Annotated in this window: 33 protein-coding genes, 2 pseudogenes and 1 CRISPR repeat array (1 of these 36 cut by a window edge); of the genes and pseudogenes, 11 read left to right on the top strand and 24 right to left on the bottom strand. The window is 41.5% G+C overall.

Features of this window, described 5'->3' with window-relative positions:
• Nucleotides 1–324, top strand: the end of a protein-coding gene (locus L2737_RS19720; protein ID WP_248956862.1) for a YagK/YfjJ domain-containing protein. It extends 483 nt beyond the left edge of the window; 324 of the gene's 807 nt are visible here — the last part of the coding sequence; its start codon lies off the left edge, out of view; its stop codon occupies nt 322–324.
• A gap of 328 nt (nt 325–652) precedes the next feature.
• Here the strand turns inward: L2737_RS19720 and L2737_RS22400 are convergent, their stop codons facing one another.
• A complete protein-coding gene (locus L2737_RS22400) occupies nt 653–778 on the bottom strand; it encodes a hypothetical protein (protein ID WP_283108419.1) in 126 nt (41 codons plus the stop codon).
• 333 nt (nt 779–1111) lie between these two features.
• A complete protein-coding gene (locus L2737_RS19725) occupies nt 1112–1672 on the bottom strand; it encodes a hypothetical protein (protein WP_248956863.1) in 561 nt (186 codons plus the stop codon).
• A 418-nt stretch (nt 1673–2090) separates the two neighbouring features.
• On the opposite strand from L2737_RS19725, the gene fic reads away from it, so the two are divergent.
• Nucleotides 2091–3218 carry a protein adenylyltransferase Fic gene (fic, locus tag L2737_RS19730; RefSeq protein ID WP_248956864.1) on the top strand — a complete coding sequence of 376 codons (1128 nt, stop codon included), beginning with the start codon at nt 2091–2093 and terminating at the stop codon, nt 3216–3218.
• Between the two features lie 140 nt (nt 3219–3358).
• On the opposite strand, the pseudogene L2737_RS22560 reads toward fic, so the two are convergent.
• The 8 genes and pseudogenes from L2737_RS22560 to L2737_RS19765 all read right to left on the bottom strand — a co-directional run.
• A pseudogene (locus tag L2737_RS22560) lies at nt 3359–3636 on the bottom strand (DDE-type integrase/transposase/recombinase); the annotation flags it as partial.
• A gap of 6 nt (nt 3637–3642) precedes the next feature.
• Nucleotides 3643–6728: direct repeats of the CRISPR family, unit length 28 nt; unit sequence TTTCTAAGCTGCCTGTGCGGCAGTGAAC.
• 151 nt (nt 6729–6879) lie between these two features.
• On the bottom strand, nt 6880–7530 hold the full coding sequence (cas6f, locus tag L2737_RS19735) for a type I-F CRISPR-associated endoribonuclease Cas6/Csy4 (protein ID WP_248956865.1): 651 nt from the start codon (nt 7528–7530) through the stop codon (nt 6880–6882).
• Between the two features lie 8 nt (nt 7531–7538).
• A complete protein-coding gene (csy3, locus tag L2737_RS19740; RefSeq protein ID WP_248956866.1) occupies nt 7539–8561 on the bottom strand; it encodes a type I-F CRISPR-associated protein Csy3 in 1023 nt (340 codons plus the stop codon).
• 15 nt (nt 8562–8576) lie between these two features.
• Nucleotides 8577–9527, bottom strand: a complete 951-nt coding sequence (gene csy2 / locus L2737_RS19745) for a type I-F CRISPR-associated protein Csy2 (RefSeq protein WP_248956867.1) — start codon at nt 9525–9527, stop codon at nt 8577–8579.
• Nucleotides 9524–10783, bottom strand: coding sequence for a type I-F CRISPR-associated protein Csy1 (gene csy1, locus L2737_RS19750; protein WP_248956868.1), 1260 nt, complete (start codon nt 10781–10783; stop codon nt 9524–9526). The genes csy2 and csy1 overlap by 4 nt, the downstream gene beginning before the upstream one ends.
• A complete protein-coding gene (gene cas3f, locus L2737_RS19755; protein WP_248956869.1) occupies nt 10777–14136 on the bottom strand; it encodes a type I-F CRISPR-associated helicase Cas3f in 3360 nt (1119 codons plus the stop codon). The genes csy1 and cas3f overlap by 7 nt, the downstream gene beginning before the upstream one ends.
• Nucleotides 14133–15125: a type I-F CRISPR-associated endonuclease Cas1f gene (cas1f, locus tag L2737_RS19760; protein ID WP_248956870.1), complete on the bottom strand. Its 993-nt coding sequence runs from the start codon at nt 15123–15125 to the stop codon at nt 14133–14135. Before cas1f ends, cas3f begins: the two co-directional genes overlap by 4 nt.
• 605 nt (nt 15126–15730) lie before the next feature.
• Nucleotides 15731–16942 (bottom strand): tyrosine-type recombinase/integrase, encoded by a 1212-nt coding sequence (locus L2737_RS19765; RefSeq protein WP_248956871.1) that lies wholly within the window; start codon nt 16940–16942, stop codon nt 15731–15733.
• Nucleotides 16943–17746: 804 nt separating this feature from the next.
• Between L2737_RS19765 and L2737_RS19770 the strand changes: the two genes are divergently transcribed.
• Nucleotides 17747–20275 (top strand): Ig-like domain-containing protein, encoded by a 2529-nt coding sequence (locus L2737_RS19770; protein ID WP_248956872.1) that lies wholly within the window; start codon nt 17747–17749, stop codon nt 20273–20275.
• 128 nt (nt 20276–20403) lie between these two features.
• Here the strand turns inward: L2737_RS19770 and L2737_RS19775 are convergent, their stop codons facing one another.
• From L2737_RS19775 to L2737_RS19785, 3 genes are all read right to left on the bottom strand, one after another.
• On the bottom strand, nt 20404–21147 hold the full coding sequence (locus L2737_RS19775) for a peptidase (RefSeq protein WP_248956873.1): 744 nt from the start codon (nt 21145–21147) through the stop codon (nt 20404–20406).
• Entirely contained in the window at nt 21147–21884 is a 738-nt protein-coding gene (locus tag L2737_RS19780) for a peptidase (protein ID WP_248956874.1), read from the bottom strand. The genes L2737_RS19775 and L2737_RS19780 overlap by 1 nt, the downstream gene beginning before the upstream one ends.
• Before the next feature lie 106 nt (nt 21885–21990).
• The gene (locus L2737_RS19785; RefSeq protein ID WP_248956875.1) at nt 21991–24720 is read right to left on the bottom strand and encodes a TonB-dependent receptor; all 2730 of its coding nucleotides are present in this window, start codon (nt 24718–24720) and stop codon (nt 21991–21993) included.
• 275 nt (nt 24721–24995) lie between these two features.
• On the opposite strand from L2737_RS19785, the gene L2737_RS19790 reads away from it, so the two are divergent.
• Together L2737_RS19790 and L2737_RS19795 are read left to right on the top strand one after the other, a co-directional pair.
• On the top strand, nt 24996–26141 hold the full coding sequence (locus L2737_RS19790; RefSeq protein ID WP_248956876.1) for a Kelch repeat-containing protein: 1146 nt from the start codon (nt 24996–24998) through the stop codon (nt 26139–26141).
• Nucleotides 26142–26306: 165 nt separating this feature from the next.
• A pseudogene (locus L2737_RS19795) lies at nt 26307–26768 on the top strand (hemerythrin domain-containing protein); the annotation flags it as partial.
• A 190-nt stretch (nt 26769–26958) separates the two neighbouring features.
• On the opposite strand, the gene L2737_RS19800 reads toward L2737_RS19795, so the two are convergent.
• From L2737_RS19800 to lptM, 10 genes are all read right to left on the bottom strand, one after another.
• Nucleotides 26959–30105 (bottom strand): efflux RND transporter permease subunit, encoded by a 3147-nt coding sequence (locus tag L2737_RS19800; protein ID WP_248956877.1) that lies wholly within the window; start codon nt 30103–30105, stop codon nt 26959–26961.
• Between the two features lie 12 nt (nt 30106–30117).
• The gene (locus L2737_RS19805; protein WP_248956878.1) at nt 30118–31218 is read right to left on the bottom strand and encodes an efflux RND transporter periplasmic adaptor subunit; all 1101 of its coding nucleotides are present in this window, start codon (nt 31216–31218) and stop codon (nt 30118–30120) included.
• Nucleotides 31215–32555: a TolC family protein gene (locus tag L2737_RS19810; RefSeq protein WP_248956879.1), complete on the bottom strand. Its 1341-nt coding sequence runs from the start codon at nt 32553–32555 to the stop codon at nt 31215–31217. Before L2737_RS19810 ends, L2737_RS19805 begins: the two co-directional genes overlap by 4 nt.
• Nucleotides 32556–32684: 129 nt before the next feature.
• On the bottom strand, nt 32685–33062 hold the full coding sequence (locus L2737_RS19815; RefSeq protein WP_248956880.1) for a hypothetical protein: 378 nt from the start codon (nt 33060–33062) through the stop codon (nt 32685–32687).
• Between the two features lie 232 nt (nt 33063–33294).
• The gene (locus L2737_RS19820) at nt 33295–34008 is read right to left on the bottom strand and encodes an HAD-IA family hydrolase (RefSeq protein ID WP_248956881.1); all 714 of its coding nucleotides are present in this window, start codon (nt 34006–34008) and stop codon (nt 33295–33297) included.
• On the bottom strand, nt 34008–34937 hold the full coding sequence (xerC, locus tag L2737_RS19825; RefSeq protein ID WP_248956882.1) for a tyrosine recombinase XerC: 930 nt from the start codon (nt 34935–34937) through the stop codon (nt 34008–34010). Before xerC ends, L2737_RS19820 begins: the two co-directional genes overlap by 1 nt.
• Before the next feature lie 52 nt (nt 34938–34989).
• Nucleotides 34990–35607, bottom strand: a complete 618-nt coding sequence (locus L2737_RS19830) for a DUF484 family protein (RefSeq protein WP_102529540.1) — start codon at nt 35605–35607, stop codon at nt 34990–34992.
• A 74-nt stretch (nt 35608–35681) separates the two neighbouring features.
• Entirely contained in the window at nt 35682–36509 is an 828-nt protein-coding gene (gene dapF / locus L2737_RS19835) for a diaminopimelate epimerase (protein WP_229372264.1), read from the bottom strand.
• A 91-nt stretch (nt 36510–36600) separates the two neighbouring features.
• On the bottom strand, nt 36601–37845 hold the full coding sequence (gene lysA, locus L2737_RS19840) for a diaminopimelate decarboxylase (protein WP_229372263.1): 1245 nt from the start codon (nt 37843–37845) through the stop codon (nt 36601–36603).
• Nucleotides 37846–37868: 23 nt separating this feature from the next.
• The gene (gene lptM / locus L2737_RS19845) at nt 37869–38051 is read right to left on the bottom strand and encodes an LPS translocon maturation chaperone LptM (RefSeq protein ID WP_420709440.1); all 183 of its coding nucleotides are present in this window, start codon (nt 38049–38051) and stop codon (nt 37869–37871) included.
• A gap of 80 nt (nt 38052–38131) precedes the next feature.
• On the opposite strand from lptM, the gene cyaY reads away from it, so the two are divergent.
• On the top strand, nt 38132–38461 hold the full coding sequence (gene cyaY / locus L2737_RS19850) for an iron donor protein CyaY (protein WP_102529507.1): 330 nt from the start codon (nt 38132–38134) through the stop codon (nt 38459–38461).
• Nucleotides 38462–38501: 40 nt separating this feature from the next.
• Here the strand turns inward: cyaY and L2737_RS19855 are convergent, their stop codons facing one another.
• Nucleotides 38502–40940 (bottom strand): class I adenylate cyclase, encoded by a 2439-nt coding sequence (locus L2737_RS19855; protein WP_248956883.1) that lies wholly within the window; start codon nt 40938–40940, stop codon nt 38502–38504.
• Nucleotides 40941–41185: 245 nt separating this feature from the next.
• Between L2737_RS19855 and hemC the strand changes: the two genes are divergently transcribed.
• From hemC to L2737_RS19880, 5 genes are all read left to right on the top strand, one after another.
• Complete coding sequence (hemC, locus tag L2737_RS19860; protein WP_229372257.1) at nt 41186–42115, top strand: hydroxymethylbilane synthase; 930 nt, start codon at nt 41186–41188, stop codon at nt 42113–42115.
• Nucleotides 42116–42132: 17 nt separating this feature from the next.
• Nucleotides 42133–42849, top strand: a complete 717-nt coding sequence (locus tag L2737_RS19865) for a uroporphyrinogen-III synthase (protein WP_102529504.1) — start codon at nt 42133–42135, stop codon at nt 42847–42849.
• Between the two features lie 132 nt (nt 42850–42981).
• Nucleotides 42982–44217, top strand: a complete 1236-nt coding sequence (locus tag L2737_RS19870; protein ID WP_248956884.1) for a uroporphyrinogen-III C-methyltransferase — start codon at nt 42982–42984, stop codon at nt 44215–44217.
• Complete coding sequence (locus L2737_RS19875; RefSeq protein ID WP_248956885.1) at nt 44214–45386, top strand: heme biosynthesis HemY N-terminal domain-containing protein; 1173 nt, start codon at nt 44214–44216, stop codon at nt 45384–45386. Before L2737_RS19870 ends, L2737_RS19875 begins: the two co-directional genes overlap by 4 nt.
• A 390-nt stretch (nt 45387–45776) precedes the next feature.
• Nucleotides 45777–46803: retention module-containing protein (locus L2737_RS19880; protein WP_248956886.1), on the top strand; the 1027-nt coding region annotated here is incomplete at its 3' end.

A 46803-nucleotide genomic window follows, 5' to 3' on the forward strand; every position in this document is an offset into this window, starting at 1 on the left:
TGGGTTAGAGAACAAAATACTAATGCCGACAAATGTCATTATCATTGTTTTGTTCTATTAAATGGTCATAAAGCAAACACCTCTCATTGTACGTTCAAGTATGCACATCAAACGATAAAACTGTTCATTGATGTTAATATTCATTTTCCAGAATATTGCTACTACATGACGTTTCGTGGCAATTTTCGTAGCCAACAAGCCGCAATATATCGACTTAGCTACCTTGCTAAAAATGCTTCAAAAGAAACTATTCCATCACATACTAAAGGCTACTTTTTCAGTCGACCAAACGAAAACAAATTAAACCTATTTTCAAACTTATAAACCAAATATTTATATTTCTGTATTTTAAGGACAAAAAACGTTAAGCATTTGTTAACCGTCTTTAGTTTTGAGAGCTTTCAGAATAAATTGTGATCACGACGAAGTTAACCCTGTGTAATGACATAAATAAAAACAACTTAAAACCAATAACTTAATTAAATAAGTTAGTATTAAGTAGTACGATGATCACAATTAACTGTCATCTGAGAAAGTAATAGTGATCACAATTAACTATTAGGAATTAAATATGATCACTATTTTATTATAGCTGCCATGAAGGGTTTTCTCTGCTTTCAAAAAGGAGTTGAAGAAATATAATTACAACCAATTACAAGTATGTATCAATAGAGTACCAGTAAATCAACGGTCTTGGGTAAACGGAGCCGTCGAGTTGCTCAGGGTTGTACGTTTCTTTTAACTCATTCGCTTTACCAGCAGCATCGCCACTAAACATTTCATAAGCCCTATTTCTGAATTTACCCTTTCATTTCTGCGCAATCGACATCATCAATGCCATACCCTGTAGTGGATCAGTAAATTTGGCCACATAGTCAGAACTCTAGAAATAAGGAAAGGTAAGTCTAATCGCATGTCTTGAAATTAGCCTCAATCCTGCTCTAGCTTGTTTTGGGGCAAAAACGTGCTAGCCCTCTAACCCGTTTCTGGACAAAAGTTAGTTAGAACAACGACTCTAAAGGTTGCGAGCAGAATTTGTAAAAATATTGCAGCTCAATGGACTACTTAATAGTCTAAGAAACAAGAAACTTACTAGCAACCATCAGCAAAACTAACACCTTATCCATTTCTTCTTGGCCAGAGGAGAACGCTTAATCTGATTCTTCCTAGCTAATTCATTAATTGCTTTTGTAAACTCAGATTTAGATAATCCAAGTTGTTTCTGAAAGTTAGGGTCTAGTGGATGAGCTGACTTTAGGGCTTTAAGTATAATTTGTTCAGAGGTAGTCGCTTTCAGTTCAGAAGGTTCAACAATAGGTACAACATTATGCTCTCTGGTTCTAATACTTTGGTAAGCAGCACCTAATTGACCACACTGAAACTCAAATGCCGATATTAAACTTTCATCATTACTAAATAGCTCAAAATGAGTCGAGCCTAATTGCTTTTTATCCAATGCTAAGAGAACCCTCGAAAGGTAAGCAATAATGTAGAAGTCAGCTTGATTTTGTCCATTCGGATAATCGTTTAAGAATAAATAAAGAGATTTCTCGCAAACTAACTTAGCAGCATCTGATTTAGAAAAAACAAATACTTTATCAACAACGGATGCTGCAATTTTATCAAGCTCTTTCAACCCAACATTCTCAGCATCGACAAAAATCATTTTCATAGTTATCCAAGCTCCATTTGTTTAACGACGAGCAATAAGATTGCATATTTTACAGATGATTTCACATAAATTTTCGCACAGAAATCGTCAAAGAAATTGGCCAGATTAACTTAACCCACTACGGATAGAGCCAAACTGCATGGCTGATAATTTGAGCTGGATAGCAATAACCTACATAGATGTAAGAAGTTTTCATCGCCTGATTATCGCATGGCTGGTGGAGATGTCACTAAGTTGACTGTACCTATAGGAATACGCATTTTCTATACATGTTGATACTATCGACACAATCACCCATTTATCGCAATATATGTCGATTAAATTCAGTTTTATAAACATGTTTGCTTTACATGTCGATTGAATCGACATAAGCTCACTGAACTATCTATTTATGTCGATATAAGAAGGTTTTTTAAACATGAAATGGCAAGCTGACCAAGCATACAACCATTTGCCGCCCTTACCGCTAGACACTGAGCTAGGGGAAATGGCTGAAACCTTACCCATACTTAAAGCCTGTATTCCAGCCCGTGCCGCCCTTGCTGAATTAAAGCAAGCGGGTGAACTTCTGCCAAATCAAGGTTTGCTCATCAACTTACTGCCGCTACTTGAAGCGCAAGGCAGCAGCGAGATTGAAAACATTGTCACCACTACCGACAAGCTATTTCAGTACGCCCAAGAGGACAGCCAAGCTGACCCTATGACTAAAGAGGCACTACGTTATCGCACCGCCCTTTACCAAGGCTTCACTGAACTAACCAGCAGACCATTGTGTATTACCACCGCACTAGAAATTTGTAGCACCATCAAATCTGTACAAATGAATATACGTAAAGTGCCTGGTACTAGCTTAACCAACCAAGCTACGGGACAAGTTATCTATACCCCACCAGCAGGCGAGACAGTTATTCGAGATCTACTTAGTAACTGGGAGGCCTTTTTACACAATCAAGATGATATAGACCCACTGATTAAAATGGCGATGACCCATTACCAGTTTGAAGCTATTCATCCTTTTATTGATGGTAATGGCCGTACTGGACGTGTACTCAATATTCTTTATCTTATTGACCAACAGTTGCTTAGTGCGCCTATCCTGTACCTAAGCCGTTATATCGTCGCTAACAAGCAAGATTATTACCGCTTACTGCTTAACGTGACCACTAAGCAAGATTGGCAAGCATGGATTATCTTTATGCTTAATGCTGTTGAACAAACTGCCAAGTGGACCACCCATAAGATAGCCGCAGCCCGTGAGCTTATCGAGCATACCACTGAATATGTGCGTCAGCAGTTACCTAAAATTTATAGCCATGAGCTAGTACAAGTGATTTTTGAGCAGCCTTATTGCCGCATTCAAAATCTGGTAGAAAACGGCTTAGCAAAACGTCAAACTGCCTCAGTCTACTTAAAACAGCTATGTGATATTGGTGTGTTACAAGAGGTGCAATCAGGGAAAGAGAAGCTATTTGTTCACCCTAAATTTGTTGACCTGATGACCCAAGACAGTAATCAATTCAGCCCGTACTTTACCAATGAAAACTAAAACCCAATGGCAAACAAACGACTAAAACAATGAATTTGAAATGTGCAGGTAAGCTAACCTGCACTAACAATTTTACCGAATAAGAATGAGGATACTGTCAACTTATCTGAAATCGACAACTGAAGCTGTAAATTTTAGCCTTAAGCTAATTTCTGTACACAACTAACCTGCACCCATTGAGAAAAGAGCTATCACGTAGAGTTCGATAATGCTTAGCTTGTAGTAGATGACGGCCAAAGCTGAACAGATTGTTTACCACACCATTACAACTAAGAAACCGTTGAGCTTGGTCTTGAGATTTAAAGTTACGCATTTGCCTTTCCTGCTGTCGCGTCGGTTGGTGTGATTACTCACATCGATTATTCTCATATAGAGCTGCAGAGTGTTTAACACTTGGGATTAATTCTTTTCTTGCTGCAAGCAATTTCTAAGCTGACAGTGTGGCAGTGAACACCAATCTAAATCCGCGCTAAATTAATTAAACTTTCTAAGCTGCCTGTGCGGCAGTGAACCCCGCTAACTTTCTCACATCATCATTAGATTTCTAAGCTGCCTGTGCGGCAGTGAACAACCGCAATCGCTCAACTTTCAAAACGTGAATTTTCTAAGCTGCCTGTGCGGCAGTGAACGTTCATGTTTTAGTCCTTTTTATAAACCTCTATTTCTAAGCTGCCTGTGCGGCAGTGAACGTTTATGGACTGAGTTAAACAATCAAGTAATCTTTCTAAGCTGCCTGTGCGGCAGTGAACAACTCGTGAAGTTGGTCTGGCGCATAGTTAAGTTTCTAAGCTGCCTGTGCGGCAGTGAACTCTATTTTGAATCAAAACGTGTTATCTAAATGTTTCTAAGCTGCCTGTGCGGCAGTGAACGATCTCCCATTTCAAAACTTAGTGATTTAATTTTTCTAAGCTGCCTGTGCGGCAGTGAACCTGTAATGTCTGACTTTGAATTTAAGCCGTGTTTTCTAAGCTGCCTGTGCGGCAGTGAACTTTCATTAACAGCTTCGCGGATTACCGCTGCTTTTCTAAGCTGCCTGTGCGGCAGTGAACAACCAGTTTCAGAATCAGTTTTACATACAATATTTCTAAGCTGCCTGTGCGGCAGTGAACTGCTGGCGTGATTCATCTAAAGCGGCTTGCTTTTTCTAAGCTGCCTGTGCGGCAGTGAACCTTGGTGGCTTGGTATCTGTGAGCATCTAGTTTTTCTAAGCTGCCTGTGCGGCAGTGAACTGTGAAGCTAATGAGTTCGAAATACACGGTGATTTCTAAGCTGCCTGTGCGGCAGTGAACAGGCTGACGAAAGTCGGCGACTTCGGCCTCGGTTTCTAAGCTGCCTGTGCGGCAGTGAACGAACGTGACAACAATATCCGCCGCGCGCTTGATTTCTAAGCTGCCTGTGCGGCAGTGAACAAAGAGGTGACGCGACACTGACTGATGCTGACTTTCTAAGCTGCCTGTGCGGCAGTGAACTCTTCAAATAATCGTTGTGAGAAAACCACAACTTTCTAAGCTGCCTGTGCGGCAGTGAACGACTCGGTTTAATTGCAATTACTACAGGGTCATTTCTAAGCTGCCTGTGCGGCAGTGAACGAATTTTAAAACTGAGAGTTGACCAACTTGAATTTCTAAGCTGCCTGTGCGGCAGTGAACCCTCATCAACACATGAGTCTTCATTATCAAGATTTCTAAGCTGCCTGTGCGGCAGTGAACTGAGTCTTTGCCGTCTGGGGCATCACTCGCACTTTCTAAGCTGCCTGTGCGGCAGTGAACGAACGTTGTTCGATATTGCTGAATCATTTGGTTTTCTAAGCTGCCTGTGCGGCAGTGAACGTTAGACCACTATTAGCGGTTAATGGTGGTAATTTCTAAGCTGCCTGTGCGGCAGTGAACCGCACAGCTAACACGCGAAAAATACGATGATTTTTCTAAGCTGCCTGTGCGGCAGTGAACTATATGACAAGGCAGATGAGCAGGGGTTAGTATTTCTAAGCTGCCTGTGCGGCAGTGAACAACTCGTGATACATACGCAGGTTCCAGTTTATTTTCTAAGCTGCCTGTGCGGCAGTGAACAATAGATAAGATTCTGAAATTTTAACCTTAGATTTCTAAGCTGCCTGTGCGGCAGTGAACGTCTTGAATGAGGCGCATATCATTTTGCATTATTTCTAAGCTGCCTGTGCGGCAGTGAACGCATATTGTCAGTGGCAGTAGAGAACTCGTAATTTCTAAGCTGCCTGTGCGGCAGTGAACATGCCATAAGCGTAAAAATTCATGGCCCTGCTTTTCTAAGCTGCCTGTGCGGCAGTGAACTCGAACAAGTTATGTTCTTTCACCCCGTGATTTTTCTAAGCTGCCTGTGCGGCAGTGAACGGCACCACCAAAAGCGGTTAGCAATGATGCAATTTCTAAGCTGCCTGTGCGGCAGTGAACTAATGGATAAAGACACAGTTAAGGCCGTTGGCTTTCTAAGCTGCCTGTGCGGCAGTGAACCTCATGTTGGCCGCTGGTACAACAACGCTTATATTTCTAAGCTGCCTGTGCGGCAGTGAACGTTTTGTTGGTGTCTCTACGACTTCGCTGCCTTTTCTAAGCTGCCTGTGCGGCAGTGAACAGTCATTGAGTAAAGCAGCGTTTGAAGTGTCGTTTCTAAGCTGCCTGTGCGGCAGTGAACAAATAGCAGATAACCGAGGCTTTGAATTTGCATTTCTAAGCTGCCTGTGCGGCAGTGAACTACACGCGATACATACACAGGTTCTAGTTTATTTTCTAAGCTGCCTGTGCGGCAGTGAACAGATACGATTTGTATTCCAGCACGTACTTCACTTTCTAAGCTGCCTGTGCGGCAGTGAACCAATCTGTCAGCGAGTCTATGGGACGATGGTTTTTCTAAGCTGCCTGTGCGGCAGTGAACAACCAAACGGGTAGTAATTCGCTTATCTGCTTTTTCTAAGCTGCCTGTGCGGCAGTGAACGGTTCGATATCATCTACAAGTCATAATTTCTATTTCTAAGCTGCCTGTGCGGCAGTGAACATCTGCAAGTTGCGCTAGAAAAGGTCATTGTATTTCTAAGCTGCCTGTGCGGCAGTGAACACCAAGGGCGGTTAGTTCACTTTCTGTCAGTTTTTCTAAGCTGCCTGTGCGGCAGTGAACCATAACGGGTATCGCAACAATGCGTATGAAGTTTTCTAAGCTGCCTGTGCGGCAGTGAACAGCTATTCGCGTGTTAAAACAACGTTTAGCGATTTCTAAGCTGCCTGTGCGGCAGTGAACCCGTGCTTACCGCTGGCAAAAAATGCCTAAATTTTCTAAGCTGCCTGTGCGGCAGTGAACATTAATTAATAGATCGTTGTAAGTGTCTGGCATTTCTAAGCTGCCTGTGCGGCAGTGAACTTTGCCCGTTGTTTTTGCATTGCCTTTTGAATTTTCTAAGCTGCCTGTGCGGCAGTGAACTCGCTCCACTGCTCTGGCGTGATTAACTGCGATTTCTAAGCTGCCTGTGCGGCAGTGAACAATAGATTACTTAAATAAAAGTAAGTTACAACAGGCAATAAGGTGAAATTGATCAATTTTACCTTATAAAAACACCTTGATGTAACTTACTGTTTTACAATTGAAATTTTAAAGAGCATTAAAACATGGTTTTATTGAGTTAGGTTTTCCTTTAAAACAACGGTACTGCTGCTTGGGCATTTTCATTGCGCCTACTCAAGCCATGACAAGTGAATAAGCTTGAGTTATCACTTGGTATTGCCACTTTTTGACATTCAATAAACAATAAGAACTTTCTTCGTTCTGCTGCACTTAACAACTTGTCTGTCGATAAACTTGATAAGTTAATGAATGGCAATGTAGATTGCTTCTCTAGATTATCTATAGAGACTAATAGGCGCTTTTTCACCTCCGCCACATCGTAGCCATTTTTTGTGGCTATTGCGGATGCTCTTACATCCACATTATTACGAAGCTTGCTGGGAGATTTAAAGTTCTTACGCTTAAAATAAGCATACTCACTCACCTTACTAGGCACGGTTTTTATCGCTTTGAGATGGACATAATCGTCAAACCTTACCAACCACTCAGCAATGTTTAAATCAATAAGTTGCTGTTCCGTTTCCGCTAATAACCTTAGTTTGTTACCTAACGGAAAAAGCTTACTGCCGTAATCAGGAAATGATAAACCGATGACTGAATCTTGCTCATTGACCTTATTGTCCACCAGCAAAATATGAATTTGTTGATAGATTTTATGCCAAAGGAAACCAAGATTGGTTTCAACGTCTGGCAATAAGGTAATATCGAGATAATATTTCATTCTCGCTCCTATTTATCACTTTCGCCAAATACGCCACCACGCACTAATACAGCCATAACGTAATGTTGATCTTCGATACGGCTCAACTGGCCTCCGCGAGCCCAATTGTCAAAGAAAGTGTAAAAATCTTGCTTAGCTACTGGAGTTCGAAAAGCTTTACCAAGGTTTGTTACTGCGCCGTATGGTTCCACAGCTATTGGCCCCGCACTGCTACCACTGTCAAATTCTGGGTACCAAGTATCAATAGTACGTAATGCATTACCAATTTTTTGTGAGTGCATCGCTGCAATATCATTCACTGAATAGAGAATTTTACCTTTCGTGCCCTTGCCTTTATCCAACACTAATTCTTCACTTGGATAAATATCTTGCGCCTTACCGACTTGTACAAAACAGTTAATATCTAGCATTAAAAAGTCATCTTCACTGGCAAGAGCCTCTGCAATACGTACAGTTAATTCATCCACTGCCGAACTAGAATCATTAAAGTGGCGCGTACTAAATTCAGTGGCATCAAATATCCAACTTTGCTGAGCATTTTTGTTTAATGCAGAAACTTGTACTTCGATATTCTCAGCCCCCACACGGTTACGCCATAGAAAACGGGCGTTAGCAATGTTTAACGCATACCGACGAGCGAGCTCAGTACAACCTTCGCTACCAAGATAGTCATTTACTGCCGCACTGTAACTTTCTTTAAACAAGCTATTGTTGCAAGCCGAAGGGTTTGCTAGCCCACCTAATATTTTCAAGGTGAAGTGCAATTTTAGCGTATCTTGATCGGGCGCTAATGCACAGGCATCGACGCGTTGTAAGTTGGCCTTTTCCACTTCTGCGTTTAACTTCACTGGATCTTTTTGCACAGCAGGTTTTAAGCGATTCGAAATTGTGCCGCGCACTGATTTTTCGATTAGCATTAATGGCGTTACTGTACTTCGGTCTTCCCAGCTTGTGCCATACATATAACCATCAGATGGGACGAGTTTCTTTTCAAATGCGAGTACCGATGCAATATTTTCTTTTTTAGCCATGATAAATTTTCCTTATTAATAAAAGTCAGACCAATCGTCCGTTGAAGCTAATTTTTGTTGAGTATGAGTTTGTTGGCATAGATATAAGTTACTTTCAGGCACAACGGCGTAATGCCACATAATTTCATTAAGTGAATGAATACGATATGGCATTTTAAATTCACCTAACGTAACCATACTTTCGGCAAATCGATGTGGCGTTTCTGGATCGCGCTGATTTTTAGCCTCACCTAACTCAGTGATACCATGAAACCCTGTAGCGATGGGAACAATCCAACCTGCTGGCTTATCTTGGTAAGTTTTTCGCTTAGCTTGCCAAGTCACGTTACCCTCATCATCTTTTGTACAACTTTGATGAATAACTAAATAATCTAACAGCGCATCCATAGCATCTTGCCCATCGTCCATAGCTGCAATCATAAGATCACGTCTTTCCACCAAGACATAACCTGGCATCAATTTACGTGTTAGCATGGCTATATCTGATGCTTCACCGTCTTCCACCCGTTGAATATACGGCTCATGGAATCCCTTGATATCACCACTAGCCATTTTCATATGTCCCTGCAGATGATGAGTAACCCTTGCTAATACAGCCACTTCATCGCTTTTCGTTAGCCCATTAAGCTCCACCAGCAAAGTAACATCCAAATGACAACGTGCTTCTTCAATAAATGCACTGCGTGAACCGTTTTTGTCCAACGGGTTACCTGTACCGATAATTGAAGAAACATAATCACCGACACCTTTGTGAGTTTGCAGTGCACATTGATGACTAACAACGCCAGTCGCAATAAACGATAAATCAGTAAAACCGTCATGGTTTAACTTACGTTGCAATGCATGTGTTGCACCTAACCAAGCCGTCATTGCTGGGAAACCTATGGTAAAAGGGCTAGATAATGCATTGGCATTGTGCACTTTAATGTGTGGCAATATTAATAAGGTTTTGATTTCACCGCTCATCGTAGCGCCTCCTTATGCTCAGTGAACATTTTCAAAATGTGTAGTCGTTCTTCCTCACCCAAAGTCACAGCCTGCTTACCCATAACGGTTTTATATGTACTTGCAAACCAACTTGATATCTCTTCGATTAATGCATCTAACCAATCATCCGTGTTTTCACGTTCTTCGGTGAACTCATGATGTAACCATATTTTTTGAACGCGGCTAAGTTGCGATGACTCTCTGTTATATTGCATTGCAGAGACGCTGCGAATTGCCCACATTTTGGCAATGATCCTGTCCATGATTTCGTGAATACGTATATCGCGACTATTGCGTAATTGTTTATTATTTTTGTAATCAATTTTTAAAATACGCTGCAGTGCTTGAAACACATCCTTGTATTCATAAGGTCGAAATGACTCGGTAAAAAAATCACTTCTAGGAAAGTGAATATTACGTTTTTCTATTTGCGGTGGGAGTGATGACAACAAATGTGCTTTGCCACCATTTTGGTTATTCAGTACGCTGATATTTTGTGGTTTAGTCCCGCCGTAACCAATGGTAGTTAAACCGTATACCTCAACAAACCCCTGCTCACTATATTCATTCTTTTTCTTTAAATCTCTTAGCGATTTAACTTCTTCACCAAAGCGTATTTGGTCTATACGTTTGCGCAGCTGATATAACATGCCAGAATTGGTTAATATGGACAGTTGGTGATAATCATCGCCAACGGGAAAATACACTTGCTTGATTTTAGAGCTGGTGATATTTTCATTGTCACTTTCCGCCATTGCGATAAAGCCTGCTTTTAACTCCGAATAAGTAACCTCTTTTAGCATCAATAACTGTGTAGCTATTTCTGAATCGTTTTGTATATGCGTGAGCAGTTGCTGACCATCCGTCATTTCTAAGGTTAAAAACTTATACACATCAAGTGCCGCAGCGTTACCCAATGCATCGGTGTCAACAACGACATTACCGCTCCGTAAAAAGCCATCTGACGCGCGCTTGGCCTTAGCTATAACCGAACTAACGTAGCCATTTTTATTTTTTCGAGCACTCGGATGACTAAACGTACAAGGGTGCGTTGCCATTGATATCTGACCCGCTCTTTTCGCCGCACTTGGGAGCCAAGTTGATAGTGAAAATGCTGCCTCACATTGTTGCTGTGCCTCTCTAATTTGAGCTTCATCCATCGAAGCTTTTAGATTTTTCTTTAACCACGCTTCTTTTCGTTCTTCAAAGAAGTGGGTTATTGCAGGATCTAACATTGCACTCTCCCTATTTTGACTAATCCAAATTGATCACTGTATTCGTATTTATCATTATCTCTGGCAGCAAAACTTAACTCGCCATAACGCAGTGATACTTGCCGTCTTGTTGATAGTTCATCTTCGTCAATATATTTATCCAAGGCATCAACATAATCACGTAATAGCCATAAGCTATTGCGTTCATTATTCGATAAGCTCACAGGTACTATTTGTAATATGTTTTCGATATTGATTAAATCACCATAAATATCGGTTACTCGTATACCTTGCTCGTCTTTTTGGGTGAAATAGCAGTCTTCATCATCACTATTTACCACTAAATATATTTTGTTACTGGGCTCACTTTGCCTAAACTCGTGCAGCAGTTGAGGCAATGCGGTTAAAAACCACGTTGAATCGAGGTAACCTTGCAGAGCTTGTGGACCGAGTTGAGTATATTGGGTAAGCAATGTGCTAATAGCACGATGCTCAATACCTGCTAAATGCTGGCCATGTGATTTATCTAATGGAGTGATCCGAGGTATGGCGTTAATCCCTTTTTCAAGCGAAGGTAAATTAATTAATTTATTCAAATCATGTGTTGGCATCGGCTTAGCTTCGTAACCCGGTCGAGTGAAATAAACGCCACCTTTTTTATCGTCTTCTTTATATGCTTTGTAGTTATATTGCATTAAGCCAATATTGGGCTGTTCCACCTCACCTTCACGATGACGACGAACACGCCCAGCCAATTGCACAATAGAGCGATAAGATGACGGTTCGACCACTGCCCAATCAAAATCATGATCGCGCCCTACTTCCTCGACAGGCGTAGCAACCAAAATGAAAATAATCTTCTTGGCACTGCTATTATCAAGGTGATCACGAATAATGGCATTGCTAAACGCTTTCGGCGCTTCGCCTGCCTTTTCTTTTCGTTTTAACACTTGGTCAAGATGCTGCTCTTGCTCATGACGTAATAACAACACCTGTTGGCTATGATATGCCATGGCTTTGACTTCGGTACCCGCTGGAAATTCTGCTTTCAACAAATAACGCGTTAGTTCAACACAAGGGGATATGTTGGCCACCCGTACAACGCCAAATGACACTTGTATGTCCGTCAACTCGTCAATCGTATGGTGATGTTGATGTTTGACTAATACTGCGTCTTTAATATGTTGAAAGTATGCCTCTTGCTTGCTTGTTTCATCTTCCGATTTAGTTGCTACCATACTTGTTGCACAAGTCACAATATGGCCTTTGCGTTTCGCAGACTGACTGGCTAGGAGCTTAATTCGTTTATCAATAAAGCCATCATGCAATGATCTATATTGCGTAATGGCATTATTACTATCGTTCGAATTGACGGTTTCTACCTCAGTGTAAGACTCGTCAATCCAAGCGCAGCCTATAATAGGCTGTGACTCGGTGCGCGATTTACAATATAATTGCCAGCCTTTTTTGTAGGCATTAAAATAACCTTCCGCCAAACTTGGCGGGATAGTCGCAGAAGAGATCATCACCTTACGCCCTAACATACCCGCAAGGTGAATAAGTCGTCCGATAGCAATAAGATCGGAACCAGTAAAATCATCAATTTCATCAATAACCAAATCTGATGACATCAAGCGTAATGAAGGTAAAATATAACGACCACCTCGCTTGGTTTCTGTTGCCGCCATGATGTGGTCAATCGTGCACGCTAACACTGGGGCATAAAGAAACTGCTTGTCTTTATGCTTAGTTAATACCGTAGTTAAACCCGCTTCTGGGATATCACAGTCATAATCAATAAACTCATCCAGTAACGACTCTGCCGATTCTGAGCCCACGGCTTCCGCTGTTAATTCTTCCTCTTCTGCTGCCCGTTTATTGTGTAAATCGGCCACCACTTTAGAACCAATCAATACCGCCAGCTGGCTTTTATCCAAGCCGATTCGCTGTCGATATTCGTCACCAGTTTGCAGCGTTAATGTGCGTAACCCCAGCGCCAGAATATAGCGTAAACTTTTTTGATCACTCGACAATGCTCGCATTACTTTGGCATTGGCAAAGGTTTTACCACAGCCCGTACTCGCCATGTTGACCGCAAAAAAACCAAACGATTGCTTGGACTGTTGCTGTTGCCAAGTGGTAATGCTGTCAACTGCTTTATCTTGCCAACGAAATGCTTTAGGACTTGGCTTTCTTAGCGCTTGAATGTCTTGAGCCAATGGCGGTTCTGATTCAAAGGCAGGTAATAGATGTGCAGTATCCAGTGCCACTTTAGCTACGCCCACCAAATGCTCATCTAATTTCTGCTTAAATTGATTGGTGTCTCGGTCAGTATTGGCAAACAACCCCGTGCTATCTTGCCACCCCTTGGCGGCACCTTGTGATGAATAATTATGGTCGCCTAACATTAAACACAAACGAGCATGATGTAATACCAAACGATAACTGCCGTCGGCTATAGCCTCTTTAACCAATGGCGCTTGATATTGTAATTGGGTCGCCCAACGTCTGACGGATTTATGCCATGGTTTAGACTCGGTTAATAAACCCTTAGGAAATTCAAAACATTGTTTAACTCGGGATTGATACTCAACTTCATCTTGGCGATTTTCATAGCCCCATTCTTTACTTATTTCACTCAACAAATCATCTATTTGTGTAAAATATTCTCCATTGTATTTATTTCTTACTTCTTTTTTATTCCAAGAGTACAAAGGTAATCGATGGTGGGACACGATCAACCAAGCAATAAGTTTCGCTTCATTAGGCAACCCTTTCAGCGGGTTACCTATATTTACTCCCGCAACAGCTTTAATTCGCTGTTCATCTAACTCGCCCGTAATAAACACCTTGAGCCAATCTTTATTGTCGGCCTCACTCGATTTCACCAACGCATTGAGCAATAGGCAAGATATCCATTCATGTCTGATCGGATCGCCTTTGAATTTACTTCTGCTATATGGACTGAGTTTATTTTGGAACAGTAAAGATGCCTTGCCCCAATCATGTAACAGCGCCGCAAGCCCCGTGAGAGATTTTATTAATGGCAGATATTTCCAATCATTTTCAATTTCCATGTTTAACAAATTACGCTTGGTTCTATTCACTGGCACTACGCCCTCACAATTAAATTTACTTTTATTCCCCACTACCCATAAAAATTGACTGCGTGAACGGCTCCTGATCCAATGGCAACTTACTGCTGTGCTTCGGCTGGCGGTTTTACGGAGCAATTTCTTAACGCTAAGCAAGCCATCTTCAGTGATCAAGGTTTGCCAAGTGTTATCGCCAATGCGATTAGCAAAGGCATCAAGCACACGGCGAGTTTTCTTTAAGGCATTTTTCTCGCACTGGCTAACAAAGGTGACCATCATAGGTTTTGTGCCTCTATTTGGTCTTTTGAATAATCTTGTAAGGCAACTTGTTTAACGGTATCAAACATAAAATCCAATACTTTGTTATCAGTAAAAGCTTGCAATACCTGCTGGCGAAATTCTTGTTCGGTGGCATTTTCTTTGGCGCAAACAAATGCCCATGGCAATACGATGGCATCTTTGATTAAATCGGCGACATCAAATACCAATGCACCGCGGCGAGTTTTACCATGCATGACAGCAAAGCCATGGGGGATGCCCAACACCCATAAACAACTGGCTGCTAGTCCATAGGCTAAATAGTTTCCGTGATTTAAAAAGTCATTGGCTTTATCTTGAGACTGATGCTGACGAGTAAAATTGGTTAACTGGGTTTTATTAGCAGCGTATTTGTAAAGTGTTTTAGTCAGTTGTGCTTCGGTCAGTAATAAATCAGATTGTTTTAATGCTTGTGATGTTCTGGTATGAAATGTGTTTAACGCATTTAGTATGGCATGGTCGCTAACATTAAAGCCTTCTTGCTTTAAATCACGATTGCGTTGCCACACTTGCTGTAAGAATTGAATTCTTGACTGCTGAAATTGCTTTGCGGCTATAAGACGCTTGTTATCATCAAACCAAAACTGCATCCAACCCTGTAAATATTCTGTTGGTCGATACTCGCTTTGGGGTGTAAACCATTCAACGTCACACGCCATATGTAAAGGCGTGCCACCGCCACCAGCAAAACCAACCAACACTCCTGCTTGAGAAAGCATCCGCATTGCTGCTTGGGTAATTGAAGTGCCGTTGCCTAACAAAAGCACTGTGGTGTTCGCTATGGGGATATTAAAATACTGGTTTTCAGCATGATGTTTACCCGAGAAGGCTTCGGTTAAGTAAAGCACTCGACCATCTTTTTGCATGACTCGACAGTATTCGAGGTAATACATGTTAGCGCGTTTAGAGTGGAGAATCGCTTTTAAAGCTGAAGGGGAAAGATCATCCATGTGCATCTCCAGAGCTTGTTATCAAATTGCTTTTTATTTATTCAACAAAAAGCTGTAATGCTAGCCAATTATGGTTCAAATCCTTGAACCATCCGCTTAACAACCTACCTGATTATACGAAGCAATAGAAACATTAATCATTACAAGATCATAAAGATACAATATGTTACTTTTAATTTTTTAACATGGGTAACATCAATAGACTGCATTTACTAATATGAACACCAACTAATTTGAGCTTTTATAATTCAGCTATTCACACTTTTATGCGCGTAAAAATATAATTGATATTCGATTCTATGTCGGGCTACTCAACCACATGCTTGGCGTTAGCTATAAAAACTGAAGCTACATTACTTATTAATGGCGTGATACACGAGCCCAACTAGAGTTTATTGTTGCTGATGATGAAGGAGGCATATTAAGATTAAGCTAACGGGGACCCAAGGCTTACCAGCTATTAGCATGCTAACTTAATCGTCCCGCTTTATTACGCAGAATTCTCAATAAACAATTACTTAGTGCGAAAAAATTTGACTGTGAAATATACAATTAAACAAAACCTTAGCCAACAGTAAACATGGTGCCGCCCAAATTTTTATGCTCTATTTGTGCAATAGTACAACGTTATCAGCAGGATTAACGTGCAGATCTAACCACTCACACCACATATTCAATGCAACCAACTTTTCAGGTAAATATTGGCTACGATTATAAACAGCCATAACCCCACCGAGTGAATGCCCAAGAAGCTGCTCAACCACATAGGGGGCTATACCCAAATCATTGAGCTTAGTGGTGAAGGTTCTCCTCAAATCATGCAGCGACCATGGCTCTTTGTGCTTTAAACGTTTATGGATTGAACAACCAGAACCGCTAACCGTTTCACATGACTTCAATTCACCAAGTAAATAACCTGTTTTTCCATGCCGCTTATAGAGAAATTCTATGATGGGCTTAACTTTTGTGGGTATGGGGCGAATGATGATGGTATCTGTCTTGCTATGGGCTTTCGGCACAGTCCAAAGTCCAAGCTCTAAATCCCACTCATCAAAGGTTGATAGCCTAAGTTCCTGCGTTCTAGCACCAAAGATAATTAGCAGCTGACATAAGTAACGCTGGTAGAAATTGCCTTGTCTTTGCTGTATTGAACTCAATAAGTCAAACAGCTCAACGTCAGTTAGCACTCTATCTTTTGGCTTTTGTTTTTTACCTACATCAGATGCAATTAAGTCATCGAGTTCACGACTTATGGCGTAGCGCCTTACACGACAAAATCTTAGTGCTTGTTTACAATTTTGTAGTATCTGTCCTGATGCTACAGGAGCAGCCCTTTGTTTACCTTTAATTCCTCTGCGTATGCGGTCAAAGCATTCAATCCAATGCCTCGTTTCTGTCTGCTCAAGTGGGAAATGTCCAATGTATGGATAAATATGCCGTTTAAATTGAGCCATAGTTTTATCGGCATTCACACGGTGCTCAGCTGCATAATTTTCCAACCAATACTCTAATGCTTGCTGAACCGTAACTGGGGCTAAAGTTTTTTCCCTCCCCATACTGCGCTTTATTTTAGGGTCATGCCCTTCGGCGAGCCATGTACGGCAATCCTCAGCTGCATCCCTTGCGGCTCTTAAAGATAAATCAGGATAACAACCTAAGTCCATGCGCCTATTTTTACCATTAATTTTATAACGGTATTGAAAACGAACCTTACCGAGTGTCGATATTCGAACACCCAGCCCTTTGCCATCTGATTTTTCCAATGTTTTCGGTTGAGCTTTACCATTTAAAGCACGTAATGAAGTTTCATATAACATAGTATTTCAGGCTTAATTCGAGTGAAGATACGGCCAATTCCATGTACCCCCATATGTACCCCCATATGTACCCCCATATGTACCCCCATCTAACCATAGAAACCAAAACAAGCCAAGACCAATGAATACAATATAAAGCATTAACCCTTGATAAATAACAACAATTAATTACATTGCAACACCTACCAATACCAATAAAAACACCTAAACGTAATCTACGGCATGAACTAAGAATTAATTCTTAATTTGTTGTATTAAAAAGGCTTTCCAGAAATGGAAAGCCTTTTTTGTTATTACTGTTTGAACTTGATACTCAGAAGCCATTAAAGCTCCCTCGAACTCTGTAATGCGTATGAAGATAATTATTTTTGTATTCGAAAGCCATAAAACTACATCGTTAAGCCTAAAAATTTTGTCTAACTATTCAGAAATCACATCTACCATGGATAAATATCAATTAAAAAAACATGTCGCAACTTACGCATAAATGATAACGTTTTTCATCAATTTTGATAACGCACAATCTTGATAAAACCCACAGATAAACATCTTTAACCTTACTGCCAGTCTTGGCAAATTTAATAATTATAGATTTCTAAGATGTGTCTATGTCTTGGTGTAATAGTTATGCCAATGGACAATGACTAAAGATGGTAACTAACAATAAGATGCTGTTTTATCCCCTGGAAAAATACGCTATGCAAGGTTTGCACGTAAGTCATAAGTATTGTACATTTCAATAACAACAATAGGTTAGTTACTATTGTTCGATATTTACAATGGAATGTAATTCATAAGGAAATCATGAAAAAATTTACCCTTACTTTGTTCGCTGCCGCTGCTCTTAGCGCCTGCGGTGGTTCAGACTCTGCTTCAGAAACTCCCGACCCGACACCTACTCCTTCACCAACTGCGATTTCAGATACAGGACTTGCTCAGAATAATCTAGCGGTAACGCTCGATGTGCTGGCTAATGACACTGATCATAGCGGCAATGGTTTAACGATTACATCAACTTCAGATTTAGAATTCGGAAATGTTGAAATAGTCAATAACCAACTTGTTTTCACACCTGAAGAAGATACTACAGGCACTGTAACCTTTAATTATCAAGTTAGCGATGGCACCAACAAAGCGAATGCTGACGTTACAGTAACCGTTAATCATACCCTAACCCTTTCAGGTCAGATAACTGACAGCCCCATTGCCAATGCCGAAGTCGTGGTCACCTTAGATGGCATAGACCACACAGCAACTGCTGATAGCGAAGGTTACTACTCGCTCCCATTAACCATCAATAACCTTGATGAAATAATTAAAATACAAGCGTTCGGCTCCGCTGAAAGCAACCAACAAAATGTTGAGCTAATCTCAATTGTTGGTCAAACAGGTACGTTGCTGCAGAGGGTTGATGAACAACGCAAGATTACTGCTGAACAGGCTAAATCGCTTAATGCTACCCAATTATCAACAGCAGCTTACTTGATTGCTAAAGACCGCAATAACAATGAAGAATTTGAATCTGCAGAGCAATTTGAACAGGTTCTAGCTGGGGTACCAGCACAGCATCTGCTTGAAACCGCAGGATTCATAAAACTGTTAGTGGATAATAGTGAATTTGAAATTCCCGAGGGGAAAACAATAGTCACACTGCTTAATGACGAAGAACTCAATACCTTGCAGTTGATTAATCAGTATCTGATAAATAATGAACTGATTGATGAAAACGGCAATCCGAGTGAAGCCTACGAAGAAGCGCTGGAAGAGGCAATTAAACAAACCTTAGCCGATTCAAAGGTTGTTGATAGCTTTACCAAAGAGATGTTTACCGACAAATCAATGAGCTGGCTAGTAGGAGCGCAACCTGGTTGGCTAGAGTTCCGCGGCGACAGTATTATCTTTAATGCCAATGGTTCAGGAACTGTATATTTGGATTCATACTCTCTAAACAACGAATTACCTGAACCTGAAGGATTTGATTGGTCTATTCAAGATGGAAAGGCAATGATTGAGTACACTGACAGAAGTTACGTTTCATACACCTCTGTTTCCTACCCTTACTACCAGTTGGAAGAGAATTATGGATTTTCATCCGACGTCGTTGAAGCATTTATTGCTGCGTACGAAAGTGGATATTATGACAGTCAAATTCCGCTAACTTACCGTACCCAAAGCGACAGCATTACCTTACTTCAAGCCAATGAGATGTCTTATCAAGTTAATGTTGACTCTACTATAGAATTAACGATTGAAATGCCTGAGTGGGTCGACTGGAATGAAGATAATCCCAAAACAGTGATTACTGAGTCATCACAACAAGTTCTTCACCATAATTACAAAAGTGCATTTGCTGGTAAAGCGCTTGAAGATTTCAATGGTAAGTGGGTACTACCTATCGAAAGCGACTACCTCGCTCAACCTGAATTCAGCGAATCAACTGGTGAATACGAGCAAAACGTGAAAACTGCAATCAAAGCAGATGTCATTACGATCAACAATGGCCAAGCTCAGAGTCAAATCGGGGAAAAGAGCTTTACCGTCAGTTTGGAAAATGATGTTCTTAAACTAACGATTGGTGATACACACTTTGAATATACTCCATACGCTTCACAAGGTGATGAGCACTTGGTCTTAGTGGCAAAATATCAAAATAATGCATTCCAGTATTCAACTTCCCAACGTATGGCTAAGTATACCGCTGGTGACTTTGTGGTAGGGAGTAAACTTGTGACAGAATTACCTGAAATGTCACTTTCAAATATCAATGCCTACTTACCTTCATACTGGAATGGTAATCAAATGACTGTAGGTGGAGTATGGGGACGCCTATTTAGAGCTGATGGCACTTTTAATCATGGCATCTCAGGAGTGGAACCTGGTAATTGGAGCAATGAACAACAAAAAGTAACTGATGTACCTATGTTTGAGATAGGTTACCTAGAGGGCACATGGACGAGCGTTGGTAATAAAGTTGACCTGCATATTTCACAAGATTATATTTTGAGAACACGCCATCGCGAATGGGAAGTCGTTTCTGTGGACTCTGAATCTGGTCGTATGGTCGTGTTTGAATACTCAAATTGGCATCTAGATATGGATGGGGACGGTGTTCTAGAAGATGCCGAACGGTACACTATCATTCCTCCGAGAATCAACTATGTTTCTACTATTGATCTAAGCGATTGGGAAGATGCTTGGAAAAACTCTCAAGATTTAGGCTCCATGCAAACCAACGCTACAACACCGGCACTTAACTCTAAATCAATTGCATCAAAGGTGAGTAGCTTAGGTAAACAGTCCGTCAACAAACTGTTTGTGGAACCAAGTAACTAATAAAATAATTAATCATGTAACACTTTAAAGCAAAAAATAATAAATCCGTAAGCTTGCCAAGGCTGCGGATTTATTATTTTGATAAATAGCCTTTTTGTTATTCAAATCCGTTTTACCATCTCAATTTGCTACTCAAACTTAAATCGATATCGCTTTAATACTAAGTTCTCAATCACCCAATACACACCGGATAATGACAATAGCAACATCATTAATCCAAACACCCAACTAAAGGGGTTATTGAAACTGCCTTGATGCAGGTAATCCATAAAGTGCAGCTTAAACATCAAATCGGCTAAATCAGTGTGATCATTTTTATGGCCAACCAATCGACCATTTATGCCGTTAATGTAAATACGGGTATTCAAATCATCACTAATGCTGACTTGCCACAATGGGTTACATTCTTTGGGCCACTCTTTAAAACTTGTAGATAATTGCCTGTGACTCTTTATTTCGCCTGCTCCAGTATAACTTTGCAAAGCGATTGATTCAGCCAAGTCGGCATCAATAAGGACTTCTTTGCCGCTATAAGCATCGACCAATACTTGCTGTTGGCAATCGTGTTGATATCGCTGTACTTGCTCATCTAGTAAATACACAGGCTGGTTAATAAGCACAATGGTACTAACCTGCTCCATCGGTTTAAATCGCTCAAGAATAGATGATAATGGCTCTAGATCGTGACTACTAAACGCAGTTAAATCTAGCGGCGCTATACTGCGATAATAATGAGTGCCTTTCAGATCTTCACTTGGGGTGATATTGAAATAAATACCTGTTCCTAGCCAGATTAATAATTGAATGCCAACAATAGTCCCCAGCCAATAGTGACAAAACCTTAGCCAACGTTTTATCTTTTGGGTTTTCATTAGCTATACCTCTTACGGCGCTGCCAAACCAATAGGCCACCAGCAAATACAGCGATAAAAGAAGCGATGGCAGTATAAAATAGTAATTGATTATCAATGGCTTCACCGTCGTCATAATCCATGATGTGCCACTTCCAAAATAAATCAAACAAGCGCCAATACTCATGTCTTCTTGTCACGACTTCGCCAGTTTGCGCTGAAATATATAACGTCGATTGGCCGATATCATCAAAGACCACTCGCCATACGGGTAAGTGCCGTGCAGCTAACTCTGAAGGTAATTGCTCCAGTGGGGTTTTATCGTTGAGCAACCCAATAAATTGAATTTGTGCAGTTGGAGATATTGATTGCTGATGTTGAAATGATTGCGATATCTGCTCTGCCTGCGACTTTGAAATAGCTGCAAGTTGTTGGCCTGATGCTGCATCAATTAACAGGGATTGGTCAGTGAGCTTCACTTGGTAAATCAACTGTGTGTTGATCACCGTTAAGGTGATTTTTCTCGCTTCTGGAAATGATTGATATACTTTTGCGATGGGGTATTTGACCGCTGAAGCGCGGATTTTGTCTGCTCGCTCAATCACAATATGGTCGCTACGAATGAAGCCGATATCCATTAGTACAAAATAGCTACCAGTGAGACCCCAAATGAAGATCGGAATGGCCAATAGCAACATCAACCAACGATGAACAAACTGCGCTGACGATACCTTTTTTAGCGTTTTTCTAGAGTTCAAATTCGAATGTTACCTGTATTTCTTATTATTAGTGGTGGCTCTACTCGCAAGACTTTAAGCATAAGCAAATGCTAAGTTACCCTAAACATTTGCTTATTCACAATAGTTACATTACCCATTTCAACGCAAGATAATAACGTCGCCCCATTAAATCATAGGTCATCGTGTTGGTGTTTCCGTCTGTGTAACTTTGATGATATGGCGCTTGTTTATCAAATAGATTATCGATACCAGCCGTGAACCCTAAACTACGGGTTAATTGGTAATAAAGCTGTGTATTATGATAGGTCACAGCGTCTACAGAATCACCAATATCACCTGCAGCGGCGTATTGATCATCCGCCTCGCCAATATATTGAATGTTATAGCCAAAGCGCCAATCATCTTTAGCAATATCAAAATACAAATTTGAACGCCATTTGGTATAACTGCCGTCATAGCCAATGGTGCCAGCCCGCTCTTCTACTGGTGCACCTTCATAAGTTTGCAGGTTATATTCATCTAAATAACTGACTTCAAAAGAGGTGTTTGTGGTGAACTCACCAAAGTCCTTTTGATAGAACATAGCTAAATCGACACCTGATACTTCTTCTGTTGCTGCATTTCCTAATTGGGTTTGCAAATAGGTAATTTCACCGGTTTGCTCGTCGCGAATAAAGTGCTCATCGTTGCAAAAAGGGTGGTTCATATTGGCACTGTCATAACAGGCAGCAAGTTTACTTGAGCCATTGACTGAGTTAATTGCGTTTTCAATTTTTATGTCATAGTAATCAAGCGTGACATTCAGCCCCTCGATAAAACTCACATCCCACACAACACCGACAGTGAATGTGTCTGCCTCTTCAGGTTGTAAATCTGCGTTACCACCACGGTCAGTTAATATAGTGCCTTCATGGTTAAAATCTATTGGCACATCTGCAGCTTGGCAATTGGCAAAACGATGTGAGCTTGGGTCAAGTTGGCTCCAGTCGCTACAAGGATCTGTGGTGTTCATTGAACCTTGGCTAATGCCGCCAAACAGTTCAGGAATATTAGGTACTCTAAACGCAGTCGATTTGGTCGTACGAAGGGTGAGCTGGTCATTCAGCATCCACTGTAAACCAAGCTTATAGTTAGTATCACTGCCAAACGTATCAAAATGGGAGTAACGCACAGCTGCGGTTAAATCAACGGCTTTAGCCAGAGGCTTATCTGCTAACAGCGGAATATAAGCTTCTAAATACACTTCATCTGCGGTGTATTCTCCAGTAATAGGGTCTTGTTGGCTGGTATTTGCTTCACCAATTATTGCTAAAGGATCAGGGTTACTCCAGCCCTTTTCTTTTCGATGCTCAATACCTGTGGCAAAACTCATAGTACCTGCAGGAAGTTGCCATAAGTCACCCGTTAAATTGGCAGTTAGGCTTAATTGTTCATTCCCTCCATCACTCATCATATCGAATAAGAAGTAATCGAGCATTTCAGGGGTTAGTGAGCCCTCTCCCCAAAAGTCAGCACAAGGTATATTCGGATCAACACTGCAATTATCGTAATCAGTTGCCTCGCCTAAGCGAGTGTTGTTAATCACATTAGTGACTTCAAATGAGCCACGATTACTGCCGTAATTAACTGCGGCATCCCATTGCCAACCATTGTCTAAATCCCCTTGTAAACCGGCTACAACTCGCCATGTATCTGTTTCAATATTAAATTCACGAGGCGCTTCAGCTAAACGGCGGCTGTTAAGTAAAAAATCATTCTCAGTGGGGTTAGACTCGTGCCAGCTTGGTATTGTAATACCACTGACAGTTTGCGGAGTTGCGGGCAGTGTAGAACTACGATGGGTATACATCGCCTCTGTAAATAGCTGCACATTGTCAGTTAAGTCGTACTCGCCTGAGGCAAAGACATTAAAACGCTCATTTGGCTGCACCGCATTAAAGTATTCAAAATAGTTGTCTCTATCGCTACTAGTATATTCATCACTACCATTAGGTAATAATTTCACTTCATCACCGATTGAATTACCATTTTCATCCAAGAAATAACCACGACCTCCTGGCAATGCAGTGCTGCCGCCACAGACTAATTCACCGTCGACTTCAGTTAATGGGCATGGGGCGCGGCTGGTCATTTCTACCGCGTCAGTTTTATCATAACTTAACGCAATATATCCGCTGCCTCGCTCACCAACTTTCCCCACTGCTAAATCAAATTGATATTGCTCGCCATCACCTTGTTCAGTCATGCCCGTTCTTGCTTGAAACTCAACACCATCAATTTGGTCTTTAGTAATAATGTTAACCACACCTGCGACAGCGTCGGCGCCATAAACAGCAGAAGCACCATCTTTTAATACTTCAATACGCTCAATGACGCTGACAGGAATAGTATTTAAATCCACTGACGAGTTAGCACCCGTGCCGCTGTTTACCATTCGTCTGCCATTAAGCAGTACTAAAGTTCGGTTTACCCCAAGACCTCGAAGGTTCACTTGAGTTGAGCCATAACCACCATCAGTCCAATAAGCATTGGTTTGATTACCCGCAAACCCTGCAGAAGCAGACATTCTTTGCAATACTGCATCCACTGACGTAGCGCCCATTTGGGCAATATCATCAGCGGTGAACACTTCCATTGGTGCGGTTGAGGTGATTTCTTCTCTTTTTATCCGACTGCCAGTAATGCTAATTTTTTCCATCGATTTCAAATAAGGTGAGTGGCTTGCTGCAATGGACTCGGTCGCCATACTGTTAACTTCAATATCGTTCGCTTCGATATCAGATGAGGCAACAGAAATAAATGAACATAACGTCGCAGAAACCAATAAAGCGACTTTAGAAAAAGAAAATCTCACTGAATTCACCATGACAACCTTTAGTAGTATGAAAAATAGTTAACGTAATCACACAATTATTTAACCGTTCAACGTGCTAAACAACTTACAATTGTCATACTGCGACACTGTGTCACACCCCAGTAAAAGCCCAGAATACAAAGTGAGTAATATATATATCCCGTGTCCTCACTATCAACTTTGATGGAATGAAATAAACGGTCTGAATGACAAAATGATTAACTCATCAATAAATTGTTGTACTCTAAAGCCAATAATCCCCTTCGGATATTTCGATGAAACAAATACTCGCTCTATTTTTAGCATCACAAGTGGCTTGCTTTACTTCTGCAGTGTCAGCAGGCACTTTACACGACGCGTCGCTCGCTAAATTACCTGAGCCATTGAGCAATAATGCCATTGCAAAAGTCAGTACTACGCAGGGTCAATACTTGCTGAGTTTTACCGGGCTAGCTCAAGGTAAGGGCTACCAAGATGTGCACAATAAAGCCTGGGCACTAAATTTAACTAAAGCAGAAGCGCAATGGCAACCCATTAAAGCCGTACCATTTGTCGCTCCACTTGCTGGTCGTTTAGCGTCTATTGCAGTTGGTCTTGAAGATAAAGCCTATGTTTTTGGCGGTTATACTGTTGCCGAAAACCATGAAGAAATCAGCACTGTAGATAACTACCAATTTGATATATTAAATAATCAATACCAACGTATTGCAGATATGCCAGTGGCTGTGGATGACACTGCAGCGAGTGTATATCAGCAGCGTTATATCTATTTGTTTAGCGGCTGGCATAACGATGGCAATGTTAACTTAGTCCAAGTTTACGACACCAAAACTAACACTTGGGATCAAGCTAGCCCTATTCCTGCTCCAGCAGTATTTGGTCAAGCCGTTGCGATGGTAAATAATAAAATCGTCTTGTGTGATGGGGTAAAAGTGCAGGCTAATATTGGTCAACGTCGAAGCTATCAATCATCACCAGTGTGTTTGTACGGTGAAGTTAATCCTCAAAATCATTTAAGGATCAGCTGGCAATTATTACCTCATTATTCTATTGCCACGCCAACAGATCAAAGCAGAACGACACCATTAGCTACCGCTCACTATCGTATGGCGGCGACTGGCATTAATAATACCGCTGATGGACAAGCCGTATTTATGGCTGGCAGCAACAACCCATATAATTACAGTGGTATCGGTTATAACGGCAGCCCTAGCGAGCCACACAACTTGCAATACACCTTTGATTTTAAAACGATGCAATGGCTTGCGCCTGTTCCGCTTGATGTTCCTAGCATGGATCATCGAGGGTTAATTTGCCACCAAGACCAATTACTGAGAGTGGGCGGTATGCTTAAGCAACAACAGGTTAGCGATCAAATACTCTCAAGTGGATTAACGGGTAATCAAACTTGTACTCTGTAAGGAGTATAGAGTCTTATGTAATGTGATCTAGCTAACAATAAAACATCGATTTGATTGCTTCAACCAAAGATACATTTAAAATACATGTATAAATTAAATGTATCTTTTGGAATCACTATGACATCTACTGACCTTGAGCAATTAAGCACTTTATCAATACCCGCTTTGATTGATCACCTTGAATCGACTCATCACCAGTATGTTCGTGAAACTGCGCCACTGTTAGTTGAGTACTCGCAAAAAATGGTACAAGCCCACGGCGAAGATCATGCTGAAATTAAACCATTAGCCACGCTAATCGGTGCACTAATCGCTGATTTAATGCCGCATTTAATGAAAGAAGAACAAATATTGTTTCCTGCAATGCGAAGACTGGCTGCAGGCGAAGAAGTGAATGGCTGTTTTGGTCATATTGGGAATCCAATTAATGCCATGGAGCACGAGCATGATCATGCTGGCACAGTTTTGCAGCAGTTAAGAGAGCTCACCAATAATTACCAAATCCCTGAAGGCGTTTGTAGCACATGGCAAAAATGCTACCGCACTTTGGCCGAGTTTGATGCGGACTTACAAGCTCATATTCATACTGAAAATGTATTATTGTTTCCAAAAGCGCTAGCTATTTAACTCTCATCATCTCTGATGAGTTGATAAAAACAAACCTATTTGATTCATCAAGTCCTTGGCTCTTGCTTCCCCCAGCAGAGCCATTTTTATGTCTTGAGGTTATTCATCTATAAGCATAAACAAGCCCTGCCAAGTGCTTGTAATAATCAAAACTACTCGAACAATGCAGGACTAGCTCTTAATTTAAAGTTCAGTTCACGCTAGCATTTTGTGACTCACTTTTTGCCCACTTTCGCCCTTGATGCGCCATACGATATAAAATAGGTAGCACAAACAGCGTCAACATTGTCGATGAGATAATGCCACCAATCACTACAGTAGCAATAGGTCGTTGTACTTCAGCACCTGTACCAATGTTTAGCGCCATGGGAACAAAGCCAAGCCCAGCCACTAGTGCCGTCATTAATACAGGACGTAACCTAATCAATGCCCCGTCAATAATGGCATTCAGTAACTCGCCTTTCTCTTGATATAACTGCCGAATAAAGCTCAACAGCACTAAGCCATTAAGCACCGCCACACCAGATAATGCGATGAATCCAACACCAGCAGAAATAGATAACGGCATGTCTCTTAACCATAACGAAATAACACCACCTGTTAACGCAAGTGGGATCCCGGTAAAGACAATGGCAGCATCTCTTACCGAATTAAACGCCATAACTAACAAGCCTAAAATAAGCGCTAGCGTCAGAGGCACCACTATCAATAAACGTTGACTGGCTGATTCTAGTTGCTCAAATGTGCCACCATATTCCAACCAATAACCAGCCGGCAAATCCACTTGCTGACTAATTTGTTGTTTTGCTTCAGTGACGAATGAGCCTAAGTCACGACCACGCACGTTAGCTGTTACGACAATACGGCGTTTACCGTTCTCACGGCTGATTTGATTTGGAGATGGTGCGATATCAAATGTCGCTACTTCAGATAAAGGCACATACTGCCCCGATGGCAGTACAATAGGTAACGCTTGTAAATTCTCTACATCTTTACGAATATTTTCAGGTAAACGCTGAACAATCTTAAAGCGACGATCACCTTCAAAAATAAGCCCTGCCTCTTCACCACCGATGGCCGTTGCGACAAAATCTTGCAGCTCACTGACCGTTAAACCATAGCGAGCTAACGCCATGCGATCAGGTTGAATTGACAACATTGGTAAACCCGTCACTTGCTCAACTTGAAGATCCGATGCGCCTTCAATTTGCTCTAACACTTCATGAATGGCATTGGCCGAGGTTAATAATTGCTGTAAATCATCACCAACCACTTTAATGCCTAAGTCAGCACGTACACCCGAAATGAGTTCGTTAAAACGCATTTCAATTGGCTGCGTCAGTTCAAAGTTATTACCAGGTTGACCAGAAACAGCATCGACAATATCGGCGGCAAGCGCATCATGGCTCATTTTCGGATTTGGCCATTCATTACGAGGTTTAAGCATAATGAAAGTATCAGCAATATTCGGCGGCATAGGGTCGTTCGCCACCTCTGGGGTTCCTATTTTAGAAAATACATTGAGTACTTGGGGGAAGTGTTTAATTCTATCCTCAAGCATCATTTGCATATCTACAGATTGCTCTAAACCTGTACCTGGAATGCGAATCGCCTGCAGCAAAATATCTTCTTCATTAAGCTGTGGAATAAACTCTGACCCCAGCGTAGTGGCTAACCAAATTGACAATGCCACCAAACCCACAGCTGCACTCAACACTAACCAGCGAAACTTCATCGCTACAATCAACAATGGTTTATACAAAGATTTACTTAAGGTAATAACCCGGCTTTCTTTTTCGCTAATCTTACCTGTCATAAACAAAGCAACAGCGGCAGGAACAAGCGTTAACGACAGCACTAACGCTGCTAAAAGTGCCATCACAACGGTGGCAGCCATTGGGTGGAACATCTTACCTTCAACACCCGTAAGGCTGAATAGTGGAATATAAACGACCGTAATGATCAATACACCAAATAAGCTTGGGCGAATAACTTCATTAGTGGCCTCATACACCAATTGTAAACGTTGTTTACGTGGCAAAATATGCCCGCCATTTTGTGCCTGTGCTTGGCCTAATCGGCGAATGGCATTTTCGACAATAATCACCGCACCATCGACAATCAAGCCAAAATCCAATGCCCCTAAGCTCATCAGGTTTGCAGATACGCCAGCTTGCACCATGCCTGTCATTGTCGCTAACATTGCCAGCGGAATGACCGCAGCAGTGATGAGGGCTGCTCTTGCGTTACCCAACAAAATGAATAGCACCACAATAACTAACAATGCACCTTCAACGAGATTTTTCTGAACTGTATATACCGCTTTATCAACCAAAGTCGTGCGATCGTATACGGCCTCAACTTTAATCCCATCAGGTAATGACGCTTTAACGTCCTCAAGTCTTTCGGCCACAGCTAATGACACTTGGCGTGAATTCTCGCCCACCAGCATCATTGCACTGCCTAATACGGTTTCTTTTCCGTCTCGAGTGGCGGCACCAGTTCTTAACGCCTTACCAATGCCAACCTCTGCCACATCACTCATTAAGATTGGTGCGTTATCAATACGCTTAACAACAACCTGTTTAATATCGCTAATGGTTTTAAGCTGCCCGGCTGAACGAACTGTAAGTTGCTGTCCTTCGCGCTCAATATAACCTGCACCACGATTACTGTTATTGCTTTGCAGCGCCATTTTGATATCGACAAAGGAAACCCCATAGGTCAACATTTTCAATGGTTGAGGCGTGATGTGATATTCCTTATCAAAGCCCCCTATGGTGTTGATTTCAGTCACTCCTTTCACTTGAGCTAATTGCGGTTTAATAATCCAGTCTTGGATTTCTCTTAGCGCTGTAGCATCGAAATCACTTCCATCAGCTTGTTGAGCATTCGACTTCGCTTCGATGGTGTACATAAAGATTTCGCCCAGACCGGTAGAAATAGGCCCCATTTCAGGCTCAATTCCAGCAGGTAAAGCCCCTTTTATGCCATTTAATCGCTCGCTAATTAGATTACGAGCAAAATAAAGGTCGGTGCCTTCATCAAATACGACTGTCACCTGCGATAATCCATATCGCGACAATGAACGAGTGTTAGACAAATTTGGAATACCCATCAGGGCATTTTCAATTGGATAGGTAATCCGTTGTTCGGTTTCTTGTGGTGAATAACCTGCAGCACGCGTGCTTATTTGCACTTGTACATTGGTAATATCTGGCACGGCATCAATCGGTAATTTCTGATAACTCCAAAGTCCAACAGCAACCAGCAATAAAGCTAGAAACATCATCATCCAGCGTCGATTAATCGCAAGACGTAAAACTGATTCAATCATATTTCGTCTCCTTTAATGAACGTGGGCAGCACTAGATTTTTCAAGATCCGCTTTAAGAAGAAAGCTCTTCTCAACGGCATATTCTTCGCCTATAGAGATGCCAAATAACACCTCTGTTAGCTGGCTATCACTCTGGCCTAACTCAACAACGCGCTTTTCAAACCCTTCCTCATTACGGACAAACACCACTTGTTGACCCTCCATAACCTGAACAGCACGATTATCAATAACCATCGCCACAGGTTGCTGACTCAAAGTTAATTCACCGGACAACAAAGCGCCCACAGCCCATTGCCCTTGCTTATTGTCTAGTGGCGCACGAGCTAAGGTATAAGCTTGATTATTCGTTGAGTTGAGAAGATGTTTTATTGTTGAATTTACTTGCTGTTTATTCGCACTCGCAGTGTCTGACCCAATAACAAGGTGTTGACCAACTGACACTGAGGTTAATTGTCCAGGGAAGATTTGATACTCAACCCACAACTCACTGTCATCCATGATGCTAAGCAGCACATTATCTGTGGCGAGCTCGCCCACATTGGCATTTCTGGTGACTACGACACCCGATATCGGCGCTGTTATTGAGTAATGCTTTAAGCTTGCATTAGACTCAACTTTGGCAATCACTTGCCCCGCTTTTACATTATCGCCTACGGCAAAATTAAACTCAGTAATAAGCCCTGAAAATCTTGCTCTCACTTGGCTTATAGCCGTTTCTGGTACGACAGTGCGGCCATATAAGGTTAATGTTTGTTTGATATCACCCGATTGAGCAGTTTGCGAAACGATCCCTGATAATGTGACTTGCTCCGCACTGATATGCACTTGGCCTTCTTCATGTTCATCGTGACCATGCTCGTCATGCCCGTGCTCATCATCTCTATGATCATTATGTGCTTGTTCATCTGAATGGTTTTCTGAGTGACTATCTGAATGTTCGTTTTTATGTTCATCATGACCGAGAGTATTCTGTGTTTGCTCGTTAGCGTGATGTTCAGAATGCACATCTTGATGATCATGATCGCCTGAAGCATGTGCTGGAACTGCAAGCATTAACACTGCCATCACAGCAATATGAACCGCAGAAAGGTTATTGAATGGTCTTAAGTTCATTTGGGGAATCCTTGGAAATCTTTAAAAAAGGTATGTTGAGAGGCAGGAAGAGGTTCAGCAATTAATTGCTCTATATCCACGCCATAACGCAATGCAGAAGCAGCTGCCTCAATTAATGCTCGACGAGAAAAGAGTAATTCCTCTCTTGCAGTTAAGTAATCAAGGTAGCTATATAGCCCTTGCTCATAAGCCGTTTGCGTATCTTCTAGAGCCAAAGTTAGTGTAGGAATAATGCTAGATTGCAAACGATTGACCGTGACAATGGCTTGCTGCCTATTGGCATAAGCACGATATAATTGTGCATACAATTCTCGTAAGGCAATCTCTCTATTAATCAGCACTGCATCTTTTGCTGCTTGAGCCGAAATGACAGCGCCCGTATTTCGTTCACCACTGAACAAGGGCACACTGAACCCTGCCGAAAATGCCATATCGTTGGTTTGCTGCATTTGTTTTACGCCAACCGACCAACTGACATCAGTACTCGATTGCGATTGAACAAAACGTAGTTCGGCTTCTTTTAGCTGAGCTTGAGTTAAATAAGCTTCGATTGCTGGGCTATATTTCACCTTTTCAAATAAAGGTGCTAATGCAACATCGTCGGTGAACTCAAATAAGCTGCCTTCAATGGTTTCATAGTTAACCTGAGTTTCTCCCCACATCATACTGAGTGCTAATTTTGCGTAATCAAGTTGATGTAAATGGGTTTCTGCAATCAGCCTGGTATTATAAACAGCCGCCTGTGCTCTTTTAACTTCAGCATCAGGAGTCACCCCCGCTTTAGCGCGTTGCTGCACCACCAATAACGTTTCTTCTGCAAGGCTCAATGCATCACCAGCAAGCTGCAACTTAGATTGCGCAGCTAACACATCAATATAGCGTCGTGTAGTTGTCGCAAGTATGTCAAGCCCTGCAATCTTTTGCTCAGCATCCAGTAACGCACGTTTTCTATTCACAATGCCTATGCGAGCATCTGACTTATCGCCAAGCTCTATTATCGATGATAACGACACTGTCGTTTCTGCACTATCAACAGCTTGAAAATCGCCAGAGCCAGCAATATTTTCAAGTTCTACGCCTAATTCGAACCCAGGCGAAAGCGCTTGTGTTTGCGCTTCACCTTCAAGCGCAAGTTGTCTAAATTGAAAAATTTTCAAAGAAGGATGCTGTAATTGAACACGCTCAATTACAGTCAGTAGCGTCAATGATTCTGAAGCGGAGATCGAGCCAGTCGCGTATGAACTGGCAGAAACTAGCGCTGTTGTCCCTAATAAACAGCAAGCTATTTTTCTTAATAGAAAAGTACACCGTTTCGGGATGGTTATATTGTAAAACATCTGAGAATTAGCCTCGATTCAATACAAAAGATAAAACCTGCTGGCAATATGATTGATTAGAAAACACAGCAAGTTTTAGCAAATTCCGTAAAAAATTTGCTCATTTTAAAATGATTTTTGATTTAACGATTAAGCTTGGGGAGGACGTAAAAAACTAAAGTAAGGAGCTTCTACTGCGTTGGAATTAAAGGTAAAAGCCAGGTAATCCGAATAGATATTGCCATGATGTGCCATTGTGACTGGATGCATTAGCGTCATACAACAAGAGCAGCAGTTACTGCTGCATTCAGCACAGTCATCGTCAGCATGACTGTCGGCAAGAAAAATATCATCACAAAGCTCGTCGTTCGCTAGCGAGTGTTCATCAACAAAGGTAGTGTCTACTGAAGAGACATCATTGATTACTGTGGTGAAAGGTTCGACATTAATAGAGCAATCTTTATGCTCAAGAGCACAGTTGTCGGCCATCGCAACAACAGACTGCATCGCAAAAATCAGAATCAACAACAAGCGCGCCAGCATAGCTGGAAACGTGATCGTTGTGATTTTTACATCGCGATAAAAGCCTAACATTAATTCTTAGCGGCACCCTTTTTAGTGAACACATAATTAAATAGACCAACTAATAACATGTGTATCGCGCAAGTCTATGCTAAACCCCTTTAAAACACTACTGAGATTATTTGCTAATTGAATAGACTGGACTTAAAAAACTAAAAACCTCGTTGAACGCACAATTTTATTCGATTAATCGGCGGATTTCTTGCAGCTGCTCAATTTCAAGATGCGGTAAAATATGTTGCGCCCTGCCACCTTCATCAGCTTGAAGATTAAGCCAAAGACTTTGACAGCCTGCGTGTCTTGCGCCTAATACATCACTTATAGGATGATCACCTATGTGCAATAGTTCATTGGTTTGGATATCTAAATGCTGACAACTAAGATCAAATAAATCGCTATAGGGTTTCATTCTTACCCCGTGTCCAGGATGAACCACAAACTCTAAGGCATCATTAAGCCCAACACGGCGAGCGTCGACATTACCATTAGTAATGCCAATTAGTGGATACTGTTTGCCTAAGTCTGACAGTAAATTGAGAACACCATCATCAACGGTAAAGTCACTGCGATGAAAACAAAAACACTCTAAGCCTTGTTGTGCGCCTTGGCTTGCTTCAATTTCTGAATAATCCCATTGGATCAAAGCCTGCCTGAGGACTTCATAGCGCGCAGCTGTGGTGTCATGGGCCAGCTCACCATGCACAGCAATGACCTGTGCTTTTAGCTCACGCCATTGAGTTATTCCCCAATTTGTCGGGGTGTTAAATTGCTCTTGCATAAATAGTGATAACGCAGATTCGGCTTTAATTATATGCGGTGCGTTATGGTACAAGGTATCGTCTAAATCAAAACTGATCGCCTTAAAAGGCCGCAGTCGTAAATATTGTTTCATTATTTCCCCTTGGCTTTTTTCGCTCTAGGATGAGCGCCATCGTAGACTTTTGCCAAGTGCTGAAAATCGAGACTGGTATAGATTTGCGTTGTGGATAAGTTAGCGTGTCCCAATAATTCTTGCACCGCTCTTAAATCTGCACTTGATTCAAGCATATGCGTTGCGAAGGAATGTCGCAATTTATGAGGGTGAACTTTTGCAGATAAAGCTTGCTCTTGGCCCCATTTATTCATTCTGAGCTGAATACTGCGATGAGATAAACGTTTGCCTTGCTGACTGACAAATAAGGCATCACCCGCTTCGGCTTTTACCAAGGCGCTTCGGCAATCACACCAATGATTAATTGCTTCTATCGCCATTTTGCCAATAGGCACAACTCGCTGTTTACTGCCCTTACCCATCACTTTGACTTCATTTTGACTGAAATCGATATCTGCCACATCTAAACTCGCAAGCTCAGCTAAACGCAAACCGCTGGAATAAAATAACTCCATAATGGCTTTGTCACGCTTACTGAGTGGATCATCAGCATCAATATCTAACAAGTGCGTCACTGCATCTAAATCCATATTCTTAGGCAGTGGCTTTGCTTGCTTTGGTGCATTAAGTGTTTTGGCTGGGTTGGTTTTAATGGCTTGTTCACGGGCTAAAAAATCAAAAAATTGCTTTAAAGACGATAAACATAACGATAATGAACGTGGGCTAAGTCCTTGTCGATGAAGCTTAGACAGCACGGCTTGCAATTGATCGCGGTTAACCGTTAGCCAGCCTTCATTACATTCATCGAGTGAAGCGCCTTTAGGCTGCGAAAATATGATTTCAGCAGCGCGATGAATTTCATAAAGATAATTCCGTACGGTATGCGGCGAAAGCTGCCTTTCAGAATGAAGGTAGCGTTCAAATGCGGCTAGCCAACTGAGTTGACCCATGACACTGCCTCCAGTCATTGCTTAACAGAGCGTTGAGCTAGTCGGTTGCCAATTAGAATTTTGGCAACATATGATCCAATAGGTCTCTAATTTGTTGGAAAAAGAGATGATCCATATCAGGATGAAAATGGGCGGCATCAGCAGACGCTACGCCAAAAATAACTTGACCATTTTCATCTGATAATTTGGTCAGTGCTACCGAGCCCACCTCAGTGCCAAATAATCGTTTCGATTCTGATTGCGTTAAACGACCAAAGTAATAACCTTGCTGAATTCGTTGACGCCAAATCTTCGCCAATTCGCTGTCGATATCATGCACGGTTATCAGCCTTACGTGGGTAAAACCAAACTCGGCCTTTAACTTTCCAGATAAAACTTGTCTGAGCTGGCCTAAATCTTCACACTTTAAGATCTGCATCGATAAATCGCTATTAAAGCGAAATATCTTTTCATTCTCTGTGGCGATTTTCATTAAAGAAGTAATTTCTTCTTCAAGTTGAGTCACCCGTTCACGCAGCATTTCTTGACGACGCTCAACTAAGGACACCGAACCACGCTCATGATGAGAGAGTCTCATTGCCAACAATAATTCAGGATATCGATTGAAAAAATCAGGGTTATCCAGCAGGTATTCGCGGATCATTAACTCATCAATCGGTAAATCTTCCATTACTACATCAGTGCCTAAAGCTGCCGCCGATTGGGCATCTTCTGCTAATAATTTTTTGGTGTTGAATGCGTCGCTCATAACTGGATTTGTCCATCAAATACGTGTTCAGCTGGCCCAGTCATCCATAATGGTTTTCCTTCACCTTCCCAATTAATGGTTAGGCGGCCGCCAGGTAAATCCACTTTTACCTGTCTGTCTAATTTATTTTGTAATATGCCAACTGCAACTGCTGCGCAAGCACCTGTGCCACAAGCGAGTGTTTCCGCTGCGCCGCGCTCATAGACTCTTAATTTAATATGGCCACGATCCACAACCTGCATAAAGCCCACATTCACTCCCTTAGGGAAGCGTTCATGCTTAGTCAGCATTGGACCAATTTCTTCCACCTCTGCGGTGTCAACGTCATCCACATCAAGTACACAATGCGGATTGCCCATTGAAATAGCACCACACAAAAACGTTTGTTTAGGGGTTTGCAATAAATAGGTTTTTTCGGGACGTTTGGCGCGAAAGGGAATTTTCCCCGGCTCTGTCACAGGTACACCCATATTCACGGTCACAGTACCATCACGCTCAAGTCGTAACGTCATTTTGCCTGAGCTAGTGCTGACGCGAATTTTATACTTGTTGATTAAGCCTTTATTACGCACGAAACGCGCAAAGCAACGTGCACCATTGCCACATTGCTCTACTTCACCGCCATCGGCATTAAAAATTCGATAATGGAAATCTAAATCTGGGTCGTAAGGAGGCTCAACTAACAATAGCTGATCAAAACCAATACCGAAATTACGGTCAGCTAAACGGCGAATTTGATCTGGCGAAAAAAACACATTCTGTGTTACGCCATCAACCACCATAAAATCATTACCCAGTCCATGCATCTTGGTGAATTGGATCAAAAGAGTTTCCCTTATCGAACTAAAAAATAAACCTAATAAAATCAGTTAACCTTATTAAGGCGGTAAATGCTATTAAAGGCTGTGAATACCGTTAAGGCAGTAAATGCTCACCTTGCCACAATTGCTCAAGCTTTTCACGCTCACGGATCACTTGGTTTTGATCTTTATCGACCATGACCTCTGCCGCTCTTGGACGTGAATTATAATTTGATGCCATTACAAAACCATAAGCACCGCTTGAACGCACCGCTAATAAGTCACCCGCTTGTACATTGAGCTGACGGTTTTTACCTAAAAAGTCACCGGTTTCGCACACTGGACCTACAACGTCATAGTCAAAACTCGGTGCATCAGTTAATTGTACCGGAATGATATTTTGCCATGCACTGTAAAGCGCTGGGCGGATTAAATCATTCATTGCACCGTCAACAATCGCAAAACGCTTATCGCTGTTTTCTTTCAGTGACAACACTTCAGTGACAAAAATACCTGCATTGGCTGCAATCGCACGGCCTGGTTCAAAAATTAATTTAAGTGGACGGTCGCCTAAACGCTCAAGTAACGCAGCGGCATACACATCTGGATGTGGCGGCGTTTCATCATCATAAGGGACACCTAAGCCACCACCAACATCAAAATGATGAATTTCAATACCATTGGCTGCTAAACGATCAATTAAGGCTAGCATTCGGTCCATGGCATCTAAAAATGGCTGCATTTCAGTTAACTGTGAACCAATATGACAATCCACGCCTTTAACGGCTAAGTTCGGTAACGCATGTGCACGAGCAAAAACCTGCTCAGCTTCGTCCATCGCAATACCAAATTTGTTCTCTTTAAGGCCAGTAGAAATATAAGGATGTGTGCCTGCATCAACATCAGGATTAACCCTCAGTGAAACAGGGGCTACTTTTCCTAGCTTTCCTGCTACCTCATTTAATAATTCAAGTTCAGCGCTTGATTCAACATTGAAACAATAAATACCGGTATTCAGTGCTTGTTCCATTTCAGCTGTTGTTTTGCCCACACCTGAAAACACCACTTTTTTAGGGTCGCCGCCAGCGGCAATAACACGTGCAAGTTCACCACCTGAGACAATATCAAAACCACTGCCTAAACGTGCAAGTACATTTAATACTGCCAGATTCGAGTTTGCTTTAACCGCATAACAGACAAGGTGTGGGTGATCGGCTACTGCATTATCAAATGCATTCCAATGACGCTCTAACGTCGCACGTGAATAAATATATAACGGCGTGCCGTGGGTACGGGCAAGTTCAGCAACAGAACAGTCTTCAGCAAAAAGTTGATCCTGTTGATAATTAAAATAATCCAAAATGCGCTTCCTTTAAAATTGTTCTATTTTTGTGTCGACTCTTGAGACTGCTCTTGAGTTTGTTGTTGGGTTTGTTCACTAGTCGGCTCTTGCGATTTTCGCTCTTCCTGATTGGTTTCAACTTCAGGAGATTTGTATAACGGGCCTTTTTGTCCGCAGCCAATAATCGATAGGCTAGCAAGCATTACTAATAAAAACAGTCTCATTTTTCTCAACATCTATGCATATGGGGAGTTATAGCCTTATAATCGCATTCATAACCTAGGAAGTACAAGGATAGAAATACATGGCTATGACAGATACAGAATTTCATCAGTTGGCAGATGAGATGTTCGGCAAGATTGAAAACGCCATCGAAGCGGCTATTGATGAACAAGATGCCGATGTCGATATCTTCGCAAGCGGTAATGTATTGCAGTTAGAATTTGAAGATGGTTCGCAAATTGTCATCAACAAGCAAGAGCCTTTACATGAGTTATGGATAGCTAGCCGCACTGGTGGTTACCATTTCGCGTTTGTTGACGGCAAATGGTTTGATGAGCGTAACAATAGTGAGTTCATGCCTTTTGTTATCGACGCGATTACAAAACAAAGCGGCATTGCGCTATCTATTTAACACCATCGACTTGATGATGCTAAATAAGAATGAATTGAGCTTAAATATCTGAGCTCAATTCGTTCATTGCAATACCAAAAGGTACGACATTCAATTCACCGTCAATCCGTTCCAATTTAAAAAATTGCGGCATATTAAAATAGTGTAGTGATGACTCATCTCGCTCAAAAGCAAAGCTGTGACTTTCTTTTTCAACTAATTCTTTCATCGACATATCATCAAATATTTGATGTTTTAATTGATTGAGTTCATCAATGATAAACACATCAAGCGCATCCGGTCGTTGCCTTAAAAAATACTGTTTCGCGCCTTTGGAAATATAAAGTTTAATTACACTAGGGATACTGCGGTAAGGATCTTTTTTTAATACTGCTACTGGCGCCGTCAACTCAGGCTTTTTAAATCGCTCTACTTTTATTGGCGCGACTTTGACGTCATCGCCTTTGAGTTCCTTATATACCATCCCCATTGAATTGAAGAATAACCCAAAGCGTTTATGTGATAACTGTATTGGATGCATCAAGGCTGAGGACTCTCTTGCTTCATGACAATATTTTACACACAGAGTAAATACTGCCAATAACGCATCGTTGATTTGTTTTTTTAATCGTTCTGCGCAATTAACCACTTGAATATCAACTTGCTCAGGCGTGCCTTTTAAGCCTAAAGCGATAAACGCTAGGGCTTCTAGTAAACCTTGTTCGCCTTTAAAACGATGACATTGCCATTCGCCCCAGCTATTGAGGCAAATTAAATCAATCGTAGACAGCATGTTTTGTTGCTTTTTACCTAAGGAAAACACATTGCCATTCATATAATCGATCATGATTTCTTGGCCTTGCCATTTTAATGTGGGATCGCCATCCACATTGGAAACGACAATGACTTTTTTGTAAAAATACGGCTGGCACAACTCGGCTTTGGAAACTTTATTGGTTGTCGCTAATAAAGGCACTAAGCGACTGGCCAGGTCGGTTAACGCACTCGAGCGGTGCTTTTTACGGCCATACTCTTGCCATTGTGTGTCGGCTGCAGAAATCCCATTCATCGCTGACCAAGCAATCAATGCTGTGGGCGTATCTGCTTTGATAATCGATGACTCTCCAAGCAGCTGACCTGACTTTAATGGTTGTCGATAAAGGTAATAGCGCGACTCTTTGAGGCTATGAATAATGGTCATATTCGGTTCAAACACCGAACGACTCCATAGCTTGTTTAAAGGCAATAATTGATGCTCGTCATCACTAAAGTAAGTATGGAGTTTACGCGCCAGCATGCCGAGTTCTTCAACTCTAAAGCGATCACTCAATGCTTGTTTTGAGGCAAACTCTAAAAGGGTGCGATAACTGATTAATAGCAGTTCATTGAGCTGTTTGTTAAACCACTTTAATTGACCTGAATGCCAATGTTGGCTGTTGTCTAAGGTTTCTAATAAACTTGGTGGCCAGTTCCAGTCATTAACTAATTGCTGCATTTTATTGCGTCGCCAATCATTGCCGACACACGCATTGGTTAAATTCACACCACATTTAAGATAAAAGCAACGTCGGACAATTTCTAAACGCCTGATATCACGCTTAGCTAATAAGTAGCTTTCAATACGTTGGTATAAAATAAGGTAAGCGTCATTAGATTCAGAAAAATCACCTTGCTCACATTGTTGCCAAATTTGCGCAGTAATGAAATGAGACTCTGGATAATCAGCAGCATACGTTTCTAACAACAATACTTTAAGCAGCGCTTTATGGGGTTTGTTTAAGCCTTTATACAATTGCCATAAGGACGCACCAAAATACTCAGTTGCTGGCATGGATTGCACGTCGCCTAAAAATAATACCGATTCATCTTGATTAGAGTTAGGCCACCATCCAACGGTTTTTCCCGCCAAACGTATGTGGGAGCGATAAAATTCTTCTAACAATAACCAATGCTGGGTACTGCCGCTATGTTCTTCACCTAACGAGCTATAACAGTTTTCAAAGGCACTGCACTCGCGAAATTGTAATGGGTGAACCAGATAAAAGTTAACTTCAAAGTCTAAAGAGGCAAACCATTGAGTTAATGCTGTGGTTTTCTCGGTAATTAAGGTTAAATCTGCATTGCTCAAGTTAGCCTTATACACTAGCCATACATCAACATCACTTTTAGGGTTTTGACCAAAGCTTGCCGTGCTACCCATGGCATAAACGCCTTCAAAAGAACAAGGTTCTGCGGCGTTTGAAGTCAGTTTAGGCAAATTAAAAACATCACATGCCGAAAGTGATTTTGTAGAATCCTGGTATTGATTGATACCGAATGGCGTTAATGCTGAATTGCCACCAGGCAATTGCGGGTGATGATGTTGAATAAGGTAAGCAATGAGATCAAACAGGTTTTGCTGTTTTGGTGACAACAGAGATTGAGCTCGTTCATAGCGAACGAGATTAAGTTGGTTGGCAATTTCAGCTGAGCGAGGCACTTTTTCTATCAAGGCTTCCATCCTTGTACTATCACCTTACGACTTATTCACACACACATTTAAGTAAATACTTGCTTAAATTAGGGATAAATTCATTAGCAATAACTTGTTCATGGTATCACTTTTATTTAAATACGCCAGTAAATGAGATCTACGTCACAAAAAAAAGATGTGCATAGTTCAAACAATCGCTATCGGTTTGTTACATAAGCCCACAGGCAATGTTAGCATTGTCGCAATTAAGTCTATCGATGGAACTCTCTAGCATGTCTCAAAATGTTATTCGTATCGCTACTCGTAAAAGTCCACTGGCTATGTGGCAAGCTGAATTCGTTAAAGCTGAACTTGAACGTATTCATTCAGGTTTAACGGTTGAACTTTTGCCAATGAGCACTAAAGGAGACGTTATTTTAGATACGCCTCTTGCTAAAGTGGGTGGTAAAGGTTTATTTGTTAAAGAGCTTGAAGTTGCCATGCTTGAAGATCGCGCAGATATCGCTGTGCATTCAATGAAAGATGTGCCAGTAGATTTCCCTGAAGGGTTAGGTTTACAAGTTATTTGTGAACGTGAAGATCCACGTGATGCATTCGTATCTAATACCTACAAAACAATTGCAGAATTACCGCAAGGTGCTGTAGTAGGTACTTCTAGTTTACGTCGTCAATGCCAAATTCGCGCTGCCCGCCCAGATCTTGTCATCAAAGACTTACGCGGCAATGTAGGTACACGTTTAGCTAAACTAGACAGTGGCGATTACGATGCCATTATCCTTGCAGCAGCTGGACTTATTCGTCTTAAATTAGATGAGCGTATTGCGAGCTTCATCTCAGCAGAAGATTCACTACCAGCTAACGGTCAAGGTGCTGTAGGTATTGAATGCCGTATGAATGACGAACGAGTTAAAGCACTACTTGCTCCACTTGAGCATTTAGAAACTCGTTACCGCGTACTTGCTGAGCGTGCTATGAACACTCGCCTTGAAGGTGGTTGTCAGGTGCCTATCGGTGCTTATGCTGAAATCGAAGGTGATACCTTAAGTTTACGTGGCTTAGTGGGTAACCCTGATGGTAGTCAAGTCATTGAAGGCGCTGTATCTGGACTTAAAACTGATGCTGTTGCACTAGGTGAAGCACTAGCTGAAGATTTACTAAGCCGTGGCGCAAAAACTATTTTAGACGCTGTTTACAACAAGTAATCAGGCAAAGTCAAAATATGAAAGTCTTGCTAACGCGCCCTGAAGGGCGCAATCAAGCGATGGCTGAACAGCTTAAAAATAAAGGCGTCGATTTTATTGTCACGCCTTTATTAGCTGTTGCTGCAACACTCTCCCCTATTGAAACCCAACAACTCTCTCAAGCTGACAGTATTATTTTTATCAGCACCAATGCAGTTCATTTTGCCGCTCAATCACTTAAAAGTCAGTTTCCAAATTGCCGCTACTACGCTGTCGGTCAAGCGACTGCTGATGCATTAATCCAATACAATATTCAAGCTGAAGTCGCCCCTGAAAACAGCCAAGATAGTGAAGGATTACTCTCACTTTCGTCACTTGCTGAGATCCAACATCAGCGAATTATCATCGTCAGAGGGGTTGGTGGTAGAGAAACCATCGCAGAAAAATTAACCTTAAGACAAGCTAAAGTTAACTATTGGGAAGTTTACCAAAGAGTTATGCCAAAGCTTGATGCACAAAGCGTTTGCAGCCACTGGCAGGCAGCCCAAATTGACACAATTGTGGTCACCAGCGGCGAAGTCCTTGTTAATCTAATTAATCTTGTGCCAAAAGAGTTATTTGCATGGTTGCAATCATGTCATATCATAGTCCCAAGTCACCGAGTGGAACAAAGGGCAAAAACAGCAGGACTTTGTCACGTCACTAATGCTAATGGCGCGAATACTCAAGCTGTTTTACAAGCGTTATCTCTTTAATCATTAAAGCAAAGTCTGTTATTTGCGATCTTGTTTAATCCTGCCAGACTTGTACCCTATCACTCAATATTTATGTCGCGCAGTAAATAGTCGCACTAGTAAATAGCCACACTAGGCACTCAAGGACAGCTCATGGAAAACAATAAGCAAGACTCAAGTCAATTAAATACCAAGGATTCAACCGCTGAATCAGTGAATAATGAGGCTGAGTCTTCGACTGAACTTGAAACCAGTACAACTCCAAGTACTAAGCAAACGGCTCAATCAACTCCCCCCTCATCAACTAAGATCGTCAATACTGAAAGCCATAGTGATGATGCAACGTCTACTTCAAATAGAAAAAGTTCGTGGTGGGTAAGATTGAGCATTTTATTATGCCTCATCATTGCACTCGCTGGCATTGGCATTAGTTACCTGTTGCTCGTTGAACTTGAAAGCCAAAAAATTGAACTGCAAACTCAAAATCAACAGACTCAAGCTATCAGCAATGAAGTGACTGAAGCCCTAATAGAGCCCAAAAGACGTATCGCGGAGTTAGAAATACAACAGCAAAATGATAGCTTGGCTTACCAGCAGCAAAATCAACTGGCTAAATCACATCAACAATTACAAGAGCGTGTGGCCACTATTGCTCAACGCAATCCAAACCATTGGATGGCATCGGAAGCTGAATACTTAGTCCGTATGGCGGGAAGAAAGCTATGGCTTGAAAATGACCCTAAAACAGCGGCCAGCCTATTAAGTTCTGCGGATGACCGCATTGAAGCAATGAAAGACCCTGCACTGCTACCTATACGCCGTGCTCTTGCCCACGACTTAGCCAAAACCAATGCGATTAAAACCACAGATGTAGCCGGTACTATCTATACTATCGATAGTATTTTAATCCAGCTGGATAGCTTGCCGTTAAACCGCGCTAAAGCGCAGTCAGCAGAAGACTTAGCAGAGCAGCATGTAATGACGGATTCATTAGATGATTGGCAAAGTAACCTTGCTAAAACCTGGCACTCAGTCACCGATGGTTTCATTACTATTCGTAAACGCACCACAGATTTAGAGCCGTTACTGGCGCCAGATCAACAATGGTACTTAATTGAGAATATTCGCAATAAACTCTTACAGGCGCAGCTTGCTTTATACCAACATGATGAAGTGAACTACCGACAATCAATTGGGTTCGCTCGAACTTGGATTCAACAATATTTTGATTTAGAAGAAACCAAAACCCAAGAAGCAATGACAGCGTTAGATGCGTTAATCACTGTCAAAATTGAGCAAGTTAAACATACAAACTTTGAGTCAACTCGATTGTTACAACAACTGATTACCTTTGGCTCATTGGTTCCAACTGAGGAACCGCAGTTATGATTAAAGTTCTGGCCTATGTCATCATCATTTTAATTGGTTTTTGTATTAGTCCGTTTATTATCGGAAATACAGGTTACGTATACATTGCTGCTGGTGAATATCAAATTGAAACCAGTTTAGTATTTGGCCTACTGGGCTTAGTATTGTTTTACTGCGCATTACAGTTAGTAGAATGGCTGATTATTTTCTTACTTAATGTGGTCATTAATAGCCGGTATTTACCTGAAAGATGGCGCAGAGAAGCAGCTAAAAAATATACCCTTCAAGGCGCACTCGCACTGGCTGAAGAAGATTGGCCGAACGCAGAAAAAGCCATGGCAAAAGGTGCAGCAAAAGGCGAACTACCAGCTTTAAACCTTTTTGCTGCCGCAAGAGCTGCTCATCATCAGCTTAATACTGACGCCCGTGATAAATATTTAGCCGAAGCAGCTAAAGATCCATTAACTAAGACAGCGGTCAACACCTCGAAAACGCGCTACTTAATTCAACAGGGGAATCTCGCCGAAGCTAGAGCAGAGCTCGATTCATTAAACCCAACAAGTAAAAGTAAAACACCAGTATTGAAGCTAGCGCTAGACCTTTATCAGTTGCAACAAGACTGGCAAGCCTTAAAAATTCTATTACCCGCTATTCGCAAACGCCAAATAGTGTCAGAGCAACAATGTACTGATGTTGAGCATTTAACCAATACAGCATTGTTAAATGCGGCAACAGAAGCCAACGAACAAGAATTGGAGAAGAGTTGGCATTGGTTGAGTAAAGCGGAAAGAAACCAAGCTAAATTGATTGCGATATACGCTCGCGGTCTATGCCAATACGATAGAAAAAAAGATGCTTTAAAGCTCATCACTAAGAGTCTTAAAGCAGAACCTTATCCTGCAATACTGTCTGTATTACCTTTAATCCTTGATTCAGAAGATGAAGATGTAAGAAAGTTATTGCTGCGTTTTGAGCAAACACACGAACATGATGCTCAATATCAAATATGTATGGCTAAATTAGCTCAACAAAAACGCGATACTAAATCAGCTAAAAAACATTGGTTACAGGTTTGCGAGATCGTCCCAAAACGTGAAAGTTGGTTAGCACTCGCTCAAATTCAAGAGCAGCTTGGCGAAAATACAGCTGCATTACAAAGCTATCGCAAAGCAGCTAATTCTACTGAATAATATTCAGCAAACCGAATATTTAACTAAACAAAAAACCTGTCATTGGCAGGTTTTTTTATATCTATATCGATCTAAACCCTCGTTTGAATCGTATAAATTCTCCTCTAATTCAGCAAATTGTTCTCTTCATACTTTATTATTAAATCTGTAACAATTTCGACTAATTACTCAGTAATGTTGATTTAACAAGTAAAAATTAATTTTAATATCTTTTCATTACCTTAGCGGTAATTCCACCGAGGTCAAAAAATTGACCACCGGTACATATAACGCTAAAATTGTTATATTGCGGTTAATGTTTCTCGCTGATTTAATAACGACAAATATAGCAATGTGATTTTTTATGCAGCAAATGTAAATACATTGCTAAATAGGGTTTTGGAGTTAAATATGAGTTCTGTTGTAACGAATAAAAATGGTGTTTTGAGTTCAGCTAATGGTGATATTTCGCTTACCATCAATGACCAAACAAAAAGTATTCTTCCTGGGGAAGCAATTCCTGCTGGAGCAGAACTCCATTTTGCAGATGGCTTGGCATTCGTAGTCACGTTTGATGACGGCACTATTTTAAATGGTGATGACGTCAATACAGAGCAAACCGATACTAGTACAACAGATGATTCAGTAGCTCAATTTTCAACGGATATGAGTCCTGAAGAACTCGCTGAGATTGAAGCCCTACAAGCACTTATTCTTTCAGGTGAAGACCCAACCGAAGAATTACCAGAAACAGCTGCAGGCGAGTCATTAGGAAACCAAGGCGGAAGCGACTTTGCTTCACTAAATCGTGATGCTTCAGAAACATTAGCCAATGCAGGTTTTAATACAGTAACTGTTGCACAAACTACATTCCCTACAGAACAGACATTAGCTGATGATAGTTTTTCAGTAAACGTCGCCGATGACGGTCAAATCACTGTTAATTTGGTGATTGATGAAAATAACCTAGGCGACATTTCGGGGACTTCACAAGATATCCCTGCTGGCAGCACAGTCACGCTAACCCTCACTGATAGCGCTGGTAACACCATTGTTATCGAAGATGTGGTTGTCAATGCTGATGGCACTTACTCAGTTGATGATGTCGACTTATCTGCTTTAGTGGATGGTGATATTACTATTGTCGCCAATGCAACCGACGCTAACGGCAATCCAATAAGCGCCAACGATACTGAAGCATTAGATGCAACGGCTGGGGCGATCACCGTTGATTTGGTGATTGATGAAAATAACTTAGCCGACATTTCGGGGACTTCACAAGATATCCCAGCTGGCGGCACAGTCACGCTAACCCTTACTGATAGCGCTGGTAACACCATTGTTATCGAAGATGTGGTTGTCAATGCTGATGGCACTTACTCAGTTGATGATGTCGACTTATCTGCTTTAGTGGATGGTGATATTACTATTGTCGCCA

This window comes from Shewanella electrodiphila, assembly GCF_023283985.1.
GTDB lineage: Bacteria > Pseudomonadota > Gammaproteobacteria > Enterobacterales > Shewanellaceae > Shewanella > Shewanella electrodiphila.

Coding starts and splice junctions, on each gene's coding strand:
- L2737_RS22400 (WP_283108419.1), bottom strand. CDS start 778: ATGTTTAGTGGCGATGCTGCTGGTAAAGCGAATGAGTTAAAAGAAACG.
- L2737_RS19725 (WP_248956863.1), bottom strand. CDS start 1,672: ATGAAAATGATTTTTGTCGATGCTGAGAATGTTGGGTTGAAAGAGCTT.
- fic (WP_248956864.1), top strand. CDS start 2,091: ATGAAATGGCAAGCTGACCAAGCATACAACCATTTGCCGCCCTTACCG.
- cas6f (WP_248956865.1), bottom strand. CDS start 7,530: ATGAAATATTATCTCGATATTACCTTATTGCCAGACGTTGAAACCAAT.
- csy3 (WP_248956866.1), bottom strand. CDS start 8,561: ATGGCTAAAAAAGAAAATATTGCATCGGTACTCGCATTTGAAAAGAAA.
- csy2 (WP_248956867.1), bottom strand. CDS start 9,527: ATGAGCGGTGAAATCAAAACCTTATTAATATTGCCACACATTAAAGTG.
- csy1 (WP_248956868.1), bottom strand. CDS start 10,783: ATGTTAGATCCTGCAATAACCCACTTCTTTGAAGAACGAAAAGAAGCG.
- cas3f (WP_248956869.1), bottom strand. CDS start 14,136: ATGATGGTCACCTTTGTTAGCCAGTGCGAGAAAAATGCCTTAAAGAAA.
- cas1f (WP_248956870.1), bottom strand. CDS start 15,125: ATGGATGATCTTTCCCCTTCAGCTTTAAAAGCGATTCTCCACTCTAAA.
- L2737_RS19765 (WP_248956871.1), bottom strand. CDS start 16,942: ATGTTATATGAAACTTCATTACGTGCTTTAAATGGTAAAGCTCAACCG.
- L2737_RS19770 (WP_248956872.1), top strand. CDS start 17,747: ATGAAAAAATTTACCCTTACTTTGTTCGCTGCCGCTGCTCTTAGCGCC.
- L2737_RS19775 (WP_248956873.1), bottom strand. CDS start 21,147: ATGAAAACCCAAAAGATAAAACGTTGGCTAAGGTTTTGTCACTATTGG.
- L2737_RS19790 (WP_248956876.1), top strand. CDS start 24,996: ATGAAACAAATACTCGCTCTATTTTTAGCATCACAAGTGGCTTGCTTT.
- L2737_RS19800 (WP_248956877.1), bottom strand. CDS start 30,105: ATGATTGAATCAGTTTTACGTCTTGCGATTAATCGACGCTGGATGATG.
- L2737_RS19805 (WP_248956878.1), bottom strand. CDS start 31,218: ATGAACTTAAGACCATTCAATAACCTTTCTGCGGTTCATATTGCTGTG.
- L2737_RS19810 (WP_248956879.1), bottom strand. CDS start 32,555: ATGTTTTACAATATAACCATCCCGAAACGGTGTACTTTTCTATTAAGA.
- L2737_RS19820 (WP_248956881.1), bottom strand. CDS start 34,008: ATGAAACAATATTTACGACTGCGGCCTTTTAAGGCGATCAGTTTTGAT.
- xerC (WP_248956882.1), bottom strand. CDS start 34,937: ATGGGTCAACTCAGTTGGCTAGCCGCATTTGAACGCTACCTTCATTCT.
- L2737_RS19830 (WP_102529540.1), bottom strand. CDS start 35,607: ATGGAAGATTTACCGATTGATGAGTTAATGATCCGCGAATACCTGCTG.
- lptM (WP_420709440.1), bottom strand. CDS start 38,051: ATGAGACTGTTTTTATTAGTAATGCTTGCTAGCCTATCGATTATTGGC.
- cyaY (WP_102529507.1), top strand. CDS start 38,132: ATGGCTATGACAGATACAGAATTTCATCAGTTGGCAGATGAGATGTTC.
- L2737_RS19855 (WP_248956883.1), bottom strand. CDS start 40,940: ATGGAAGCCTTGATAGAAAAAGTGCCTCGCTCAGCTGAAATTGCCAAC.
- hemC (WP_229372257.1), top strand. CDS start 41,186: ATGTCTCAAAATGTTATTCGTATCGCTACTCGTAAAAGTCCACTGGCT.
- L2737_RS19865 (WP_102529504.1), top strand. CDS start 42,133: ATGAAAGTCTTGCTAACGCGCCCTGAAGGGCGCAATCAAGCGATGGCT.
- L2737_RS19870 (WP_248956884.1), top strand. CDS start 42,982: ATGGAAAACAATAAGCAAGACTCAAGTCAATTAAATACCAAGGATTCA.
- L2737_RS19875 (WP_248956885.1), top strand. CDS start 44,214: ATGATTAAAGTTCTGGCCTATGTCATCATCATTTTAATTGGTTTTTGT.